Consider the following 57,516-nt stretch of genomic DNA (forward strand, 5'->3'; position numbering starts at 1 on the left):
CACGTCTCCCACTGGATCGCCGGCTCCAAGCCCTCGGGCCGCGCACCTGTGCTGCTCTGTGAAGCACTGTCTCGAAAGCTAGGCCGGGTCGTCACTCTCGACGAGATCGGGTTGCCCAGCCAACCGCTGTCCTCAGCGGACATGCTCGGTTGGCAGGTCGATACGCTGTCAGCGCTAACCGAACTCGGGAGAGTCGACGTGGACGCTGAACGCAGACGCGTTCTCAGCACTGCCGCCTACTCGCTCGCCGCACTGGCGCTGCCGTCCGATCGCTGGTGGACGCACATGGCCGAGCGCGGCCAGACACGCGGCGCAGCAGTCGGCCGGCACGTGAGCAAGGGCGACGTCGAGGCAGTGATCGACATGGTTTCGCTGTTCTCACGCGTCGACCAACGGCGGGGTGGCGGACACGCCCGCTCGGCAGTCGTCCAGTACCTCACCTCCGACGTGGCGACCTACCTACGCGGACGGTACGCCGACGAGACCCTGAGACGTGACATGTTCACCGCCGCCAGTGAACTGGCTTATCTGGCTGGCTGGATGGCATTCGACAACGGCGAGCACAACGTCGGCCAGCACTATTTCAATGTGGCGGTGAAGCTGGCAGCCGAAGCCGACAATCCATCGATGGCAGGTCACGTCCTACGCGCCATGGCGCACCAGGCCGTCGACCTCGGACACCACAAGCACGCTCTCGACCTGGCGGCGGCTTCCGTCGACGGCAAGCGCTACGAATCCGCGTCCTCACGAGAGCGCGCACTACTCGGAGTTGTCTACGCTCGCGCGCTGGCGGTGAACGGCGAGAAGCAACGCTCAGCCCGTGCGCTACTCCGCGCCGAGGATGACCTGTCCTCGGCTACCCAGGGCGACGACGAACCCGGGAGGGTCTTCTTCTTCGCGGAAGCCAGCATGGCTCATGAGACTGCCTGCGCGCTTCGCGACACGGGCGACCTGGCGGGCGCGGCGAGACACTTCCGCCGCAGCGTGAGGACCCGGAAAGCCTCGGCCTTCACGCGTACCCATGCAGTCACCCTCGGGTACATGGGCGCAGTGCAGGCACGACAGGGTGAAATCGAAGAAGCCTGCGGCACATGGTCCCGGGCGCTGGACGCGATGGACGGCGTCCGCTCGGGCCGCACCCGCCAAGTGGCTGCCGACATGCGTGCCATCCTGGCCCCCTACACGCGCCGCAATATCCGAGCGGTCCGAGACATCGACGTCCGAGCGAAGACGTACCTGTCAACGTTCGCCTAGGCGACAGCAAACCCAGAAGACCGGAGGCTACGATGACAGCCGAATATTTCACCGTCGAGCCCATTGCGCATGTCGTCGGAGGGCGGACCGAGCCGACCGACGACTACTGGGGCGGTAGCCGCGCAATCCTCCGAATCGATGGTGAGCGCTTCACGCCGGCCGCCACCCAAGGGCTTGACGAGTTCTCTCACCTAGAAATCGTCTTCCGTTTCCACCTCACCGATCCCACCGATCTGCATCTGGGCGCTCGCCGCCGAGAGACAACCCCGAGTGGCCCGAGGTAGGCATCTTCGGCCACCGCAACATGCGCCGGATCAACTGGCTAGGCGTATCCCGGTGTCGCCTTATCAAAGTTGACGGCCTTGACCTTCACGTTGAGGATCTGGACGCGGTAAACGGTACCCCCGTTTTTGACATCAAGCCTTGGTTCTCGGAGTTCGGTCCGCGAGGCGAAGTTTACCAAGCCGACTGGGCAACTCAGATGTTGGGACAGTACTTTGCGCCGCCGATTCAAAATCAGAAATAGCGAATAGCCGAAGGATCGACAGCATTCGGACGGGCATACCACTCCGACCTGTTACTTCGCCCGACAGCTAGTCGCGAGCGCTAGCACTAACACCCTGCCAACCTAGCACTTATCCCTCACAATGCGGCGACGGCGGACTTGGACGCACCTTGCAGCTAGCGTATCCTGTAGCTCAACTCGCGTGAAACTCGACTTCCGAGGGGAAGCGGCGCCAGACTGGCCGCTGACATGACTCGCAGCAGTCGAATTACAATGAAACATAACCTACCCCCGCCGAGTATTTGTAAGTCCCCCAAGGGGAGTTACCGAACGGTCAGGAGGTCTCGTGCCGGAGTTCGAGGTCGAGGTCGACGCTGAGGATGCGGCACTTGCTGACCTCTGCTCGATGTATTGGGCCACCGAAGATGACGGCTCATTTTCATTCACGGTGAAGGAATTATCAGAGCGCTTTAAACAGCCCGCACATAAGATCAGCAAGACCGTCTCGGAATCTTGCTATGCTCGCTCGTCGAGCAAGTCTTGCATTGAGTGCGGCAGGGGATTCATTTACAGAACTCGTTCGGAATGGACCTCGGGCCACCGCTTCGCGCCCACCCGTTGCCGGACATGCGTCGAATCAGAAAAGCAACGGCTGGAAGCTGACCGACGTAAAGCGGAGGCAGCTATGGAAGCTGCGATCTCCGAGCATTTCGAAGTAGCGGAGGGCGAGGCACCAATTCGCGCCGAGGATCTCGATCTGCCATCGGCTCTAGCGGTGGCCGCATTATTCGAAGACGGAGAAGAGGTTTCTGAAGGAGTTACCGTTCCAGTCATGGAACGAGGCAACCCCTTAACGCCTACATCAGACCTTAATCTAAAGCTGCTCAAAGCACTCATCGATCAAGGGATTCTACGGATACATCCGTCTTCGTCACCAGATGCCTTCGTGTGGAAGGATGATGGCACGCTCGACAACCAACATTATCCGATGCTCGCGTCTTATTATCTGACAGGTGTTGGCGATGTGGAGACTCGGCTACGGGAATACCTCAAGGGACTTTCCCAGATAATCTCCCGGGACAACTGGCCCGACCGTTGGACAGACCAGTTCTCGGACTTCTGGTTCGACCTGGCGGTGTCGGAGTGTAAAGCCTACTTGGTTCACATGCTCAAACGGCATGGGCTCGACTTTACGCCAGGGCAGCGGACAGAAGAGGTTTTCCGCCACGCGCTGCGTTGGTACTCAATCGGTCAGATGTACTACTTCATCTGGCGAGCAGCAAGAGATAGCGCCGCTTACGCGGCGAGGGAAAGGGTGCCTGCAAAGCAGGCCGCGAACAGCGCAATAACTAGAATCTCGGGGGACGTCGATCGTGCCTACGCCCAAGGTTGGGACGTAAGCGTTTATCGGCGAGACTCACGCTTACCACAGTCGACGATTTCGCACATACTTTTCTCCCGAGCACTCCAACTCGAAGACGCTATGGCATATTCGCCGGTTGACCTTCCCGTCAGGCGAGCGGGCCTAGAGTTGGCATGGGAAAAGATTGACTTCACCGCCTTTGAACGCCTCATCTTCCAGCTTGTGGTCGAGACCGAAGGTTACGAAAACGTCGACTGGCTTATGCATACCAACGCTGCCGACCATGGTCGCGATGTGAGTGCCGTGCGCCTTCGCAAAGATCCATTGAGCGGGCACAGTTCACAGCGAGTCGCCATTCAGTGCAAGCATTGGCTCTCACGCGCCGTCCGTGATACTGACGCAAATCAGGCCATCGTAAGCATCAGTCACTGGGAGAATCCGCCATTCGATGTGCTTGTTCTGGCAACGAGTGGACGCTTTACCTCTGACGCCATCGCCTGGATTGAACGACACAATTCCCGTGGGCAGCGCCCAATAATCGAAGTTTGGAATGACGCCCGCTTGGAGTTTCTACTGAATGAGCGACCTCATCTCGTCCGCAGCTTCGGTTTACGCTAGATTGGGTTCAGCTCTACAGAGGCCACCTACCCACGCCTGCACTACGCGCCGACCGTCGATGCAGGTATGCCCGTCGAGAGCCCGGACACCGTCGGACCCGGCATCACGAGCCGACACGGACCGGCAAGCATAGGGGTGTCTACCTGGACAGATAGACACCCCTAGCCACTCATGACGGCGAGCTAACCCTTGAGGGATTCAACTTCTAATCCCAAGGCCGCAGGTTCGAATCCTGCCCGGCGCACACCTCCCGACCAGGGCATATGTCGTCCCCTCCGGATCTTCCACAAGGTTCTAGTACTGCAACGGCGGATAGCAACTTTGGGTGGTTTTGGGTCGTTAGTCGATTGTGGTTGGCGTAGCGCTCGTTGAGTCGTGGGAAGACGAGCTGGGTGACTTGTTCGCCCGGATCGCGGGCCGGTTTTCTCGGGTGGAGCCGCGGAAGCGGGCGTTCGCCTACGTGCGGGGGTTGCTCGCGCCGTTGGAGCGCCGGAACGGGTGGACGCTCGCCGAGCAGGCTGGCGACCGGTCACCGGATGGGATGCAGGCGTTGCTGTGCAGTCCGTGTTGGGACGCCGGCGCGGTCCGTGATGATGTCCGCGACTACCTGGTGGAGCATCTCGGGGACTCGGGTGCGGTGCTGGTTGCCGATGAGACGGGGTTCCTGAAGAAGGGGGCCCGGTCGGCGGGGGTGCAGCGGCAGTATTCGGGGACGGCTGGGCGTACGGAGAATTGTCAGATCGGCACGTTCCTGTGCTACGCCTCCGGTTCGGGGCGGGCGTTGATCGATCGGGAGTTGTACCTGCCGAAGTCGTGGACCGAGGACCGGCGGCGGTGCCGGGCTGCGGCGGTGCCGGACGAGGTGGAGTTCGCGACCAAGCCGCAGCAGGCGCGGGCGATGCTGGAGAGGGCGATCGCCGCTGGGGTGCCGTTCGCGTGGTTCACCGCCGATGAGGCGTACGGGCAGAACCCCGGCCTGCGCGGTTGGCTGGAAGAGCAGGACGTCGCCTACGTGATGGCGACCCGCTGCGACGACGCAGTCGCTTCCGGGTTGTTCACCACCACCCGGGTCGACCAGCTCATCGCGAGGGTGCCGGCCGGTGCGTGGACCAGGCTGTCGTGCGGCGATGGTGCGCACGGCCCGCGTCGCTACGACTGGGCGCGGCTGCCGATCCGCCGGGAGTTCCCGCACGGCCGCCGCGGCTGGGTCCTTGCCCGACGCAGCATCAGCGACCCCACCGACATCGCCTACTACATCTGCTTCGGCCCACGCGGCACGCGGCTGCGGGAACTGGTCCGCGTCTCCGGATCCCGGTGGGCAGTGGAGGAGTCGTTCCAGACCGCGAAGAACGAGGTCGGTCTCGACCAGTATCAGGTCCGCCGCTACGACGCCTGGTACGCCCACATCACTCTCGCCATGACCGCCGCCGCGTTCCTGGCTGCCACCCGCGCCACCGAAACCGGCAAGGAACCCGAAAAGGGGGCGACGATCACAGCCCGGACACGCTCATCCCACTGAGCAGCAACGAGATCCGCCGCCTGTTCACCAATCTCGTCCTCAAAGGACGCACCGCAGCCGAGCACGTGCTGCACTGGTCGCACTGGCGCCGCCACCGGCAAGCCCAAGCGAAAGCCAGCCACTACCACAAACGACTCGCAGCACTCAAAGGTGACGATCCGCCGTAGCAGTACTAGTACGGCAGCCGCCATTGGCGGTCTGACCTGGCGGGATGCGGTGGTGGGGTGTGCGAAGTGGACGCAGCCGCCTGTCGATCATGTGTTTGTGAGAACTACAAGATCGAAGGCGGCTGCTGCTGGCAGGGTAGCGGCTGGGCGGGCGGTGCGGGCACGGGCTGGCCTGTTGGAGCGGCTGCGGTCGTGTTTCGTGCGGACGCAGACATGGCAACACGCGGGCAGATACGTGTCGGCGCTGGTCAGCCAGGTGCCCAAGCGCAACGGGTGGAGCATCGCCGAGCAGGTCGGGGATGTCACGCCGGATCGCACGCAGCGGCTGTTGAACCGGGCGGTGTGGGACACGACGGCCGCGATGAGTCAGGTGCGGCGGTTCGCCGCTGCTGGTCTGGACGAGGCGGCGAGCCGTCGGCGGCGGCGTGGCCTGGTCGTGGGGGCGTTGGACGAGACGGGTCAGCCGAAGCAGGGCGTCGCGACGGCCGGGGTGAAGCGGCAGTACATGGGGTGCGCGGGCAGGGTCGCCAACGGCATCAACACGGTGCACCTGTCGTATGTGCGGGAGCGGATCGGGCACGCCCTGGTCGGGGCGCGTCAGTGGATCCCGGCCGAGCAGATCACCGACGCGCAGGCTGCGGCCGGCATGGGACTACCGGCCGGGTTGAAGTTCCGCACCAAGGGCCAGTTGGCCATCGACCTGTGCGCGGACGCATACGCCGACGGGCTGCGCTTCGACGTCGCCTGCGGCGACGAGGTGTACGGAAACTGCACCCAGTTGCGGGAGTTCTTCGAGACTCGCGGGCAGGCGTACGTGCTGCGAGTCGCCTCCACGTTCATGATCGACCTGCCCTCGGGTGACAGGCTGACCTGCGCGCAGGCCGTCACCCAGTTGGCCGGGGACAACCGCGGGTGGGAGGTCCGCTCGGCAGGGGCGGGGTCGAAGGGACAACGCTGGTACGCCTGGGCGTGGCTCGCCACCGCCTCACCCCGCCACCATCTACTCGTGCGCCGTCACCTGCGCACCGGTGAACTGGCCTTCCACTACTGCCACGTGCCCGAGGGACAGATCCTGACCAAGACCAGGCTGATCCGCGCCGCCGGGCTGCGCTGGCCGGTCGAGGAGGACTTCGAGTTCGGCAAGGACCACTTCGGCCTGGACCAGTGCCAAGCCCGCCTCTACACCGCGATCCAGCATCACACCGTGCTGGTCATGGCCGCCCTCGCCGTCTGCGCGGTCACCGCCGCCCACCTCGCCGACCGCACCGACACCCAGGCCCCGCCACCGAACACACCGGATCAGCCGCCACCAGCCGACCCCGGACTGATCCCGCTGACCGTGCCCGAGGTCAAACGGATACTCGCCACCGCCCTCCACCACCCCCAGCCGCCCGGCCACGACACACACTGGCTCACCTGGCGACGCCGACACCAAGCCCGCGCCCGCTGGTTCCACCAACGCGCACGCCTAAACAGGAACTACGCCCTGGTCAGCTAGCAATTGGCGGCTGCCGTACTAGTGTGGCCTCTAGCGTGCCGGACAGCGTCAGGCGGACGGGAGAGCGGCCGGTGCTCTCCCGGCGCAGGTGGCGTGGAGCTAGTGCGCCCGGTTGCGGCTGTTCGCCATACTTTTTCTTGTGTTGGCGCCAGGCGAACAAGATCCAAACTTTGAGTCGTACGGTGACCTGGCCGCAGAGCGCGAGGAGTACGACGCTCGGGTCTACAAGGCGGCGGTCTGGTTCCGCAGCCTTCCTGACGCGGTGATCAGGCGGCAGCGTGAACTAATAGTCCGCTGCCCTCCGCATGGATGCGAGCTGGCCGAGGTGTACCGGATCGATCTCCCGTCCGGCGGGCAGCGGTACCTGTTTCTCGGACAGGCGGCTCGCTGCGAGACCGTTCCAGGTTTCCTAAACTGGGCGTTCTCCGATGACTGGGGTGGGCCTGTCGTCTGGTGGCCTGTGGGGTGTCGGCACGGCCAAGCCAAGCTAGAGCGTGCATGGCTTGATGACTGTCTAGCGTTTGTGAACGGGTGGAAGCACGGGCTGGAGACGATAGAGGAGTTCCTGGCCAAGGCACCACAGGAAATCCGCAGAGGCATTGCCCGACGAACCTTTCACCCCAAGCCCGAGGTATGGCGACCGAAGCTGGCACGGCGGTCTGGTACCAGGGCCGTTGCGTTCTCGCTCGGCTAGCCGGTGAGCTGGGATGATGCTGGGTGATTGGCCTGTGTGGAGGCGGTTGAAGCGGGTGAAGCCCTCAAGGTGATCATGGAGTTTCTCTAGGACTGCACGACACCGAGGACTCCACCCGCAGATGTCATCATCCCTGATCTCCGTACTGACTGTGACAACCCCCAGCGGCGAGACGCCACCACCGCCGATCACCGAGGGTGAACGTCGTGGGCTCCTGGACGCTGTCAGCGTGATCCCGGACCCGCGCAACCCGCACGGGGTGCGGTATCCCCTGGCCGCGTTGCTGACCGTCGCGGTCTGCGCGGTCCTGGCCGGCGCCACGTCGTTCGCCGCGATCGCCGACTGGCTGTACGACCTGGACGAGGCGGACCAGCGGCGGCTCGGGTTCACCCGGGGCGTGCCGGCCGGCACCACGGTGTGGCGGCTGCTGATCCGCCTGGACGCGACTGTGATCAGCAAGGTTCTGGCCGGCTGGCTGCACACCCGGACGCCACCGGTGGCCGCTCGGCCGCGCCGCTACCGGACGGTGATCGCCGTGGACGGCAAGACCCTGCGTGGCGCACGCCAGCGTGGCGGCCGGCAGACGCATCTGCTGTCGGCGCTGGACACCAGCACCGGCATCGTCCTGGCCCAGGTCACCGTCGACACGAAGAGCAACGAGATTCCCGCCTTCACCCCACTGCTCGACGCCGTGCAGGCCGTGCTCGGCAGCCTGACCGATATCCTGTTCGTCGCCGACGCCATGCACACCCAGACCGGCCACGCCGAGCAGATCACCGGCCGTGGAGCACATCTGCTACTGCAGGCCAAGGGTAACCAGTGCGCCACGAGGCGCTCTGACACATCCCCGTTTCAGGCGGGACAGACTCGAAGGGAGGTCTGCTGGGTCCGATGGCTTACCTGGATCCGAAAGGTGAAGGGGACAAGAGCATGCCAGGAAATCGGCGGCCGGGTTCAGATGCCCGAGACGGCGTGCCGGGAGACCCGTGCGGTATGGCGAAGACTTGATTGTTTGAACCCTAATCTCCAGCGGCAGCAATTTACTGCGACCGGAAAGGCATCTGAAACCGGTGTCCGTCGTGGTCGGGGTGTACTGGTTCGCCCTGGCCAACCTTCGCGGCGGAAGCGATACCCGGCGAGGGTATTCAAGGAGATGAGTGGGGCGCCTGCAGCCGCGCTATTTCGTGTGTCAGAGACGAACGTGGGATCACCGTCCCAGTTCGGCTGGCGGTGTCGGAGCACTCGTAGTAGTCGCCGGAGTAACGCCCGGCCAAGGAGAACGGGAAAGCCGTTCACAGGGCGAAGGGGTGCAGGTGATGCGGACTGTGAGAAACAGTGGAGGTATGCGTAATGCAGAGCGCTGACACGGTACTCAAAGTCCTGCGTGGCAGGGGACGACGAAAACTGCCCCTGGAACGGCTGTATCGGCAACTGTTCAACGAGCAGTTGTTTCTGATCGCCTACGGGAGGATTTACGCCAACGACGGCGCGATGACGCCCGGAGTCGATGGGAGAACACCCGACGGGATGAGCCTGGAAGCCATCCGGGACATCATCGGTCGGCTTCGCGCCGAACGCTACCGGTTCACACCGGTCCGCCGGGTTTACATCCCGAAGAAGAACGGAGCCCAACGGCCCCTCGGGCTGCCGGCCTGGACCGACAAACTGGTCGGTGAGGTGGTGCGCCTGCTGTTGGAGGCGTACTACGAACCGCAGTTCTCGACCAGGTCGCACGGGTTCCGCACTGGTCGGGGCTGCCACACCGCACTCGACGAGATCGCCTCGACATGGACGGGCACGACCTGGTTCATCGAGGGCGACATCGCCGACTGCTTCGGGAGCCTCGACCACGAGGTCATGCTCGCGATCCTCGCCGAGCAGATCCACGACAATCGGTTCTTGAACCTGGTAGGAGGAATGCTGCGGGCGGGATATCTGGAAGACTGGAAATGGCATGCCACGCATTCCGGTGCGCCACAAGGCGGCGTCATATCGCCGATCCTGTCGAACATCTATCTCGACCGTCTCGATACATTCGTGGAACAGGAAATGGTCCCGGCCTGGACCCGCGGAACAGTCCGACGGCCGAACCGGGCGTACTACAACGCGACGTCAAGAGTCGGCTACTGGAAAAGGAAGGGCGACCGCGACAAGGTCAAAACCTACCGCAAGATCCAGCAGTCGATTCCCACTCGCGACGTTCACGACCCGGACTACCGCCGGCTACGCTATATCCGCTACGCCGACGATCACCTCCTAGGATTCGCCGGCACCAAGGCCGAAGCCGAACAGATCAAGAACGAGCTAACCGCGTTTCTGCGCAAGGATCTGAAGCTCGCTCTCTCTACCGAGAAAACCTTGATCACCCACGCCCGCACCCACAAGGCACGGTTCCTCGGCTACGACATCTGGACACGGCAGGCCGACACCTGGCACACCAAGGGCAAACGATCACTCAACGGCTCCATCGCCCTCGGTGTCCCACCGGAAAACGTCAACGCCAGATGCCGAAAATACCTGCGGAAACAGAACAAGCCCCTGATCCGTAACGACCTGATCCGCACCAGCGACCACAACATCGTCGCCTCCTACGGCGCGGAATATCGAGGATATGTCCAGTACTATCAGATGGCCGGAAACATCAGCTGGCTCAACAAGCTCCGTTATGTCATGGAACGGTCGATGATGTCGACCCTGGCAGCCAAATATCGCCGACCACCGTGGGTGATGCGAAACCGCTACCAAACCACCGTCGTCACCCCCCACGGGAAACGCCGGTGCTTCGAAGCGACCCAGCGCACCCCGAACGGAACGGTATTCACCGCCAGATTCGGCGGGATCCCGCTACGCCGCCGCAAACACGCCCGCCTCATCGACGGAGCGTGGCCGACCCGGCGGGGAACCCAACTCATCGCCCGGCTCACCGCCGGGATCTGCGAACTCTGCGACGCCCACGACGGGATCACCGTCCACCACGTCACACGACTCGCCGACCTCAACAGATACAGCCCTGCGGCCACACCACCCTGGGTGCAAGCCATGCGGGACAGCCGACGGAAGACCCTGATCGTCTGCGCCCGCTGCCACGGCGACATCCATCAACAGCCGCACACGCAGTAGCAACACTGGAGAGCCGTGATGCGGGGAAAGCTCGCACGTCCGGTTCGGGGAGGAGTCGCGCGGAAACGGACCCCCACAAGGGACACCGCGCCGCGCGGCTTACTCCACGCCCACCCTGTTCGCCCAGCTCAAAGCTGTTCCCTGGGCGCAGATCCCGGTCGGTGACCGCACCCGCGACCGCGGTCACGGACGCAAAGAGACCCGCACCGTCAAAGCCGTCACCCTGCACACCCCGGGCGGGATCGCGTTCTCGCACGCCCAGCAAGCCGTCCGGATCACCCGTACCCGCACCAGCGGCGGCAAGACCAGCCGCGAGACCGCCTACCTGGTCACATCCCTGCCCGCCGCCGACGCCCAACCCGCTGACCTGCAGAAATGGGCAAGAGCGGAATGGCTGATCGAAAACCAGGTCCACCACGTGCGAGATGTGACTTTCCGTGAAGATCTTCACCAGGCCCGCACTGGCACCGGACCCGCCATCATGGCCACCCTGCGTAACACCGCAATCGGCTGGCACCGCATCCACGGCGAGGCCAACATCGCCCGCGCCAACCGACGCGCCGACCGTCGCTCACACGACCTCATAACCGCCGTGACCAGCAGTTACCCCAGAACGCAATAGCCCTGGGTCTGGTACCCTCCCAGATCGATAGATGAGGCTGCCCGGCTGCGCAAGGTGAGTGTGGTCCCGAAGTTGGGGTATCCCCGCCGCAGCCGCCCGGAGATGGGTCCCGGGAACGAACCCCGGAGGGTCTAGTTCCCATGCCCAACTTCGGCTATGTAGTTGCTGTTGCTCTCCTCTCACCGGCTATTGCCGGTCTCTTTCGCTACCTGCGGCACCGGGCCCATCTCCGCACGGCCCGCTATCTGTGCGACCAGCACGGGTTGCCGGCGCTCCGGGTGTTCCTACAGCTCACTCCGCTTGAGGAGCTGGAGCGACCGGCCTTGGACCGCACAAGGTCGCGCGTCAAGCGGCCTAGTTGAGCTTCACCCGGTCGGGCAGCCGCATCAGGACGTGGCGGTGCACGCGAGCCTGCCCGCCCTCAAACTGGTCGGGCCTGAACAACGGCGGCTCCAATGAGCCGTCTTGTTCCGTCTTGACGCCGGCTGCCGTGCCGACTGCCGCGATCCGTACCGTTATCAGGATGACCGAACACCCGCCGCCCCCCGAACCCGTCGTAACCCGCCGCATCGTCTCCGACGCGGAAGGCCGGGCGGCGAGCCGGCACTGGTGGGACGAGGACGCTGACAACTACCAGAACGAGCACGGCGCTTTCCTCGGAGATGTTGACCTTGTGTGGTGTCCCGAGGGCCTACGCGAAGCGGACGCCCGGCTACTCGGCGACGTCAAGGGGGCTCGGGTACTAGAGATGGGCTGTGGCGCGGCTGCCGGCTCCCGCTGGCTCGACGGCCAAGGGGCCGACGTGACCGCTCTAGACCTGTCCACCGGCATGTTGCGACATGCCAAACTGGCCGCCGACCGATCCGGCGTACATGTGCCGCTTGTGCAAGCGGACGCCTTGGCGCTGCCGTTCAGGGCTGGCACGTTCGACATCGTGCACACCGCGTTCGGCGCTGTCCCGTTCGTTGCGGACTCGGCGGCACTCATGCGCGAAGTGTTCCGGGTGCTGCGCCCAGGCGGAGCGTGGGTCTTTGCTATTACTCACCCGATGCGCTGGATTTTTCTCGACGATCCCGGCGAGGGCGGGCTGATGGCGGTGCACTCGTACTTCGACCGCCGGCCATATATCGAACAGGATTCGTCAGGAGTCCCCACCTACATTGAGGCGCACCGCACCTTCGGCGACCGCGTCCGAGAACTGACGGCGGCCGGCTTCATTCTCCGTGACGTGATCGAGCCAGAGTGGCCGTCGGGACACGAAGTGGTCTGGGGCCAGTGGAGTCCGATGCGTGGCCGGCTGTTCCCCGGTACCGCCATCTTCGTAGCGCGTCGTCCAGCTGCTCAGTGACGCACGGTGCGAAGGCCGGCAGAAGAAGCGGCGCGGGCATCACCCAGGTGAGCAGGGGATTTAGATAGGCCAAGATCATATCCACTTGATCGGGTGGGTGACCGAGAAGACCCATCGGCCGCCGGGGCGCAGCACCCGGTGCACCTGGCGCATCAGCGCCGCCGAGTCCTCGACGAACGGGACCGCGCCGAACGCCGTGCAGGCGATGTCGAAGCTATGGTCGGCGAAGGGCAACGCGAGCGCGTCGGCCTGGGCCAGCGGTACGCGTACCCCGCTGCGGGTGTTGGCCTGTGCCGCGTGCCGCAACATGCCGGCGGACAGGTCCACCGCGACGGGCCGGGCGCACTGGGTGGCCAGCCAGCGGGAGCAGGACGCCGCGCCGCAGCCCACCTCCAGCACCTGCCGCCCGGACACGTCGCCGAGCAGCCGGGCGTCGGCCTCGCGTAGTCCCTCCGGGCACCAGACGAAGTCCACGTCGCCCAGGAAGTCGCCGTGTTCGGCCTGGTACGCGTCGGCGTCGGCGTCCCACCAGCGCCGGTTGGCGCTGCGTGCCTCGGCGTCACCCACCCGGCGTCGGGTCACCCGGTCGTCGTCGTTCACCAGGCCACGCTAGGCCCTCACGCTGGGATGGCGGGCGGCGGGCCGGTGGGGTGTCTGGTCGAAATCTCCGCTTTCGCGGCTGGTGCGCCGATGAGGAGACGGGGAGGGCTTGCACGCTGTGGTAATGCAGCGGGTAGGGTAGACGATGCGCTCGCGGATCGTGTGCCTCGGCAGGGAGCAGGTGCGCGGTCGGCGGAGTCACATCAAGATCTCGTTCAGCGATTTCCGGGTGGGCCCGCCGGCGGATCCGTTGGCGCGCACAGGTCACCGCGACACCAGCCTGCTGTGACACAACATCCGACCGGAGCAACCGCCCACATGACGAGCAGCATCGAGGCCCCCTCGAGCGCCACCAAGGTCACCGTCGACGATCTCGGCTCAGAGGAGGCTTTCCTCGCCGCGATCGACGAGACCATCAAGTACTTCAACGACGGCGACATTGTCGAAGGCACCGTCGTCAAGGTCGATCGGGACGAGGTCCTGCTCGACATCGGCTACAAGACCGAGGGTGTCATCCCCTCTCGTGAGTTGTCGATCAAGCACGACGTGGACCCGGCAGAGGTCGTCTCGGTGGGCGACCACATCGAGGCCCTTGTCCTCCAGAAGGAGGACAAGGAGGGTCGGCTGATCCTCTCCAAGAAGCGGGCGCAGTACGAGCGGGCCTGGGGCACGATCGAGAAGATCAAGGACGAGGACGGCGTCGTCCGCGGTTCGGTCATCGAGGTGGTCAAGGGTGGCCTCATCCTCGACATCGGGCTGCGCGGCTTCCTGCCCGCCTCCCTGGTCGAGATGCGCCGGGTACGCGACCTGCAGCCGTACGTCGGCCGTGAGCTCGAAGCCAAGATCATCGAGCTGGACAAGAACCGCAACAACGTGGTGCTGTCCCGCCGGGCCTGGCTGGAGCAGACGCAGTCCGAGGTGCGCACCGAGTTCCTCAACAAGCTCCAGAAGGGGCAGGTCCGCAAGGGCGTCGTCTCCTCGATCGTCAACTTCGGCGCGTTCGTCGACCTGGGTGGCGTGGACGGCCTGGTGCACGTCTCCGAGCTGTCCTGGAAGCACATCGACCACCCGTCCGAGGTCGTCGAGGTGGGCCAGGAGGTCGAGGTCGAGGTCCTGGACGTCGACCTGGACCGCGAGCGGGTCTCGCTGTCGCTGAAGGCGACCCAGGAGGACCCGTGGCGGCAGTTCGCCCGCACCCACGCGATCCAGCAGATCGTGCCGGGTAAGGTCACCAAGCTGGTGCCGTTCGGCGCCTTCGTCCGGGTGGACGACGGCATCGAGGGCCTGGTCCACATCTCCGAGCTGGCCGAGCGCCACGTGGAGATCCCCGAGCAGGTCGTCCAGGTCGGCTCCGAGGTCATGGTCAAGGTCATCGACATCGACCTGGAGCGTCGCCGGATCTCGCTGTCGCTCAAGCAGGCCAACGAGGGGTTCGTCGAGGGCGAGGAGCACTTCGACCCGACCCTCTACGGCATGGCCGCGACCTACGACACCGAGGGCAACTACATCTACCCGGAGGGCTTCGACCCGGAGACGGGGGAGTGGCTCGAGGGGTACGACAAGCAGCGCGAGACGTGGGAGCAGCAGTACGCCGAGGCGCGGCAGCGCTGGGAGGCGCACCAGAAGCAGGTGCAGACCTCCCGGGCCGCCGAGGCCGAGGCCGCTGCCAACCCGCAGCCCGCCGCCACCGGCACCTCGACCACCACGGCCACCGCGGCGCCGAGCCGTCAGGCCGAGGAGCCCGCGGGCACGCTGGCCACCGACGAGGCGCTCGCCGCTCTGCGGGAGAAGCTCGCCGGCGGCAAGTGACCCGCTGCTGACGACGACAGGCCCCGCCCCGACCCGGACCACGGGTCGCGGTGGGGCCTTCGCCGTCGAGTCCCCGCCGGGCTGCCCCGTCGCGACCCCGCCGATCCGCGTCCGCCCCGGGTGGCCCCTGGTCGGTGGCCGGCCAGCCATCACCGGCCAGCACCAGGAAGTCCGCGGCGCCGGCCGGCGGGGCGTGGTGTTTGGTGGCGCGGGAACGATCGGGTTGACTGGTGCCGTGCTGAGGGTTGGGCTGACCGGCGGGATCGGGTCTGGAAAGAGTGCCGTGGCGCGGCGGCTGGTCGAGCGGGGCGCGGTGCTGGTCGATGCCGACCGGGTCGCCCGGGAGGTGGTCGCCCCGGCACGGACGGGCTGGCCGAGGTCGTCGCCGCCTTCTCCGAGCGGGTGCTCGACGCCGACGGCGCCCTCGACCGGGCCGCCCTCGGCGACCTGGTCTTCGCCGACGAGGCCGCTCGCCGCAGGCTGGAGGCGATCGTGCACACCCCGGTCCGGGCCCGCACCGCCGAACTGGTCGCCGCGGCGCCACCGGACGCGGTGGTGGTCAACGACGTCCCGCTGCTGGCCGAGGTGGGGCTGGCAGCCACGTACCACCTGGTGGTCGTGGTGCGCACCGAGGTCTCGACCCGACTGGAGCGGCTGACCCGGGACCGTGGGATGAGCCGCGCGGAGGCCGAGCGCCGGATTGCCGCCCAGGCCGATGACGCCCGCCGGGACGCGGTGGCCGACGCGTTGCTGACCAACGACGGCACCCTCGACGAGTTGCACGAGGCGGTCGACCAGCTCTGGTACGAGCGGCTGGTGCCCTTCGAGGCCAACGTGCGGCGCCGGCGGGCGGTCCGGCTGGCTCGGGTGACGCTGGCCGAGCCGGACCCGAGCTGGCCCCAGCAGTACGCCCGGCTGGCGGCCCGGATCCGCCATGCGGTCGCCCCGGCCGACCTGCGGATCGACCACATCGGCTCGACCGCGATGCCCGGACTGGCCGCGAAGGACGTGATCGACATCCAGCTCGGCGTGCCTTCGCTTGCCGACGCCGACGGTCCGCTGGCCGAGCGGCTGGCCGACGGCGGCTTTCCTCGGCTGCCGGGCGAATGGTGGGACAGCCCGCGACCACCGGGCAGCGGCCGGTGGGAGAAGCGGCTGCACGGCAACGCCGACCCGGCCCGCCCGGTGCACCTGCATCTTCGGGTGACCGGTTCGCCCGGCTGGCGGTACGCCCTGCTGATGCGCGACCACCTGCGGGCCGACCCCGGCCGCCGGGGCGCGTACCTGATGCTCAAGCGGGAGCTGGCGGCGTCCGCGCCGGACAGCGGCACGTACGCCACGGCGAAGGATCCGTGGTTCGACGAGGAGCACCTACGGGCGGAGGCGTGGGCCGCGAGCACCGGCTGGCGGCCCTGACCGCTGCCCGCCGCCGGGCGGCGCCCTCCTTCTTCACCCGGCCGGCATCCGGGGCGTCAGCCGGGGCACGCGCCCCGGGTCCAGGTCGAGCTGCGCCCAGGCGCCCGCCCGGGTCGGCAACTCCAGCCGGCGCAGCAGCCCGGCCCGGTCGACCCAGTGGCGCACCGGCCCCGGGCGGTGTCGACCTGCACCACGTCCACGGTGGCGCCGGCGTGGCTGTCGCCGCGTATCCGCCGCGTGCCGCCCTGGGGTCCGTCGCGCTGGGCGGCCCGCAGGGCGGCGTCCACCAGCGGGTCCAGGGCCTCGGTGCGGTGCGGGCCGGCCCGCCAACCGGTCGCCGGCGGTGGCAACGGCGGGCGGGATGTCCCGTCACCCGGTGGGTTTCCCTCGATCCGGGTGATCTTGCCGCGATGGTGGCGGACCAGGGTCCACCGGCCGTCCGCGTCGAGATCGGTGACGCCGAGGTACGCCGTGCCCGACGTCCAGCTCAGCCAGCCGGTGGCCCGCAGGTTGGTGGCGCCGGAGACGGGACCGGTCAGCGTGACGGTGGCTCCTCCGGCGGCCCGCAGCCGGGCCGGCAGCCGGCGCCAACGGTCCCGTTCGGCGGCGGTGAGGGCACGGGGCAGGCCCGGCCGGCCGCCCAGCGCGTCGACGGGGCGCAGCGTGGGCCGGTCGGCGCGGTTCAGCACCACGGTCACCGGTCCGATGCCCGGGAGGTCGGCCTCCAGCCGGTGCAGCCGGCCGGCCGGGTCCAGCCAGTAGCGCGCCGGGTCGCCGCCGTCGGTCCCGGTGGTGGGGGTCAGCGGCGCAGGGCCCGGCGGTGGCGCCTCCAGGATGTCGACCTGCTCGCCGTCGACCTGCTCGCGGCCCACCCAGCGGCCATCCGGCCCGGCCGCCGGCTCGGGCCGGTCGGTGGCCAGCGCGAAGATCAGGCCCAGCAGCGGGTCGAGGCCCCGTTCGGCCGGCAGTCGCCACCCGTCGGCCGGCGGCACCAGGGGCGGCATGGCGGGCGTGGGCACCGCCGCCGGATCGGGCCGGACCACCAGCACGGTGGGGGTGGCCTGGGCCAGCCCGCGCAGTGGGCCCGCGCCGGGGCCGCCGACGTCCAGGTAGATCAGCTGACGGGCCCAGTCGACCCAGCCGAGCAGGTCGGTGCGCGTCGTACCATCGCCGACCGTGACCCGTAGCCCGGCGCGTACGTCGCGGTAGTTGGTGACCCGCATGACGGCCAGCCGGTCCCGCTCGGCGGCCGTCATCTCCCGCGCTGCCGGTCCGTCTGACGCCCAGGTGACCAGCGTGGCGACCAGCATGACGGCGGAGACCACGGCGGTGAGGGCGAGCCCGGTCAGGGTGAGCCGGCGCCGACGGGCCAGGTCGCGTCGCGCCTCGCCGGCCCGGTCGCCCGTCCCGGCGAGGTGCTCCTGCTCGGCCTGGTCGCTCTCGGCCGGATCGAGCATGCCGTGGGGCACCCCGCCCGGCGGATGCCGGGCCGGCGTCCAGGTTGCCCCGGGTCCGGCTCGGGGCCGGCGAGGCCGAGGAGCGCGGGCGGCACGATGCCGGCCCGGTGTCGTCGGGGGCCGGTGCGGTGCCGGCGATCCTTGCGCCCGGCGGAAGCGCCCCGGGTCGTCCGGGCCGGGCGGTGCCGGCGGTCGGGTCGTCCGGGGCGGGCCGCTCGGCGCCGCCCGGCGGTCGCGAGGTGTTCTCCACGGGAGGATGAACGGGCCGGACCGGGCTGGGGTGACGACGCAGGGGCGCTCGCGGCGGCCGGTCTGCGCGTTCAGCGCGACCACACCGGGTGCGCACGCCGGACGTGCCGGGTGCTGCGACCCTCTGTGCCGGGGGCGGCGTGGCCTGTGCGGCCCGCCACCGGCCCGGTCGGCCGCCGCGAGCGGCCTACGGGAAAAGCGTAGCCGGGTGAGAAGAACCACACAATGCGAATATCGAAGCCGATCACGTGCCGGACGTAGTCGCCGCGGAGTGTCGGAGCCCCGGCGTACGGTGGGTGTCATGGCGCTCGACATACCCCGGCTCGACGGTCGCTTCCAGGTCATCAGCGAGTTCCAGCCGGCCGGCGACCAGCCGGCGGCGATCGACGATCTGGAGCGTCGGGTCCGTCGCGGTGACCGGCACACGGTGCTGCTCGGCGCCACCGGCACCGGCAAGAGCGCCACCACCGCCTGGCTCGTCGAGCGCCTGCAACGCCCCACGCTGGTGCTGGCGCCCAACAAGACGCTCTGCGCCCAGCTGGCCAAGGAGTTCAGCGAGCTGCTGCCGGACAACGCGGTGGAATACTTCGTCTCCTACTACGACTACTACCAGCCCGAGGCGTACATCCCGCAGACCGACACCTACATCGAGAAGGACTCCTCGATCAACGAGGAGGTCGAGCGGCTGCGGCACTCGGCGACCATGTCGCTGCTCACCCGCCGCGACGTGGTGGTCGTCGCGACCGTCTCGGCGATCTACGGCCTGGGCACCCCGGAGGAGTACCTGGACCGCGCGGTGCGCGTCGCGGTCGGCCAGGAGCTCGACCGCGACCGGCTGCTGCGCCGGCTGGTGGACATCCAGTACACCCGCAACGACATGGCCTTCCAGCGCGGCACCTTCCGGGTCCGCGGCGACACTCTGGAGATCATCCCGGCGTACGAGGAACTCGCCGTGCGCATCGAACTCTTCGGTGACGAGGTGGAGAAGCTCTACTACCTCAACCCGCTCACCGGGGACGTGGTGCGCGAGGTGGACCATCTGCTGATCTTCCCGGCCACGCACTACGCCGCCGGGCCGGAGCGGATGGAACGGGCGGTCCGTGACATCGAGGCCGAGTTGGGCGAGCGGCTGGCCGAGCTGGAACGGCAGGGCAAGCTGCTGGAGGCGCAGCGGCTGCGGATGCGCACCACCTACGACATCGAGATGATGCGGCAGGTCGGCTTCTGCTCCGGCATCGAGAACTACTCGATGCACATCGACGGCCGGCTCCCCGGCAGCCCGCCGCACTGCCTGCTCGACTACTTCCCGGACGACTTCCTCACCGTGATCGACGAGTCGCACGTGACCATCCCGCAGATCGGTGGCATGTTCGAGGGCGATGCCTCCCGCAAGCGCATGCTGATCGACCACGGCTTCCGGCTGCCCAGCGCCGCCGACAACCGGCCGCTGCGGTTCGACGAGTTCCTCGAACGGGTCGGCCAGATGGTCTTCCTGTCGGCGACCCCCGGCCCGTGGGAGCTGGAGCATGCCCAGGGCGAGTTCGTGGAGCAGGTGATCCGCCCGACCGGTCTGGTCGACCCCGAGGTGGTCGTCAAGCCCACCAAGGGCCAGATCGACGACCTGATGCACGAGATCAAGCTGCGCACCGAGCGCGACGAGCGGGTGCTGGTCACCACGCTGACCAAGAAGATGGCCGAGGACCTGTCCGACTACCTCCTGGAGAACGGCATCCGGGTGCGCTACCTGCACTCGGAGGTCGACACGCTGCGCCGGGTGGAGCTGCTGCGCGAGCTGCGCCGGGGCGACTACGACGTGCTGGTCGGCATCAACCTGCTCCGGGAGGGCCTCGACCTGCCCGAGGTGTCGTTGGTGGCCATCCTGGACGCGGACAAGGAGGGCTTCCTGCGTAGCGGCCGATCGCTGATCCAGACCATCGGCCGGGCGGCCCGTAACGTGTCCGGCCAGGTCCACATGTACGCGGACAAGATAACCCCGTCGATGGCGTCCGCGATCGAGGAGACGAACCGGCGGCGGGCCAAGCAGATCGCGCACAACGAGGCGAACGGGATCAGTCCGGAGCCGCTGCGGAAGAAGATCCACGACATCCTGGACGACATCTACCGCGAGGCGGAGGACACCGAGGCGGCGCGGGTCGGCGGCGCCGTGCGGCAGCTGTCCCGGGGCAAGGCTCCGGTCAAGGAGACCCGCAGTCGGGCCCGGGCCGGCGGGGGCACCCCGGCCCGGGAGGGGATGGCGCGCGCCGAGTTGGCACAGTTGATCCAGGAGCTCAACGACCAGATGCTCGCCGCCGCGCGCGATCTGCAGTTCGAGCTGGCCGCCCGGATCCGGGACGAGGTCGCCGACCTGAAGAAGGAGTTGCGGGGGATGGACGCCGCCGGCGTGAAGTGACCGGGCCGGTGGCGCCAGCCGCCCGGTGTCCACTTCCTACAGTGGGGGAATAGCGGAATGCGAGCGTCCTATTGCGCTGGGTGATCGCCGTGCGTACTCTCCCTGCGTGGGGAGGCGGGAATGCCGTTGCCAACGAGTCCGATCATTCGACGCGCGCGGCTCGGCGCCGAGTTGCGTCAGCTCCGGCGGCGGGATGCGCTGACGCTGGAACAGGTCTGTGAGCGGCTCGGCTGGGCGTCCACCTCCAAACTGTCCCGGATCGAGTTGGGGCAGAGCCGGCCGGATCTGGCGGACGTGCTCGACCTGCTCGACGTCTACCAGGTGCCGCCGCCGCAGCGGGACGCGCTGATCGTCATCGCCCGCGACGCCGCGACCAGCCGGGGCTGGTGGAAGTCGTTGGGGGAGATGAGCGAGCGGCAGCGCACGTACGCCGAACTCGAAGCCGGTGCGGCCGGCATCGTCGAGTACCAGCCGGCCGTGGTTCCCGGCCTGCTGCAGACCTCGGCGTACGCGCGGCTGCGCATCACCGCCGGGCAACTGCTCGATCCGGCCGTGGACCTGGAGGCCGACCTGCGGGCCCGCGCCGCCCGGCACGCGGTGCTGCGCCGCGTCGAACCGCCCCGCTACACGGCGCTGATCACCGAGGTGGCGTGCGAGCCGGCCGGTGACCCGGTGGAGGTCTGGCGCGACCAGTTGCGGTATCTGTTGGAGCTGGCCGCCCTGCCGCACGTGACGATCCGGCTGTTGCCGCTCGGGGCCGGGCCGGGGCCGGCGCCGCTCACCCCGTTCTCCTGCTACTCCTTCCCGGACCCGGCTGATCCGCGCACGGTGATGCTGGAGGCGCTCACCACGGACGTCCGGCTGACCACCGTGGTCGACGTCGACCGGTACGAGCAGATCATCGCCTGCCTGCTGGAGGCGGCGCTGCCGGAGGAGGAGACGGTGCGGGTGCTGGCCCGCCGGCTCGACGAGTGACCGGCCACGCGTCGGCACCGGGCCCGGCGCCCCCGAAGCCGTCGGGACCGGTGCCGACACGAGGCGCAGGATAGGCCGGCGGTGTGACAGTTTCTCGGGGCCGAGCGTCGGGTGCGGGCGCGGGAACCGTCAGGCGGGCACGTCGACGAAGTGCTCGACCCGTGGCGGCGCGGCGAAATGCGGGCCGATCAGCTCCCGCCACCCCACGAAACGCTCGGTGGCCCGGAAGTTCTCCTCGTGCGCCGCGACCGAGTCCCACTCCACCAGCAGCACGAAGCGGGAGGGGGACTCGACGCCCCGGGTCATCCGCACCGACCGGCAGCCGGCGGCGCCGGCGAGCAACCTGTGCGCCTGGGCGTACGCGGCGACGAAGGCTTCCTCGCGGCCGGGTGTCACCTCGATGAGCGCGACCTCAAGCACCATGCCCGGCAGCCTGCCACACCGACCGCGCCGCCGGGCGGGTCGGCCGAGTCAGGTCCAGCAGACCCAGCCTCCTAGGATGGCGTGCGGACGGTGCCCCGGTCACCGTCACCGGGCGACGCCGCCAGCCCGCCGGGGCGTACGGTGTGCCGGTTGCTGTGATGGTGCCGGAGGAATAAGACTGTGAACGTGTCCGGACTGGTGTGGGCGGCCACGCTCATCGCCCTGACCGCGGTCCTCGCGGTGGATCTGCTGATCATCGGCCGCCGGCCGCACGAGCCGAGCGTGCGGGAGTCGAGCCTCTGGGTCGCTCTCTACGTCGGGTTGGCGCTGCTCTTCGGGCTGGGGCTCTGGTTCACCGCCGGCGCGAGCGTGGCGGGGCAGTTCTACACCGGCTGGCTTACCGAGTACAGCCTCTCCGTCGACAACCTCTTCGTCTTCGTGATCATCATGGCCCGGTTCGCGGTGCCCCGGCCGTACCAGCAGAAGGTGCTGCTCATCGGCATCGTGCTCGCGCTCGTCATGCGGGGCGGGTTCATCGCCGCCGGCGCGGCGTTGATCTCGCAGTTCACCTGGGTCTTCTACCTCTTCGGCGCGTTCCTGATCTACACCGCGATCAACTTGGCCCGGCACGGTGAGTCGAGCGAGGAGGAGTTCACCGAGAACATCCTCATCCGCTGGAGCCGGCGGGCGCTGCCGATCTCGAAGGGCTACGACGGGGCCCGGCTGACCGTGCGAACGAACGGCCGGCGGTTGTTCACCCCGATGTTGATCGTCATGATCGCCATCGGCACGACAGACCTGATCTTCGCCCTCGATTCGATTCCGGCGATCTTCGGCATCACCCACGAGCCGTACCTCGTCTTCACCGCCAACGTGTTCGCACTGATGGGGCTGCGACAGCTCTACTTCCTGCTCGGCGGCCTGCTGGATCGGTTGATCTACCTGAGCCACGGGCTCGCGGTGGTGCTCGGCTTCATCGGGGTCAAACTGATCCTGGAGGCGCTGGCGGAGAACCGCCTGCCGTTCATCAATCACGGCGAGCACGTCGGCTGGGCGCCGCACATCCCGATCTGGCTGTCGTTGCTGGTCATCCTGGGCACCCTGGCCATCGCCACGGTCGCGAGCCTGATCAGGTCCTCCCGGGACCGGCGACGCGAGCTGACCGGAGCCCGCCGCTGAACAGCCTGGGGCACCTCGCGTCGGGCCGGCCCCCGGTGGGGTTCGGGCGCGGCAGTGGGTGCGTACCGCGACGCTCGCCGGGTGCGGCACCCTGTAGGCGGGTGGGGACGGTGAGGGTGGGGTGCGGATGAGCGAGCAGCGCGAGCGGATCAACGGGCTCGGCGACCAGGAGTGGGAACTGGTGGGCGCGCCGAACGCGCGGGATCTGGGTGGCCTGATCGGTGTGGCGGGCCGGCGGGTGCGTCCGGGCCGGCTGATCCGGACCCCTGCACTGGGCCGGCTGACCGACGAGGACCTGCCGGTGCTGGCCAAGCTCGAACCGGCCTGCGTGGTGGATCTGCGGGCCCACTCGGAGGTGTCGGTGGCACCGCCGGACCGGTTGACCGGCGAGCCGACCGTGGTGCACCTGCCGGTGCACGACCCGGCCCATCCGGTCTTCACGTACGTCTCGGCGGTGCTGCTCGGCCACGACCTGAGCGGCTACGCGGAGCTGGCACGGCAGGGCACGCCGGCGGCGATGGCGGCGATCTACCGCTGGTTCGTCACCGGGGCCTCGGCCCGGGAGGGGTTTGCCGCGGCCGTGCGGTTGGCGGCCGACGGCCGGAACCTTCCCCTGGTCTACCACTGTTCGGCGGGCAAGGACCGCACCGGTTGGCTGACCGTGGTGCTGCTGCACGCCCTCGGCGTCGACGAGGCCGCGATCCGGGCCGACTACCTGGCCAACAACCCGTTGACGGCAAGCCTGCGCGAGGTGCTCATCGAGGCGATGCGGCGGCGCCATCCCGGGCTCGACGAGGCGGCGGTCCGGCCGGTGCTGGAGGTCCGCCCGGAGTACCTCGACGCGGGGTACGAGCAGGTGCGGCGGATGCACGGGTCGTTCGGCGGGTACCTGCGGGACGGGCTGGGGATCACCGCCGAGACGGTGGCGGCGCTGCGCGCGAACCTGCTGGAGTGAGGGCACCGAGGTCGTGGCGAGCCCGCCAGACCCGGGCGGAGATGTCGGCCACCAGCTGGCGGGCGCCGGCGTCGGCCCGGTCGCCGCCGGGTGCGCCGAGCGAACTGGTGGTGCACACGACGAGCAGGTACGCGTCGGCGTCGTCGGGGAAGACCACCGCGGCGCCGTGCCGCACGCCGCGTACCCAGCCGTTCTTGTGCGCGAGGCGGGTGCCGGCGGGCAGCCCCTCGGCGATGTCCTGGCGGATCTGCTGGGCGCAGAGCACGTCGAGCATGGCGGTGCAGCCGGCGGGCGAGGCGATCGGCCCCGGGCGGGTGGCGCCGGTGGCGACGGCGTCGAGCAGCGCGGCCAGGTCGGCCGCGGTGACCAGGTTGGTGACGCCCGCCTCGCGGGCGGCGAAGTCCTCGATGCCGCGCGCGGTGACGCTGTGCCGGGCGCCGGCCAGGGCCCAGACCTCCGCCACGGCGGCCCGGCCGACGTGTTCGAGGACCAGGTTGGTGGCGAGGTTGCTGGAGCGGACGATCATCCGCCCGGCGAGCCAGCGCAGGGTCACGTGCGCGCCGAGCCGGTCCCAGACGGCGCCGTCGTTGTCGTACTCCCGGGCGCAGGAGTACGCCGGGGCGTCCGGTCGCGCGGAGGTGAACCGGTCGACGACCTGGACCGGGGCGTCGAGGTCGAGGTGGCCGACCTCGGCGGCGCGGTACAGCGCGGCGAGCACGGACAGCTTCATCGTGCTCGCCGCGTAGTGGGTGGCCTCGGCGTGCCGCGTCCAGGCGGGCGGGGTGCCGAGCGGCCCCGCGTACACCGAGACCGTGCCGGGTTCCCGGTCCAGCCGGGCGTGGAGGTCGTCGGCGGCCATGCGGTGGGTCAGCCGGCGTGCTTGCGGCGGGCGGCGGTGCGGGCCCGCTGGGTCTGGTCGAGCACGACCTTGCGGATGCGTACGGCGGCGGGAGTGACCTCGACGCACTCGTCCTCGCGGCAGAACTCCAGGGCCTGCTCCAGCGACAGCTTCCGCGGCGGGATCAGCTTCTCGGTCTCGTCGGCGGTGGACGAGCGCATGTTGGTGAGCTTCTTCTCCTTGGTGATGTTGACGTCCATGTCGTCGGAGCGGGAGTTCTCTCCGACGATCATGCCCTCGTACACCTCGGTGGTCGGTTCGACGAAGAGCTGGCCGCGCTCCTGAAGGTTGATCATGGCGAACGAGGTGACCGCCCCGGCCCGGTCGGCGACCAGGGAGCCGTTGTTGCGGGTGCGCAGCTCGCCGAACCACGGCTCGTACGACTCGAAGACGTGGTGCAGGATGCCGGTGCCCCGGGTGTCGGTGAGGAACTCGGTGCGGAAGCCGATCAGGCCGCGGGCGGGGACCAGCCACTCCATCCGGATCCAGCCGGTGCCGTGGTTGACCAGCTGCTCCATCCGGCCCTTGCGGGTGGCCAGCAGCTGGGTGATCGCGCCGAGGTACTCGTCGGGGGCGTCGATGGTGAGGCGCTCCACCGGCTCGCAGACCTTCCCGTCGATCTCCCGGGTGACGACCTGCGGCTTGCCGACGGTCAGCTCGTAGGACTCGCGGCGCATCTGCTCGACCAGGATCGCCAGGGCCAGCTCGCCGCGGCCCTGCACCTCCCACGCGTCGGGGCGTTCGGTCGGCAGCACCCGCAGCGACACGTTGCCGACCAGTTCCTTGTCGAGGCGGTCCTTGACCATCCGGGCGGTGACCTTGGCACCCTTGACCCGGCCGACCAGCGGCGAGGTGTTGGTGCCGATGGTCATCGAGATGGCCGGCTCGTCGACGGTGATCAGCGGCAGCGGGATCGGGTTCTCCGCGTCGGCGAGGGTCTCACCGATCATGATCTCGGTGATGCCGGCGACGGCGATGATGTCACCGGGGCCGGCCGAGTCGGCCGGCTTGCGCTCCAGACCCTCGGTGATCAGCATCTCGGAGATGCGGACCCGCTGGGTGCTGCCGTTGGTGCGGCACCAGGCCACCGTCTGGCCCTTGCGGATGGTGCCCTGGCGGACCCGGCACAGGGCGAGCCGGCCGAGGAACGGTGAGGCGTCCAGGTTGGTGACGTGCGCCTGTAGCGGGGCCGCCTCGTCGTAGGCGGGCGGCGGGATCGTGTCCAGCAGGGTGCGGAACAGCGGTTCCAGGCTGTGGCTGTCCTGTGGGACGGAGCCGTCGGCGGGTTGGGTGAGCGAGGCGATGCCGTCGCGGGCGCAGGCGTAGACGATCGGGAAGTCGATCTGCTCCTCGTCGGCGTCGAGGTCGAGGAAGAGCTCGTAGGTGTCGTCGACGACCTCCTTGATCCGGGCGTCGGGACGGTCCACCTTGTTGATCACCAGGATGATCGGCAGCCGGGCCTTGAGGGCCTTGCGGAGCACGAACCGGGTCTGCGGCAGCGGGCCCTCGCTGGCGTCGACCAGCAGCACCACCCCGTCGACCATGGTCAGGCCGCGCTCCACCTCGCCGCCGAAGTCGGCGTGACCGGGGGTGTCGATGATGTTGATGGTGACCGGGTCGGAGCCGTCCGCCGGCAGGTAGCGCACGCCGGTGTTCTTGGCCAGGATGGTGATGCCCTTCTCCCGTTCCAGGTCACCGGAGTCCATCACCCGCTCGGTCACCTCGCCCCGGGCGCCGTAGGCACCGGACTGCCGCAACATGGCGTCGACCAGGGTGGTCTTGCCGTGGTCGACGTGAGCGATGATGGCGACGTTACGGAGGTCGGTGCGAAGCTGCATGGGTTCATCCTCCCGCCTGTGCGGTTGCCGTGCGGCGCCGGGGTCACCCTGGTGCGTACCGGCTCGCGGTGCGGACCGCTGTCACACTTGCGGGGCAGTCCGACCGAGTGATCCGGGGGCGCCGTGCATGATCTGCTGAACTCGGTGCAGGGCCTGTCGCCGTGGCTGATCTACGTGGTGGCGGGGCTGATCGTGGCCGCCGAGACGGCGCTGATCGTCGGGTTGGTGGCGCCGGGGGAGGCCACGCTGCTGCTGGTGGGCTTCCTCACGTACGCGGGGACGTTGCGGCTCGGCCCGGCGTTGCTGGTGATGATCCTGGCCGCCGCCGTGGGGGACGCGGTGGCGTTCCGCGCCGGCCGGCGTTACGGGCCGCGGTTACGGGCCAGCCGGTGGGGTGCCCGGGTGGGGCCGCACCGGTGGGCCCGCGCCGACGCGATGCTCGGGCGGATGGGTGGTCGGGGCGTGCTGACCGCCCGCTGGGTCGCGTTCGCCCGCACCCTGGTGCCCCGGCTCGCCGGCGCGGCCGGCATGCCGTACCGGCGGTTCGCGCCGTGGAACCTGGCCGGCGTGGCCACCTGGGTGGGCGCCTCGGTGATCGTCGGGCACCTGGCCGGGGAGTCGTACGAGACCGTGTCCCGGCTGCTCGGTCGGGCGACCGGAGCGGTGCTGGTGCTGGTGGCCGCGCTGGTCGCGGTGGTGTTGGCCGGCCGGTGGTTGGGACGCAACCCCGACCCGGCGCGGGCGCTGCTGGCCCGGGCCGCCGGGCTGCCGCCGGTGCGCTGGCTGTCGGCCCGGTACGGGCTGCTGTTCTTCCTGCTCAGCCTCCACCTCGGGCCGGCCTGGGCGTTGCTGGCGAATTTGGCGGCCGGGGTGATGCTGCTCTTCGCGGTCGGGTTGGCCATCGCCTGGACGCTGCGGGCGGTGGTCCGGCACAGCGGGCTGGCCCTGGTCGACGGGGCGATCGCGAGTTGGTTCGCCGCCCGGCGTACGCCCGACGCCGTGGAGGCGACGCAGGCCGCGGTGTCGGTGCTGCGCGGCTCGTCGCTGATCCTGGTGGTGGCGGTGGTCGCCGCGATACAGGCGTGGCGGCACCGGCCGTGGCGGGCGGACCTGCTCAGCGTGGTCGGCACGATCGGCGCGTTCGTGCCACTGGTGGTGCTGGCCGCGGTGGCCGACCTGGCCGCGGGTGGTCGGGTGGTGCCGTTCTCCACCCAGAACGCGGTGGTGACCGCGAGCCTGTGCACGCTGGCCTGGCTGTTGTCGCGGGGCGCGCGGTGGCCGGTGGCGGTGGCCGCCTGGACCATCACGGCGGCCGGCGTGGTCGCCGTCGGTGGCGCCCGGCTCTACCTGGGCCTGAGCACGGCCAGCGGCACCCTCGGCGCGGTGCTGCTCGGGGCCGCCTGGACGGCGGTGTTCATGGTCGCCTGGGCCACCCGGGACCGCGCCGTGGCCTCCGGTGGCCCGCTGCCGCGCTGAGGCTGCGGCGCCGACTGGGCGGGTGGTCCGGCAGTCCCGCGAGGGACCCCTGCCGCGGCGGGCAACTGTTAGGGTGCGGCGGGTTCGTCACCGCCGAAGGGGGTCGACATGGGGCGCAACGTCACCCGGTGGGGCGTCGCCGTGGTTGCCGGGGTGCTGTTGCTGGCCGGCGGAGCGTGCGCCGACGTGGGCGCTCCCGCGCGGGAGTTGCCCGCGCCGGTCGGGCTCGGCGGGGAGTTGCCGGACGCGGCGGTGGAGCCGACCGCGACGACCGCGTCGGCGGACCCGACCGCCACACCGGCCGCGGTGCAGGCGATGGGTGCCGCGCCGAAGGTCGGCCCGAGCGCCAGTGCGTCGGCGAAGCCGAGCCCGAAGCCCCGGCGCACCGCTGCCACGGCGCCGCGGACGGTGCCGAAGCCGCCGACGGAGACCCAGGTGCCGCCGGATCCGCCGAAGCCGGCACCGAGTGCCTGCACGCCCAGCTACAAAGGGGACCAGGCCAGCCGGGCGCAGGCCAAGGCGGCGCTGGTCGACGCGGCGGGGCGGACGTACTGGCCCACGTCGGCACCGGACATCCGCGTCCCGCTGAGCCTGCTCAAGGCGACGGCGTGGCAGGAGAGCGGGTGGCAGTCCAACATCGTCGCCTGTGACGGCGGTATCGGCCTGATGCAGGTGATGCCGGACACCGCCTCCTGGATGAACCAGCGGTTCGGGCAGAGCTACGACGTGTGGGACTACCGGGACAACGCCTACCTCGGCGGCACCTACCTGGCCTGGCTGACGAAGTACATCGGCGACATGTACTTCGACGCCGACTACCGGCTCGACGCCGACCTGTGCACCGACGAACTGGACTCCTGCCTGCTCAACGCGGTCGTCGCCGGGTACAACTTCGGCCATGGTGCGGTGGCTCGGGAGGGACAGCCGTTGGCCATCCCCAACCCGGGCTACGTGCGCAACGTCCGGGCACTGATTACGGAATGCGAGTGCCTCGGGTTCTAGGACCCGGTGACCCGGCCGGGCCACCAGAATTTCTCCCCGAGCAGGAACGCCAGGGCCGGGACGACGACCGTACGCACCAGCAGGGTGTCCAGCAGGACGCCGAGGCAGACGATGATCCCGATCTGGGTCAACGTGATCAGCGGCAGCACGCCGAGGACGGCGAAGACCGCGGCGAGCAGGATGCCGGCGCTGGTGATGACGCCGCCGGTGACCCGTAGCGCGGAGAGCATGCCCTCGCGGGTGCCGGCGGTGCGGGCGTCCTCGCGGGCCCGGGTGACCAGGAAGATGTTGTAGTCGACGCCGAGCGCCACGAGGAAGACGAAGGCGAGCAGCGGCACGCTGGTGTCCAGCGCGGGAAAGCCGAGCAGGTGGTCGAAGAGCAGCCAGGCGCCGCCCAGGCGGTGACCGCCGCGCGGTCGGTGTCGGTGAGCGGCGTGCCGTCGTCGCGGCTGACCACCACGATGGCCGGCTGGACGTCGCTGGTGGGCAACTCGTCCTGCAACCGTTCGACCTGGGTCGACTGCCCATCCGACTCCCCTGCCTCGAATCTCTAGACAAGCAAGAGTCTTGCTGATCGAGAGAAATGCCGCAACCGCTCCCGGAGGATGAGAATCTCGACCGTCGAGACGAACGCCCGCCTCGGTTATGCTGCGACCCGGAGCCTCGGCAGGAAGCGGCGGGACGTGGCAGCTCACGGGATGTACCGGCGGCGGGACACCCGCCGGGAACTGCTGGTGGCGGAGATCACGGCCGAGCTGCGACGCTACTGCGTGGACGCCCAGCACGTCGGTCACGCGTTCGCGGGGCAGCACGGCCTCAACGCCACCGATCTGCAGGCGCTGATCGCCGTGATGGACGCCGAGCTGCTCGGCGATCCGATCACGCCGGGACGGCTCGGCGAACACCTCGATCTGTCCTCCGGCTCGGTCACCGCCCTGGTGGACCGGCTGGAGCGCGCCGCGCACATCCGCCGCGACCGGGACACCAGTGATCGGCGCAGGATCCTGCTGCGTTACGCCGACCAGGGCGCAGAACTGGCGATGGGCTTCTTCCGGCCGTTCGGCGAGCGCACCGACCGGGTGATGTCCGGCTTCCGCGACGACGAGATGGAGGTGGTGTACCGGTTCATCACCGCGATGGGCGCCTCGCTGCGGGAGCACCGGGACGAGGTCCGCTCCACCCGGGGCGGGTCGCCCCGACGCCGGACGGACTGAGGCGGTGCTGGATCGTCTGGCGTCCGGACTCGCCGCCGGCGCGCTACGGCTGCCCCCGGCGCGCACCCGGCACGTCGCCGTCACCCGGGACATCGCGGTGCGGGTGCGCGACGCAGTGATCCTGCGCACCGACCACTACGCCCCGGACCTGGCCGCTGCGCCCACCGTGCTGATCCGCACCCCGTACGGCCGGGGTGGGCCGATGCGACTGCTCTGCCGGCTCGCCGCCGAGCGCGGCTTCCACGTGGTCATCCAGTCCTGCCGGGGCACCGGCGGCTCGGACGGGGTGTTCGACCCGTTCGTGCACGAGCGCGACGACGGGCTGGACACCCTCGACTGGCTGCGCCGGCAGCGCTGGTGGAGCGGGGCGTTCGGCATGTTCGGCGCCAGCTACCAGGGTTTCGTGCAGTGGGCGCTGGCGGCCGACGCCGGGGACGAACTGCGGGCGATGGTCGCGGTGGCGACCGCCTCGACCACCCGCGACTCCACGTACGCGGGCGAGTCGTTCGCCCTGGACACGGTGCTGACCTGGGCGGAGCTGCTGCAGGCGCAGACCGTGCCGTGGTTGGCCCGGCAGTGGGAACTCAAACGGGGCCAGCCGCGGCTGGCCGCCGCGCTGTCGCACCTGCCGCTGGTCGAGGCGGATCGGATCGCCACCGGGGTGACCGTGCCGTTCTTCCAGGAGTGGCTGCGGCACCACACGCCGCAGGCCGACTACTGGCGCACCCGGGTCTTCGACGACCGGCTCCACCTGGTCCGGGCGCCGGTGGCGATGGTCAGCGGCTGGCACGACATCTTCCTGCCGGCCCAACTGCGCGACTACGCGGCGCTGCGCGCCACCGGCGCCCGGCCGCGGCTGGTCGTCGGGCCGTGGACCCACGGCAGCCCGGGGCTGTTCGTGGCCGCGCTGCGCGAGGGCTGCGCTGGCTCGACGCGCATCTGCCCACCGACGCCCGCGGCCCGGCGGGCGACGCCCCGGTGCGGGTGTACGTGGGTGGCGCCGGCGGTGGCTGGCGTGACCTTGCCGACTGGCCGCCACCCGCCGCCGCCACCCGGTGGTACCTGCACCCGCAGGCCGCCCTGCGGACCTGCGTCCCGGTGCCGTCGCCGCCGGACGGGTTCTGGTACGACCCGGCGGACCCGACCCCCTCGCTGGGCGGTCCGCTGCTGGTGGCCCAGCGCGCCGGACCGGTCGACAACCGTCCGGTCGAGGCCCGTCCCGACGTGCTGACCTGGACCAGCGAGCCGCTCACCACCGCGGTCGAGGTGGCCGGGCCGGTGCGGGCGCAGCTCCACCTGCGCAGCGAACTGGGCCATCTGGACGTCTTCGTGCGACTGTGCGACGTGGACCGCCGGGGTCGTTCCTGGAACGTCTGCGACGGGCTGGTCCGCCTCGATCCGCAACGCTTCACCGCCGGCGCCACGGGCGCCGTCGAGGTGCCGGTCGAACTGTGGCCCGCCGCCCACCGCTTCGCCCCGGGCCACCGGCTGCGGCTACAGATCTCCGGTGGCGCCCACCCACGGTACGCCCGCAACCCGGGCACCGGTGAACCACTCGGCGCGGCCGTCACACTCCGTGGCGGTTATCGGGAGATCCTGCACGACCCGGATCATCCGTCCGCAGTGGTCCTCCCGGTCGTCCACTCTGCCTCACAGCCTCCTCCAAGCTGAATAGACCCATCCTGAGCTGGGCATTCGCCAGTAATGCGGGCTATCGTTAAGGCACGCCCGGCGCCGTGCACCCGATGGCCGGGTTCGCCTGTGATGCCTCTCCACCGCGTACGCGGTGTCACCGTCATGCCCGGCCCCGACGAAATCACACAGATGGGGGAACCATGACGCGGGCACCGGCAAACCTACTGGCGGTTCGCAGCCTGCTGATCGAGCATCTCAACCGCGACCCCGATCGGGTACGCGACGAGGATCTCGAACCCAACGAGGTCGGCATCGTCGGCGATGCCAACCACCGAGGGGGCTACCACTGCGGATCGGACCGGATCGTCACGAACGACTACTCCGTGGTCGAGTCGTCCCGGGACCGCAACGGACTGACCCTCGACGCTGCCGCCCTGGACGTGGGCCTGTTCCGGGTCACCTCCGGCGGCCGTAACCACAACCTGTCCACGTTCTCGACCTGGTGCGTGGCACAGTGCGTCGCCAACGCGCCGGACACCCGGGACATCAGGGAGATCATCTATTCGCCCGACGGCAACGTGGTCCGGCGCTGGGACCGGCTCGGCCGGCGTAGCACCGGCGACCGGTCCCACCTGTGGCACACCCACTTCAGTTTCTTCCGCGACTCGATCAAGGCGAACCGCGACCAGCGGCCGCTGTTCCACCGCTATCTGAGCACCATCGGCCTGGTGAAGTTGGAGGAGAACGACATGACGCCCGAGGAGCACAACTGGCTCAAGACCGTCCACCAAAACCTCACCGTCCTGGACGGACGCAACCCGATCGGGCAGACCTACACCCGGACGACCATGGGCGAGGACCACACCGACCCCAAGTTCCAGGTCTCGCATCCGACGTTGCGCAGCATCGGCAGCCAACTCAGCGTGCTGCAGACGGCGGTGGAATCGCTGCTGAACCAGGACTTCGCCGACGAGCAGGCGATCATCACCGGAGTGCTGGCCGGCCTGACTCCGCAGGAGATCGCCGCGGCTATCCCGCCCACCGTGGCCGAGCAGGTCGTGACGGAGCTGAGCCGGCGCCTGGCGGCCTGACCGACGACGCGGTGGGTGGCGACCGGCACCGGCCGCCACCCACCGGTCGCGATCAACTCCGCCGGCGGCGCTGGGCACACGCCGAGACCGGGGCGGCGGCCGGGTCGCCGACCGCCGCCTGACCGGCACGGATCACATCGGGCGTACGTTGTCCGCCTGCGGCCCCTTCTGTCCCTGGGTCACATCGAACTCGACCTTCTGGCCCTCGTTCAACTCGCGGTAGCCACTCGACGCGATCGCCGAGTAGTGGACGAAGACGTCGGGGCCTCCGCCGTCCTGCTCGATGAAGCCGAAGCCCTTTTCGGAGTTGAACCACTTCACGGTGCCGGTTGCCATGCGTTCTCTCTCCCTGTTTCCTGCGGGCGACCGCCGGCTCCGCGCCGGTGATCGCCCAATACCTCCCAGACAGTATCCGGTAGAAAGCGCGTTTGCCGGGCGAAGCGCCTCAGCAATTGCGCGAGATGAGGTACCCGCGGGGGAGGCGGGGATCAGGGATCACCCCGAGGAGGGCCCGGCGGAGTTCGGGAGGAAACCCGATGTCCCTGGTGGCGGCCTGGTCCTAGCGTACGAGGTATGGCGGACCAGTTGGCGCAGGTCGGCGAGCTCCCCGTGGCCCTGCTGATGGCGGCGCTCGGGGTGATCATGCTCTTCGACGCGGTGCCGTTGTTCGGGGTTCTCGTCCCGGGCGACGTGGCGGTGCTCGCCGCGGTGGCGGTCGGTGGCCCGGTCACCGGTCTGGCGACCTTCGTCGCCGTGGTCACCGGATGCCTCGCCGGCTGGTCGCTGAGCTTCCTGGTCGGCCGCAGGTGGGGCGACCGGCTGCGGCACAGCCGCTTCGGCGGTTGGGTCGGCGAGGCCCGATGGGTGGCGGCGGAGGGGATCCTGCGTCGCGACGGTGGCCGGTTGGTGCTGGTCGCACCCTTCCTGCCGGTGTTCAACGCGCTGCTGCCGCTGGCCGCCGGTGGGCTGCACATGTCGTACCGGCGGTTCCTCGGGTTCGCGACGCTCGGTGCGGCCGCGTGGGCCGGGCTCTATCTGACGGTGGGCACCGCGTCGCGGTTGCTGGCCGGACTGCTCCCGGCCGGGACGAGCCCGCTGCTGGTGACCATGGCCGGCGGCGTGCTGCTGGCCGCCGTGGTGCTGTTGGTCACCCGACGCCGGCTGCGTACGGTCACCGGCTGACCCCGCCTCCCTTCGGCGCTGCCGGCCCCAGCCCCGCCGGGGTCACCAGCCGCGGGCCCGCCACTCGGCCAGCCGCGGGCGTTCCGCGCCGAGCGTGGAGTCCCGGCCGTGGCCCGGGTAGAACCAGGTCTCGTCCGGCAGCCGGCCGAAGAGCTTGTGCTCGACGTCGTCGATGAGCGTGGCGAAGCGTTCCGGATCCTGGTCGGTGTTGCCGACCCCGCCGGGAAAGAGACTGTCGCCGGTGAACAGGTGTGGGATGCCGGCCGGGTCGCGGTAGAGCAACGCCACCGAGCCCGGGGTGTGCCCCTTGACGTGGATGACCTCCAGGGCGCAGTCACCCACCGGCACGGTGTCGCCGTCGGTAAGGGTCTGCGCCTCGATCGGCAGCCCCGCCGCGTCGTCGGCGTGCACCAGAGCGCGGGCGCCGGTCTTGGCCACCACCTCCTCCAGCCCCACCCAGTGGTCCATGTGGTGGTGGGTGGTGACCACCGCCTGCAGTCCCGCGTCGCCGATCAGCTCCAGCAGGCGGGGCGCCTCGTTCGCCGCGTCGATCAGCACCTGGTCACCGGTGCTCGGGCAACGCAGCAGGTACGCGTTGTTGTCCATCGGCCCGACCGAGACCTTGGTGATGGTCAGCCGGTCGAGTTCGCGGACGGCCGGCGGGCCCCCGGGGGTGACATCTCCGCTGTAGGTCATGGCTCCCTAGATCCATTCGGGTGGGCGGGGCAGTTGGCCGTCGGGGGTGACGGTCAGGGTGCCGCCGGTGTCGCGGCCGGTCAGCCAGGCGGCGAGGTCGGCGGCGGAGCCGGCGACGACGGGTGCCCGCTCGCGGTCGCCGATCACCAGCTCGTGGCTGCTGCCGTCGAAGCGCAGCACCATCGGCGGCGCGTCGTCGCGGCCGGCGAAGCCGCCGGCCACCTCGTGCAGCAGCCGCTGGCCGAAGTGCGTCGACCAGTCCGCCGGCCGGTAGCCGGCAGCCAGGTCGACGTGGTGGATCTCCAGTTCCCGCAGCCGGCCCCAGACGAGCAGGGCGGCCGGCCAGGGGCCCCGCCGGGTCTCGACGGTGGCGGCCCACGCCTGCACCGGCATCGCGGCGACCGCCTCGGCGAACCGGTCCGCGCTGCGGCGCAGGTCGTCCAGGTGCTCCTCGGTCGGGCGGGACGCGCCCGCGGAGATGTCGGCGGTCCGGGCCGCGGCGCTGGCGTACATCGGGATCGGCCGGCCGGTACCCGCCGAGGCGAGCAGGTTGACGAAGCCGTCGGCGTTGCGTGCCAGGTGGGCGAGCACGTGGCCGCGACTCCAGCCCGGCAGCAGCGACGGCGCCGCGAGGTCGGCGGGGTCGAGGCCCGCGGCCGTCCGCAGCAGGCGAGCCGTGGCGTCGTCCACCTCGCCGGTCAACAGAAGGGGGTCCATGGCCACGTCCCGACCCTAGCCTCCCGCGCCGGCGGCGTCGCCGGGGAATTCACTTCCGGCGCGGCGGCGCCGGGCCTACCGTCGGTGTCATTCGCGGCGCCGGAGCGGGGGGAGGTGGTGGTCATGCCGGTCACCGCACCCTTACCACCCTGCACCGACATCGAGCGAGGAGTCATGGCCATCACACTGTCCGCCCTGGGTTGGGACACCGACCGGGCGGCTCACCTGCGACGCATCCACACCGACCAGCAACCGGGCCGGGTGGCCCGGGTCGACCGCGGCGTCTGCACCGTGCTCACCGGGGATGGGCCGCTGCGTGCCTCGACCGGTGGGGCTGTGCTGGCCGCGGCGGCGGGCGATCCCACCCGGCTGCCCTGCGCCGGTGACTGGGTGCTGCTGTGCACCTGGCCCGACGCGCGGGTGACGGTCGAGGCGGTGCTGCCCCGGCGTAGCGCCCTGATCCGGCGCACCGCCGGTAAGGACGCCAGTGGTCAGCTGCTCGCCGCGAACCTGGACACCGCCGCGGTGGTGGAGGCGGTGCACCCCGCGCCGGACGCCGCCCGCATCGAGCGGCTGCTCTCCCTGGTCCACGAGTCGGGTGCCCGGCCGTTGGTGGTGCTGACCAAGACCGACCTGGCGGCCGACCCGGCGGCGATCGCGCGCCAGCTCGCGGCCGTCGCGCCCGGCGTGCCGGTGCTGCCGGTCAGCGCCGAGCGTGGCACCGGGCTGGACCCGCTGCGTGCCGAGGTGGGCCCGGGCCGCACGCTCGGCCTGCTCGGCCCCTCCGGTGCCGGCAAGTCGAGTCTGGTCAACGCGCTCGCCGGCGCGGTGGTGATGCCCACCCAGGCGATCCGGCGGGTCGACGGCAAGGGGCGGCACACCACCACCTGGCGGTCGCTGGTGCTGCTGCCCGGTGGGGGTGCCGTGCTGGACACTCCCGGGGTCCGGGCCGTCGGCCTGCTGGACGGTGCGACCGGACTCGACCGGGCCTTCGCCGACATCGCCGACCTCGCCACGGGGTGCCGCTACGGCGACTGCGGGCACGAGGCCGAGCCGGGCTGCGCGGTGCGGGCGGCGCTGGAGTCCGGCACGTTGACCGCCCGGCGGTGGGAGAGCTGGCGGCGGCTGCGACGCGAGGTGGCCCACGAGACCCGCCGCCGGGCGACTCGCCGGACCTCCCGCCGTCCCGGCCCCACCCCCCGCTGACCACACGTCCCATCCCCGCGCGAGCAGGGGTGGGACGTGTGGGTGAGGGAAGTTGTCGTAGGGCGGGTCTACAGTTGCCGGGGCGCACTCTCCGCGCTGGCACAACCGCTGGGTTCATCCCAAACGCGGACAGATCTTCCTCATCATCCTCACCCGGGAGTACACGGACCGTGGCCGACCGTTTGATCATCCGTGGCGCGCGCGAGCACAACCTGCGTGACGTCAGCCTCGACCTGCCCCGGGACGCCCTGATCGTGTTCACCGGGCTGTCCGGATCGGGCAAGTCGAGCCTGGCCTTCGACACGATCTTCGCCGAGGGGCAGCGCCGCTACGTGGAGTCACTGTCGTCGTACGCTCGGCAGTTCCTCGGTCAGATGGACAAGCCGGACGTGGACTTCATCGAGGGCCTGAGCCCGGCGGTCTCCATCGACCAGAAGTCGACCTCGCGCAACCCGCGTTCCACCGTCGGCACGATCACCGAGGTCTACGACTACCTGCGGCTGCTGTTCGCCCGGGTCGGCGAGCCGCACTGCCCGGTCTGCGGCGAGCGGATCTCCCGGCAGAGCCCGCAGCAGATCGTCGACCGGGTGCTCGCCATGGCCGAGGGGACGCGGTTCATGGTGCTCGCCCCGGTCGTGCGGGGACGCAAGGGCGAGTACGTCGACCTGTTCGCCGAACTCCAGGCCAAGGGGTACGCGCGAGCCCGGGTGGACGGGGTGGTGCACCAGCTCACCGACCCGCCGAAGCTCAAGAAGCAGGAGAAACACACAATCGAGGTGGTGGTCGACCGGCTCAGCGTCAAGCCCGGCGCGAAGCAGCGGCTGACCGACTCGGTCGAGGCGACACTGGGCCTGTCCGGCGGGCTGGTCCTGCTCGACTTCGTCGACCTGCCCGAGGACGACCCCGACCGGGAGCGTCGCTACTCCGAGCACCTGGCCTGCCCCAACGACCACCCGCTGGCGATCGAGGACCTGGAACCCCGGGTCTTCTCGTTCAACGCGCCCTACGGCGCCTGCCCGGAGTGCACCGGCCTCGGCACCAAGAAGGAGGTCGACCCGGAGCTGGTCGTCCCGGACCCGGAGCGGTCGCTGCGCGACGGGGCGATCCAGCCCTGGGCGACCGGGCACAACCTCGAATACTTCCTCCGCCTGCTGGAGGCGCTCGGCGAAGCGGAACACTTCGACGTCGACACGCCCTGGCGGGCGCTGCCGTCCCGGGCGCAGAAGACCATCCTGCACGGCTCGGGCGACCAGGTTCACGTGCGCTACCGCAACAAGTACGGCCGGGAGCGCTCGTACTACACCGGCTTCGAGGGCGTGATGCAGTGGATCGAGCGCCGGCACTCCGACACCGAGTCGGAGTGGTCCCGGGAGAAGTACGAGGGCTACATGCGCGACGTGCCGTGCGCGGCGTGCGGCGGTGCCCGGCTCAAGCCCGAGGTGCTCGCCGTCACGCTGGCCGGGCGCAGCATCGCCGAGGTCTGCAACCTCTCGGTGGGCGAGTGCGCCGACCTGCTGGCCGGCATCGAGCTGACCGACCGGCAGAAGTTGATCGCCGAGCGGGTCCTCAAGGAGATCAACGCCCGGCTGCGGTTCCTGCTCGACGTCGGGCTGGACTACCTCTCGCTGGACCGGCCGGCCGGCACCCTCTCCGGCGGTGAGGCGCAGCGCATCCGGCTGGCCACCCAGATCGGGTCCGGTCTGGTCGGCGTGCTCTACGTGCTGGACGAGCCGTCCATCGGGCTGCACCAGCGCGACAACCACCGGCTGATCGAGACCCTGATCCGGCTGCGCGGCCTGGGCAATACGCTGATCGTGGTCGAGCACGACGAGGACACCATCCGCACCGCCGACTGGATCGTCGACATCGGCCCCGGCGCGGGCGAGCACGGCGGCCAGATCGTGCACAGCGGCTCGGTGCCGGCGCTGCTGGCGAACCAGGAGTCGATGACCGGGGCGTACCTGTCCGGCCGCCGGGAGATCCCGACACCGAAGGGGCGCCGGCCGCAGACCCCGGGGCGGGAGCTGGTGGTGCACGGCGCCCGTGAGCACAACCTGCGGAACCTGACCGTGAGCTTCCCGCTGGGGCAGCTGATCGCCGTCACCGGGGTCAGCGGCTCCGGTAAGTCGACCCTGGTCAACGACATCCTCTACGCCGTGCTGGCCAACCAGATCAACGGCGCCCGGCTGGTGCCCGGCCGGCACACCCGGGTCGCCGGGCTGGAGCACGTGGACAAGGTCGTCGGCGTCGACCAGTCACCGATCGGGCGGACGCCGCGCTCCAACCCGGCCACCTACACCGGCGTCTGGGACCACGTCCGCAAGCTGTTCGCCGAGACCTCCGAGGCCAAGGTCCGGGGGTACGGTCCCGGCCGGTTCTCGTTCAACGTCAAGGGCGGTCGCTGCGAGGCGTGCTCCGGCGACGGCACGATCAAGATCGAGATGAACTTCCTGCCGGACGTGTACGTCCCGTGCGAGGTGTGCAAGGGCGCCCGGTACAACCGGGAGACCCTGGAGGTGCACTACAAGGGCAAGACCGTCTCCGACGTGCTGGAGATGCCGATCGAGGAGGCGGCCGAGTTCTTCTCCGCCATCCCGGCCATTCACCGGCACCTCAAGACCCTGGTCGACGTGGGTCTCGGCTACGTACGGCTGGGTCAGCCGGCACCGACCCTCTCCGGCGGTGAGGCGCAGCGGGTCAAGCTCGCCTCCGAGTTGCAGAAGCGGTCCACCGGGCGAACGGTCTACGTGCTCGACGAGCCGACCACCGGCCTGCACTTCGAGGACATCCGCAAGCTGCTGCTCGTGCTGGAGGGGCTGGTCGACAAGGGCAACACGGTGATCACGATCGAGCACAACCTCGACGTGATCAAGACCGCCGACTGGCTGATCGACATGGGCCCGGAGGGCGGCCACCGGGGCGGTACGGTGCTCGCCACCGGCAGCCCGGAGGAGGTCGCCGAGGTCGGCGAGAGCCACACCGGGCAGTTCCTGCGGAACGTCCTCAAGCTCGACGGTGCCGCGAAGGGTGCGGCGGCGGCGACGGCCCGCGCGGCCAAGGCCAACGGCGGCAAGCCCAACGGCGGCAGGGCGCGAGGCGGCCGGAAGGTCGCCGCCGCCGGGCTCAGGTAGCCGATCGGATGAACCGGCCGGCAGAGTGGTGCGTGTAGGGGAAGGTAGCCACAGATCATGCACGGTGGTAGCCAACGGAGAGGCGAGGCATGAGCGAGCGCAACGGAGGGTCGGCATGAGCGACGACCAGCTGCCGGCCGGGCCGGGGACGCGTACCCGCCGGGCCGTGCTCACGGGGGCGGGTGCGGTCGGTGCGGCCGTGGCCCTGGCCGCGTGCGGCGGCGCGGACTCCGGCGACGGTGCGGCACCGACAAGCGGCGGGCCACCGGTCACCGAGCCGGGCGACGCCGGCGGCGGGGACCGCGAGGGTGCCCAGTCGCTGGCCACGACCGCGGACATCCCGGTCGGCGGCGGTGCGGTCTTCGTCGCCCAGGGCGTAGTGATCACCCAGCCCAACCCGGGCGAGTTCAAGGGCTTCGACCCGGTCTGCACCCACCAGGGCTGCCCGGTGTCGAACGTCGACGGCGGCACGATCAACTGCACCTGCCACGGCAGCAAGTTCTCCATCGAGGACGGGTCGGTCAGGGCGGGCCCGGCCACCACCCCGTTGCCGGCCAGGGACGTCAAGGTCGACGGCGACCGGATCTCGCTGGCCTGAGCGTTGCCGGTCACTGCCGGTGGCCGCCGGTGGCACCGCCCCGCTCGCCGCGGGGACGAGATCCGCCAACTCGGGACGATCCGGCCTGTCGGGGGCGGCGACTAGGCTCGGTGTGTGGCTGATCCGTCGACCTACCGTCCCGCGCCGGGCACGATTCCCGAGGCGCCGGGGGTCTACCGTTTCTACGACGGCACCGGCCGGGTGATCTACGTCGGCAAGGCACGGAATCTGCGCAGCCGACTCAACTCCTACTTCGGCGACCCCTGGGGGCTGCACCAGCGCACCCAGCAGATGGTCACCACCGCCGAGTCGGTCGACTGGGTCACCGTCGGCACCGAGGTCGAGGCGCTCCAGCTCGAATACCTCTGGATCAAGCAGTACGACCCGAGGTTCAACGTCCGTTACCGCGACGACAAGTCCTACCCCTACCTGGCGGTGACCCTCGACGAGGAGTATCCCCGGCTTCAGGTGATGCGCGGGGCCAAGCGCAAGGGGGTGCGCTACTTCGGGCCGTACTCACACGCCTGGGCGATCCGCGAGACGCTCGACCTGCTGCTGCGGGTCTTCCCGGCCCGCACCTGCTCCGCCGGTGTGTTCAAGCGGGCCGGCCAGGTCGGTCGCCCCTGCCTGCTGGGATACATCGGCAAGTGCTCCGCCCCCTGCGTCGGCACCGTCTCCGCCGAGCGGCACCGCGAGATCGTCGACGACTTCTGCGACTTCATGGCCGGGCGCACCGACACCATGGTGCGCAAGCTGGAACGCGAGATGGCCGAGGCCAGCGAGCAGCTGGAGTTCGAGCGGGCGGCCCGGCTGCGCGACGACGTCGCCGCGCTGCGCCGGGCGATGGAGAAGCAGACGGTGGTGCTCGGCGACGGCACCGACGCCGACGTGGTCGCCTTCGCCGACGACCCCCTCGAAGCCGCGGTCCAGGTCTTCCGCGTCCGGGGTGGCCGGGTCCGCGGCCAGCGCGGCTGGGTGGTGGAGAAGACCGAGGAGCTGACCACCGGCGACCTCGTGCACCACTTCTGCACCCAGGTCTACGGCGGCGAGGACGGTGCGGCCGACGTGCCGCGTGAGCTGCTGGTGCCCGAGTTGCCCGCCGACGCCGACGCGCTGGCCGACTGGCTCGCCACCCACCGGGGCAGCCGGGTGACGCTGCGAGTGCCGCAGCGCGGCGACAAGCGGGCCCTGATGGAGACGGTCGAACGCAACGCGAAGGACGCCCTGGCGCGGCACAAGCTCAAGCGGGCCGGTGACCTCACCACTCGCGGCAAGGCCCTCGACGAGATCACCGAGGCACTCGGTCTGCGGACCGCGCCGCTGCGCATCGAGTGTTTCGACATCTCCCAGATCCAGGGCACCGACGTGGTGGCGAGCATGGTCGTCTTCGAGGATGGGCTGCCCCGCAAGAGCGAGTACCGCCGGTTCATCATCCGGGGGGCCACCGACGACCTCTCGGCGATGTCCGAGGTGCTGCGCCGCCGCTTCGCCCGCTACCTCGACGCCCGCGCCGAAACCGGTGAGGCCGGCGTCGAGCCCGTGGTCGACGCGGCCGGCGACGGTGTCGGCACCGACGAGCCGAGGATCGGCGTCCTGGTCGACCCGACCACCGGCCGGCCGCGCAGGTTCGCGTACCCGCCGCAGCTGGTGGTGGTCGACGGCGGCGCGCCGCAGGTGGCCGCCGCCGCCCAGGCGCTGGCCGAGCTGGGCATCGACGACGTGGCACTGTGCGGCCTGGCCAAGCGGCTGGAGGAGGTCTGGCTGCCCGACGACGACTTCCCGGTCATCCTCCCGCGCACCTCGGAGGGGCTCTACCTGCTGCAACGGGTACGCGACGAGGCGCACCGGTTCGCCATCGCCTTCCACCGGCAGCGCCGCTCGAAGCGGATGACCATCTCGGCGCTGGACAGCGTCCCGGGCCTGGGGGAGGTGCGCCGCAAGGCGTTGCTGCGTCACTTCGGCTCGCTCAAGCGCCTCTCGGCGGCCACCGTGCAGGAGATCACCGAGGTCCCGGGAGTGGGCCGGCGTACGGCCGAGGCGATCCTCACCGCCCTCGCCGGTGGCGACAAGGAACCCTCCACCGACTGACCGCGCCCGTGCGCCGCGGCGGCCAGCCGCCGCCGGTGCGGCTGGCGGCCGGTGCGGCTGGCGGTTTCCGCGACCGGGATGCTGGTGTGGGGCGTCGGCCCTGTCGAGCTGATAGCGCAGCCGGATCGCCGGCGGCGATGGCGCAGACGGTTCAGCTCGACAGCGCGGCCACCTCAACCGGTGACCCCGGTCGCCACGCCCGCGGCGACCGGAGCCGTCGCGGTCTTCATCCGGCGTCGGCGAGCACCCCGAGGAGCTGCTCGCCGTACTTCGCCAGCTTGTTCTCGCCGACACCGCTGATCCGGGACAGCTCGCCCAGCGACGACGGGGCGTCGGCGGCGATCTGCCGCAGCGTCGCGTCGTGGAAGATCACGTACGCGGGGACGCCCTGTTCCTTCGCGGTCGCCGCCCGCCAGGCGCGCAGCCGGTCGAACGTGCCGGCCGCCTCCGCCGGCAGCTCGGCGACCACCGTGGCCGCACCCGGGGCTTGGTCACCTTCGCCGGGCGGGCCTGCTCGCGGCGCATCATCACGGTGCGCCGCCGGCCGAGCACCTCGGCGCTGGCGTCGGTCAGCGCGAGGGTGCCGTAGTCGCCCTCGACGGCGAGCAGCCCCTCGGCGAGCAGTTGCCGCACCACGCCGCGCCACTCCGTCTCGCTCAACTCGGTGCCGACGCCGAAGACGGTCAGCGAGTCGTGCCGGTGCTGCACGATCTTGTCGGTGCCGCGGCCGAGCAGGATGTCGACGCAGTGCCCGGCGCCGAACCGCTGGTTACGCTCCCGGTCGAGCCGGAACACCGTGGAGAGCAGCTTCTGCGCGGCGACCGTGCCGTCCCAGGACTCGGGCGGCGCGAGGCAGGTGTCGCAGTTGCCGCAGCTGCCGTCGAGGGTCTGGCCGAAGTAGTCGAGCAGCTGCACCCGGCGGCAGCGGACCGTCTCGCAGAGCGCCAGCATCGCGTCGAGATGGGCGGCGAGGTTGCGCCGGTGGGCCAGGTCGCCCTCCGACGTGTCGATCATCTTGCGTTGCTGCACCACGTCCTGCAGCCCGTACGCCAGCCAGGCGGTCGACGGCAGTCCGTCGCGGCCGGCGCGGCCGGTCTCCTGGTAGTAGCCCTCAACCGACTTCGGCAGGTCGAGGTGGGCGACGAAGCGGACGTCCGGCTTGTCGATGCCCATCCCGAAGGCGATCGTCGCCACCATCACCACCCCCTCGGCGCGCAGGAAACGCTGCTGGTTGGCGGCGCGGGTCGCCGGGTTCAGGCCGGCGTGGTACGGCAGCGCGTCGACGCCGTTGGCGACCAGGAACTCGGCCGTCTTCTCCACCGAGGCCCGGGACAGGCAGTAGACGATGCCGGCCTCACCCGGGTGCTCGTCGCGCAGCAGGGCGAGCAACTGCTTGCGGGGCTCCCGTTTGGGCACGATCCGGTACTGGATGTTGGGCCGGTCGAAGCTGGCCACGAAGTGCCGCGCCTCGGTGAGCCTGAGCCGGGTGGCGATCTCGGCCCGAGTGGCGCTGGTCGCGGTGGCGGTCAGCGCGATCCTCGGCACCCCCGGCCAGCGCTCGTGCAGCATCGACAGGTTCAGGTAGTCGGGCCGGAAGTCGTGCCCCCACTGCGACACGCAGTGCGCCTCGTCGATGGCGAACAGGCTGATCCGGCCCCGGTCCAGCAGGCTCAGCGTGGCCCGGCTGGCCAACGCCTCCGGCGCGAGATAGAGCAGGTCGATCTCGCCGGCCACGAACTCCGCCTCGACCAGCCGGCGAGTGTCCAGATCCAGCGTCGAGTTGAGGAAGCCGGCCCGGACACCGACCGCGGTCAGCGCGTCGACCTGGTCCTGCATCAGCGCGATCAGCGGCGAGATCACCACGGCGACGCCGTCGCGGACCAGCGCCGGGATCTGGTAGCACAGCGACTTGCCGCCGCCGGTCGGCATCAGCACCAGCGCGTCGCCGCCGGCCACCACGTGGTCGATGACCTCGGCCTGGAAACCCCGGAAGGCGTCGTACCCGAAGACCCGCCGCAGCGTCTCCAGGGTGGCCGAGCCTCCCCCGACCGGAGTCGGTCCATCGGTGTGCGAGTCGGTGGCGGTGGTCAGGTCGACGGTGCTCAGATCGACGGTGCTCACGTCGGCGGGGGAGGACATCCTGGGATTCTACGAGTCCGGTCACCGGGCCGTGGTGTCGTCGTCGCCCTCTCCCCAGCAGAGTCCGCCGAGGCCGGCCGCGCGGTGGAAGCCGGGGTGGCCGGTGACGTCCATGCAGATCTCGCTGTCCGGGCCGATCCGGCCGCAGAACACCGGCTCCACGTGGTTCCAGGCATCGGCCCGGGACAGCAGCGCGGCACCGGCGGGCAGCTCGGGACGCAGGATCGTCAGCCCTTCGGTGTAGACGGCCGCCTGCTCCCGGGCCTCCTGCGGATCGGGGGCCAGGTAGGTCAGGTGCAGCGTCCAGCGGCGCGGCAGCCGGTCCGCCGTCGCGATCCCCGACCGCCGCTCGCGCTCCGTCGTATACCGGTCGACCAGGGCATCGACGTACGAGGCGAGGGCGCTCGTGCCGGTCAGCGCGTGGGCGATGGCGGCCCGTTGACGCTCGGACACGTCAGCCCCGTCCAGTACGGCGGACAGGTCCTCCTGGAAGCTGCCGGCCCGCCCGACCCGCCCCCACCGCGACGATCGATTGTCGGTCATAGCTACCCCTGACTCTGCGTTGCGTCCGATAGCGCGAACTCATTGAGCCGGCACTATGGCAAGAGATCTTGCAACGTAGCAATCCAGCGTGTTGGATTGCATGTGAGGGCTCGCCCTGGTTCGATTCAAGGCACGACTTCAAGCGGGAGGTGCGGCCATGTCGTCATCATCGAGTCCGACGATTCGCGCTCGCCGGCTTCGCCGTGAACTACGGCGGTTGCGCGACCAGCGAGGGCTGACCGTGGACGAGGCTGCTCGCGCGGTGGGGTGGCACCGAGCGAAGGTGATCCGCATCGAGCAAGGCCACAGCGGCATCGCTGCGGATGGCCTGCGGAAGCTCCTGGATCTCTATGGCGCGTCATCCGAGGAGCGGGACGCACTGGCCAGCCTCGCTCGCCAGGCCCGTCAGAAGGGCTGGTGGAGCGTCTATGGCGATGTCCTGCCTGATGACTACGTCGGTTTCGAGGCCGAGGCAAGCTCGATCAGCACGTTCCAGAGCCTCTACATTCCGGGCCTGTTGCAGACCGAGCAGTATGCGCGAGCGCTTATGCATGCGGGACGGGCGACCGCCGACGCCGATGAAGTCGATCGGGTCATCGCAGCGCGCCAGGCGCGGAAGGTCCTGCTCACACGCGACGTGCCGCCAACACTGTGGATCGTCCTCGACGAGGCGGCGGTGCGGCGGGCTGTTGGTGGTGTCAAGGTCATGAGAGCTCAACTCGCGCGCGTCATCGAGGCGTGCCAGTTGCCGACCGTCGAGGTTCAGGTCCTGCCCTTCGCCGCAGGCGCGCACGCCTCGATGGGAGGCGCCTTCACGATCCTCGACTACGCGGAGCCGCTGCTCGATCCCACCATCGTCTACGTCGACAACGACACCAACACGCTCCTGCTGGAGGAGGAGCGGGAGGTGATGCGATATAGACTCGTCTTCGACCACCTGCGTGCGAAGGCGCTCGACCCTGACCAGTCTGCTGAATTTCTCGTCAGGGTGTCCGCCGAGCTTCAAGACTGAGTCTTGGCCCGAGGAGCACTGTGATGACTACGCCAGATCTCGAAGACGCAACCTGGCGCAAGAGTTCTCGTAGCAGCCCCAACGGATCCGACTGTGTCGAGGTGGCGGAGTTGGCGACAGGTCTGGCGGTGCGCGACTCCAAGGATCCTGCCGGCTCGAAGTTGCTCTTTGGCCGGGGTGCCTGGTCGGCGTTCGTGGCCGGGTTGCGGGGCTGATCCCGCCCGGCTCGCGCCGCGTAGGGCGAACGCTCGAAGTGTGGCAGTTCAGGTGGTCTCGCCCCGGCGTGTCGACTGGCTACGGTGCCACGCTTCGAGCCGACGGGGCCCTGATGCTGGCGGCGTGATCCTCGCCCGGTTAGATGGGCGGGTGGCGGTACGCATCGACATTGACGCCCTGCGGGCGGCGGCAGGGGCCGTGGCCTGCGAGGTGGCGGAGAAGCTTCGGTCAGCTGGGCAACCTCACGCGATCGTGCCGGTGGGCGGGGGAGCGTCGGGCACCATCCGGGCGGCCCGGCAACCACCGTACGAGGTGTGGGTGGGGGTCACCGCGGACGGCTTCACCGCCGAGTGTGACTGCTCGACGCCGGACGAGTTGTGCGGCCACGCGGTGGCGCTCGCCGAGGCGGCCCTGGCGGAGGGATTCGCGTGGTCGTCGTTGGCCACGCCACCCTCGGCCGAGGAGGTCGACTCCCGGATCGCCGAGCTGGCCGACCTCGCGGGCGGCATCCCGGCCCGACGGCTGGCGTTGCTGGTCGCCGAGTGGGCCGCTGCGGATCGTGTGCTGGAGACCCAGCTGCTGGGGTACGCCGGGCGGCTGGCCCCGCTCACCGAGGCCGAGCTGGCCGACATCGGCCGCACCGTCGACAACCTGGCCCACGAGGCGACCAGCGGCCACCGCTGGGACCTGCACGACGTGGAGAAAGCCGGCCGGGCCATCGTCGAGGAGGTGCGGGTGCTGAGCCGACGCCCGGCCGACCCTGCGGCGCTGCTGGTGGTCGAGCGGGCTGCCCGCGCGTGGGACGGGTTGGCCGGTCACCTCAACGATGCCTGGGAAACCTACGAGGAGGAACCGGCCGAGATCGGTGGGGCGCTGCGGGCGGCCCACATCCAACTCTGCGAGCAGGTGCAGCCGGACCCCGACGAGCTGGCCGCCCGGCTGACCGAGATCATCGAGACGGCCGAGGTCGAGTCCTGTCTCGACGAGCCGGAGGACTACCTCGGTGTGCTGGGCCGTGACCGGGTCAAGGCGCTGCGCCGCCGCTGAGCAGGCGGAGGCGGTCCGGGTGCGGTGGGGCCTCGGTGGTCAGCGGGCCGCGGGGACCGGGACCTTCTTCGCCCAGCGGACCTCCCCGTCCGCCTCGACGTGACAGAACGCCACCACCAGGTGCGACGGGTCGGTCAGCGGCGCGGCTGCGACGCCCATCCGGAACAGCGCGACCAGGCTGCCGTCGGCGACCGCGCGGGTGCCTACCGCGCCGAGGTTGTCCGGGGTGCTCAGCGAGTCACTCGACCAGGGGCGCGAGGCGACGCCGGCGAGCCAGTCGTAGCGTTCGGCCAGCACCTCGTACGAGCCGGCCCAGTTGGATCCGGTGCCGCCGGTGGCGTCCCAGCCGAGGATCGGGCGCATCACGCGGGCGGGACGGTCGCGGCTGTCCAGCAGGATCACCTGGTAGGTGCCCGGCTGGCCCGGCCCGGACCAGTGCAGCCGCAGCAGCACCGACTGGTCGTCCGGATCGCCGGCGACAGTCTTTCCCGCGTTCCGTGCGCCGTGCGCGGCGGCAAGGTCGGAGACCTGGCCGGGCTCGGGCAGCAGAGCCTCGACGGTCACCGTGACCGCGTCGCCGCCGCTGCGCCACTCGTGCTCGCGTTCGCGGAACCGGTCCACGGTGGCCAGCACGGCCACGGTCGCCGCCACGAGAGCCACCACCCAGCGCAGCCGTGCCCCGTGCCTGCCCATGGCCGGAGGATAGCGGCGCGCGGGGCCGCGCGCCGTCACCCGCCCGACACCAGTGGGGCGTCCCGTCCACCCGCCGCCGGCGAGCTAGAGTCGCTGCTTGACCATGCCCGGTCGGCATCGACCGGGGCACCACGGCTGGGGGGTTGACGGTGGGCGAGGCGCACACGACCGGTCACCGGGCCGGCGTACCGGGCGAACAGGCCGGGACGGTGGCCGAGACGGACACCACGCTGGTGGTGGTCACCGGCCTCTCCGGTGGTGGGCGCAGCACGGTGGCCCGAGCCCTGGAGAACGTCGGCTTCTACGTCGTCGACAACCTGCCGCAGGCGCTGCTGCTCGACATGGCCGAACTGGCGGTGAAGGCGGGCGGGGCGGCCAGGCGTACCGCCATGGTGCTGGACGTGCGATCCCGGGCCTTCTCCACCGACCTGGCGGAGGCGATCCGGCAGCTGAAGGAGCGTGGCTACGCCCCCCGGGTGGTCTTCGTCGACGCCGACGACGAGGTGCTGATCCGCCGGTTCGAGAGCGTACGGCGCTCGCACCCGTTGCAGGGCGACGGGCGGCTCGCCGACGGCATCGCGGTCGAGCGGGGTCTGCTGGAGGAGGCCCGGGAGCAGGCCGACGTGATCGTCGACACCAGTCACCTCAACGTCAACCAGCTGCGCCGCCGGATCGAGGAGCTGTTCGGCGGTGAGGACGCCCGCCGGCTGCGGCTGACGGTGCTCTCCTTCGGCTTCAAGTACGGCCTGCCGCCGGACGCCGACTTCGTGCTCGACGCCCGGTTCCTGCCCAACCCGTACTGGGTGCCCGAGCTGCGCGAGCACACCGGGCGGGAGGAGGCGGTCAGCGCGTACGTCCTGGGGCAGGAGGGTGCGGACGCCTTCGTCGACGCGTACGCGGACCTGGTGAACGCCACCACGGCCGGCTTCGAACGGGAGGGCAAGCGCTACCTGACGGTGGCGGTCGGTTGCACCGGTGGCAAGCATCGCAGTGTGGCGATCGCCGAGGAGTTGGCGGCCCGGCTGCGGCGCGCCGGGCTGGCCGCCAACGCCCAGCACCGGGACCTGGGGCGGGAATGACGGTCCGGGTGGTGGCCTTCGGCGGCGGGCACGGCCTGTCCGCCTCGCTGCGGGCGTTGCGGCGCTGCGCCCCCGAGCTGGATCTCGACATCACCGCGGTGGTGACCGTCGGCGACGACGGCGGGTCCAGTGGCCGGCTGCGCGCCGAGCGCGGCGGGCTGCCCCCGGCGACCTGCGGCAGGCGTTGGTCGCGCTGACCGGTGACCACCCGGCCACCCGGCGCAGCGCCGGGCTGTTCCAGCACCGCTTCGCCGAGCTGGCGGAAGCCGGCCGGGGCGACGGACTGGCCGGTCACGCGGTGGGCAACCTGGTGCTCTGCGGGCTGATGGAGCTGCTGGGCGACCCGGTGGCCGCCCTGGAGCACGCCGGGGCGATGCTCGGCGCGGTCGGCCGGGTGCTGCCGATGTCCCGCGAGCCGGTCGACATCGAGGCCCGGGTACGCGGGGTGGACCCGGCGCGGCCGGAGGAGGTCCGCGTCGTGCGCGGCCAGCATCAGGTGGCGGTCACCACCGGCCGGGTCGAGTCGCTGCGGCTCACCCCGCAGGCGCCGGCGGCGTGCGCGGAGGCGGTCACCGCCATCGGCGCCGCCGACTGGCTGATCTTCGGTCCGGGCAGCTGGTACACCAGCGTGTTGCCCCACCTGCTGGTGCCGCAGTTGGCCGCGGCGATCCTGGCCAGCCCGGCGCGGCGGCTGGTCACCCTCAACCTCGCCGCCGAGAAGGAGACCCTCGGCCTCTCCGTCGCCGACCACCTGGCGGCGCTGCGCTGGTACCTGCCGGAACTGACGGTCGACTTCGTGCTCGCCGACGCCAAGGCGGTCGGTGACCCCGAACCGGCCGATCGTGCGGCAGAATCGCTGGGAGCCCGACTGGTCCTCGCCCCCGTCGCGGTCGACGACGGCACTCCCCGTCATGATCCGGCTGCTCTGGGCGCCGCCCTGGTGCCCGTACTGGGCGCCGATCGTTAGACACGTACGTAATCTCCGGCGACACGCCGGAACGGGTCCGTGAGGGGACGCACAATGGCGATGACGGCTGCGGTCAAGGACGAGCTGAGTCGGGTCGACGTGCCCAAGCCCTGCTGTCGGCGGGCAGAGATGGCGGCGTTGCTGCGGTTCGCCGGTGGGCTGCACATCGTCTCCGGCCGGGTGGTGGTGGAGGCGGAACTCGACACCGGTGCGGTGGCCCGCCGGTTGCGGCGCGAGATCGCCGAGGTCTACGGCTACCCGAGCGAGATCCACGTCCTCGCCTCCGGTGGCCTGCGCAAGGGCAGCCACTTCATCGTCCGGGTCGTCAAGGACGGCGAGGCGCTGGCCCGGCAGACCGGCCTGCTGGACGTGCGGGGGCGACCGGTGCGAGGGCTTCCGCCGCACGTGGTCGCCGCCAACGTGTGCTGCGCGGTGTCCGCCTGGCGGGGTGCGTTCATGGCGCACGGCTCGCTGACCGAGCCGGGCCGTTCCAGCGCCCTGGAGATCACCTGCCCCGGCCCGGAGTCGGCGCTGGCGCTGGTCGGTGCGGCCCGTCGCCTCGGCATCACCGCCAAGAACCGCGAGGTGCGCGGCGTCGACCGGGTGGTGGTCAAGGACGGCGACGCGATCGCCGCGTTGCTCACCCGGATCGGCGCCCACGCCAGCGTGCTGGCCTGGGAGGAGCGCCGGGTGCGGCGCGAGGTGCGCGCGACGGCCAACCGGCTGGCCAACTTCGACGACGCCAACCTGCGGCGTTCGGCCCGGGCGGCGGTCGCCGCCGCGGCCCGGGTGACCCGGGCGCTGGAGATCCTCGCCGAGGACGCGCCGGAGCACCTGACCTCGGCCGGGCGGCTGCGGCTGGAGCACCGGCAGGCGTCCCTGGAGGAGTTGGGCGCGCTGGCCGACCCGCCGCTGACCAAGGACGCCATCGCCGGGCGGATCCGCCGGCTGCTGGCGCTGGCCGACAAGCGGGCACGGGACCTGGGCATGCCGGATACCGAAGCGGCCGTCACGCCCGACATGCTCGTGGTCTGATAGGACCGTGGGGGCGACCACCCGGCGCAGCATGGCTCGGCGCGCTCGGATATGGTCGCTGCGTACGGCAAGGGGGCCGGCACCGGCGTCTCCCGCCGTACCCACCGCCTCGACGGCGGTCAGGTCCCTCGGACCGCGGCGGGGCGGCCGAGATGAACCGTCAACGGCCGGCTCAACGGTCGGCGCACACCACTTCGCCGGCCGAAGGTCTCTATGCCGGCGGACCAGAACGCGAGGAGATGGGACCTGTGACCATCCGGGTTGGCATCAACGGCTTCGGCCGGATCGGCCGTAACTTTTTCCGGGCAGTGCTGGCTTCCGGCGCTGACGTCGAGGTCGTGGCCGTCAACGACCTGACCGACAATGCGACGCTCGCTCACCTGCTCAAGTACGACAGCATCCTGGGTCGCCTCCCGCACGAGGTCAAGGCCACCGCTGACGAGATCACCGTCGGCGGCAAGACCATCAAGGCGTACGCGGAGAAGGACCCGGCCAAGCTGCCCTGGGCTGACCTGGGCGTCGACATCGTCATCGAGTCGACCGGCTTTTTCACCGACGCCACCAAGGCGAAGGCGCACGTCGACGGCGGGGCCAAGAAGGTCATCATCTCCGCTCCGGCGAAGAACGAGGACGTCACCGTCGTGATGGGCGTCAACCAGGGCCAGTACGACCCGGCCAAGCACACAATCATCTCGAACGCCTCCTGCACCACCAACTGCCTGGCGCCGATGGCGAAGGTGCTGCACGACACGTTCGGCATCACCAAGGGTCTGATGACCACCATCCACGCGTACACCCAGGACCAGAACCTCCAGGACGCGCCGCACTCGGACCTGCGCCGGGCCCGCGCCGCCGCGCTGAACATCGTGCCGACCTCGACCGGCGCCGCGAAGGCCATCGGCTTGGTGCTGCCGGACCTCAAGGGCAAGCTCGACGGGTTCGCGCTGCGGGTGCCGATCCCCACCGGCTCGGCCACCGACCTGACCGTCGAGGTCGGCCGGGAGACCACGGTGGACGAGGTCAACGCCGCCCTCAAGGCCGCCGCCGAGGGGCCGCTCAAGGGCATCCTGGTGTACAACGAGGATCCGATCGTGTCGGCGGACATCGTCACCGACCCGGCGTCGTGCATCTTCGACGCGCCGCTGACGAAGGTCATCGGCAACCAGGTCAAGGTGGTCGGCTGGTACGACAACGAGTGGGGCTACTCGAACCGCCTGGTCGACCTGGTCAAGCTGGTGGGTCAGTCGCTGTGAGCATCCGTACCCTCGACGACCTGCTCGCCGAGGGGGTGTCGGGTCGGCGCGTGCTGGTGCGCGCCGACCTGAACGTCCCACTCGACAAGCAGTCCGGCTCGATCGCCGACGACGGCCGGATCCGGGGGGTGCTGCCGACCCTGGGTGCGCTCACCGAGGCCGGTGCGAAGGTGGTCGTCTGTTCCCACCTGGGCCGGCCGAAGGGCTCGCCGGACCCGCAGTTCAGCCTCGCCCCGGTCGCCGGGCGGCTCGGCGAGCTGCTCGGCACGGCCGTGCACTTCGCCACCGACACGGTCGGCGAGTCGGCCCGGGCCACCGTGGCGGCGCTCGCCGACGGCGAGGTCGCGCTGCTGGAGAATCTCCGCTTCACCAAGGGGGAGACCAGCAAGGACGACGCCGAGCGGGGCGCCTTCGCCGACCAGCTCGCCGCGCTCGGTGACGTGTACGTGGACGACGCGTTCGGCGCCGTGCACCGCAAGCACGCCAGCGTCCACGACGTGCCCGCGCGGCTGCCGCACGTCGCCGGCCGCCTGGTGCTGCGCGAGGTGGAGGTCCTGTCCAAGCTCACCGGCGACCCGGACCGGCCGTACGTGGTGGTGCTGGGCGGCTCGAAGGTCTCCGACAAGCTCGCCGTGATCGAGGCGCTGCTGCCGACCGTCGACCGGCTGCTGATCGGCGGCGGCATGTGCTTCACCTTCCTCAAGGCGCAGGGCCACGAGGTGGGCTCCTCGCTGCTCGAGAAGGAGATGGTCGAGACCTGCCGCAGCCTGCTGGCGCGCGCCGATGGCAAGATCATGCTCCCGGTCGACGTGGTGGCCGCGGACGCCTTCGCCCCGGACGCCGCGCACGACGTGGTGCCGGCCGACGGCATCCCCAGCCACCGGGTCGGGCTCGACATCGGGCCGAAGACCGTCGCGGGTTTCACCGCCGCGCTGAAGCAGTCCGCGTTCGGTGAGTCAACGAACGCGAAGACGATTTTCTGGAACGGGCCCATGGGCGTGTTCGAGATGCCCGCCTTCGCCAACGGCACCCGGGGCGTCGCCGAGGCGATCGCCGCCTCCGGCGCGTTCAGCGTGGTCGGCGGCGGCGACTCGGCGGCCGCGGTCCGGGCCCTCGGGCTCGACGAGAAGGCCTTCGGGCACATCTCCACCGGCGGCGGCGCCTCCCTGGAGTATCTGGAGGGCAAGACCCTTCCCGGCATCGCGGCCCTGGAGAACTGATGACGAACGCTCCCCGCCGGCCACTGATGGCCGGCAACTGGAAGATGAACCTCAATCACCTCGAGGCGAATCTGCTGGTGCAGAAGCTGGCGGCCAGCCTCACGGAGAAGCAGCTGACCGAGGTGGAGACGGTGGTGCTGCCGCCGTTCACCGACCTGCGTACGGTGCAGACTGCGGTGGAGGGTGACAGGCTGCTCATCGGCTACGGGGCCCAGGACGTCTCCCCGCACGCCTCGGGCGCCTACACCGGCGAGATCGCCGGGCCGATGCTGGCCAAGCTGGGCTGCACCTACGTGGTGGTCGGGCACTCCGAACGGCGCGCCTACCATCACGAGGACGACGCGTTGGTGGGTGCCAAGGTGCAGGCGGCACTGACCCACGGGCTCACCCCGATCCTCTGCGTGGGGGAGGGGCTCGACGTCCGGGAGCAGGGCACCCACGTCGCGCACTGCACCAACCAGCTCGACGCGGCCCTCAAGGGGCTCACCGCCGAGCAGGTCGCCCGGGTGGTCGTCGCGTACGAGCCGGTCTGGGCGATCGGCACCGGCAAGACGGCCACGCCGGAGGACGCCCAGGAGGTGTGCGGCGCGGTGCGGGCCCGGCTGGCCGGAACCTTCGACCAGGGCACCGCCGAGCAGGTTCGGATCCTCTACGGCGGCTCGGTGAAGTCGTCGAACGTCGCCTCGATCATGGCCCAGCCGGACGTCGACGGCGCCCTGGTGGGCGGCGCCAGCCTGGACGCCGAGGAGTTCGCGAAGATCTGCCGGTTCCCGGAGCACATCACCGGCTGATCGCTCGCTATTCTTGACTCCGCCCGTCCGCAGGCCGGTGCCGCCGTGCCCGAACTGTCCGGGCGAGGATCGTAACGAGAGGACTGACCCCCGCCATGCCGATCTGGTTCGCCTACACGTTGATCGTGTTGCTGGTCATCACGAGCGTCACACTCACCATGCTGATCCTGCTGCACCGGGGCAAGGGCGGTGGGATGTCCAGCATGTTCGGCGGTGGCGTCAGCTCCAGCCTGGCCGGGTCCTCGGTCGCCGAGAAGAACCTCGACCGCTACACCGTTCTGGTGGCCATCGTCTGGTTCGCCTGCATCATCGGCCTCGGCCTCTGGCTCCGGCTTGAGGTGGGTACGGGCGTCTGAGCCGACCCCCGAGTCGTACAATCTGCGCGCGGTCCGTCACCCGACGGCCCGCGCGCAGTCCGTTTCACCCGCTGCACCGCGTCGCCCGCCGTCCACCCCCCGACGGCGGTCCCCTCCGACGACAGGAGCCAGCGCCGTGCCGAACGGCCACGTCATCCGGGGCGCCCGGGTCGGGTCCGCGCCCGCCCGCCACCCCGAACGTCACCAGCCGGTCCCGTGCCGGTCGGTCAGCTACTGGTGCCGCAACGGGCACCGCACCGACATCCGGATCGTCGCCGAGGTGGCGGCCCCGACCGTCTGGGACTGCCCGCGGTGCGGGCTGCCGGCCGGTCAGGACGCCCAGGATCCGCCCGGCCGGACCCGGGCGGAACCGTACAAGACCCACCTGGCGTACGTGAAGGAGCGGCGCACCGAGGCCGAGGGTGAGGCGATCCTCGCCGAGGCCCTGGCCGCCCTGCGCCGGCGTCGCGGCGCCCGCTGAGCCCGCCCCTCACCGCAGGCTGCGGAAGCGGGCGGGGACGTCGGCGGCCGCCGCGCGGTCCAGCAGCCAGAGGGTGCGACCGGTGCCCTGCACACCGGCCGCCGGCACCTGCACCTGCCCGGCGCCGGCCAGCGCCATGCCGACCGCGTGGGCCTTGTCCGCACCGCTGGCCACCAGCCAGACCTCCTCGGCGGTGTTGATCGTCGGGAGGGTGAGGGTGACGCGCACCGGTGGTGGCTTCGGGCTACCCCGCACCGCGCTGACCGGGCGGCTCTCGTAGTGCACCGGGTGCTCGGGGAAGACCGAGGCGACGTGTCCGTCCTCGCCGACGCCGAGCATCAGCACGTCGAAGTGGGGCAGCACCGCGGTGCCGGGCCGGGCCGCCCGGGCGAGGTCGGCCGCGTACCCGGCGGCGGCCTCCTCCGGATCGGCACCGGCATCGGAGGCCGGCATCGGGTGGACCCGCGCGGGGTCCACCGGCAGCGTGTCGAGCAGCGCCGCCCGGGCCTGGGTCTCGTTGCGCTCCGGGTCGCCGGCGGGCAGGAACCGTTCGTCACCCCACCAGAAGTCCACCCGGGACCAGTCGACCGCGTCCCGGGCCGGCAGTTCGGTGACCGCCCGGTAGACCGCCGCGGCGATCCGACCGCCGGTGAGTACCACCGACGCCTGCCCCCGCTCGGCCTGCGCGTCGAGCAGCCTCACCACCAACCGGGCCGCGACCGCCTGCGCCAGCAGGTCGGCGTCGGCGTGGACGGCGACGCTCGCCTCACTCATGGGTGTCCCTCCGCGACCGCACAGCGGTCGTTGTCGTACCAGCTCAGGGGCAGGGCGGTCAGGAGCCGATGCTGGTGGTGGGGTGTGCGGAGACGCCCGCCTCGGCCCGCTGGGCGGTGGCCGGGTCCTTCCAGACGTGCACCCGGTGGCCGGGTCGCCGGTCCAGGTTGGACAGCCCGGCGAAGGCGCCCAGCGCCTCCGCGTACACCTGGTCGGGGCCGAGCCGGCGCAACTCCTCGGCCAGTTCGTCGCCGAGCGGCCGGCGCACCAGCGGCAGCATCCGGTCCTCCTGGCCGGTCCGCCGGAAGGTGGCCATGCTGTCCTCACGGGTCAGCGTCAACTCGTCGCCGTTGGCGCAGCGCAGCAGCACCTCGCGCATGCGGGGGGCCTCCCGGCTGCGTTCCCAGCGTGGTTTGATGCCCAGCCGGCTGCGCAGCCAGCCGCGCATCAGCGCGGCGGTCGGATCGGCCGGCGGCGCGACCAGGACCGCCTCGGTGAGTTGCGCCTCGGTGGTGTCGAACGCGCCGGCGACCAGGGTGCGCCACGGGGTGATCCGGGTCCAGGCGAGGTCGGTGTCGCCGGGAGCGTAGTCCCGGGCGCGCTGCCGCAGCGCGTCGATCGGGTCGGCGGCCTGGGCGGTGTCGGTGATCCGCCGGTCGGCGACCACGCCGAGGAAGTCGGTGGCGATCTCGCTGGGCGGCTCGCCGTGCCACCAGGTCACCACGGGCACGTCCGGCACCAGCAGCGGCATCACCACCGACTCGGCGTGCAGCGCCAGCCGGCCGTACATCCGCATCACCACGGCCTCGCACGGGCCGAGCCGCCCGCCGACCACGATCTCCGCGTCGAGCCGGTTGCGGTCCCGGTCGACATCGGAGCGGACGACCACCAGCAGGCGGCACGGGTGGGCCGCCGCGGCTATGGTGGCCGCCGCCTCCGCGTCGCGGACCCGCTTCT

47 protein-coding genes and 6 pseudogenes (1 of these 53 cut by a window edge) are annotated in these 57,516 nt (G+C 70.4%); 39 read left to right on the forward strand and 14 right to left on the reverse strand.

The genetic code is table 11. The features are described from left to right. From KIF24_RS08275 to KIF24_RS08320, 11 genes are all read left to right on the forward strand, one after another. Positions 1 to 1,254 (forward strand): tetratricopeptide repeat protein (locus tag KIF24_RS08275; RefSeq protein ID WP_221083527.1); only part of this gene is annotated, 1,254 nt, incomplete at its 5' end. A 32-nt stretch (positions 1,255 to 1,286) separates the two neighbouring features. Next, entirely contained in the window at positions 1,287 to 1,538 is a 252-nt protein-coding gene (locus KIF24_RS32370) for a hypothetical protein (protein ID WP_230415382.1), read from the forward strand. A gap of 2 nt (positions 1,539 to 1,540) precedes the next feature. Then, on the forward strand, positions 1,541 to 1,780 hold the full coding sequence (locus KIF24_RS32375; RefSeq protein ID WP_407939986.1) for a TrmO family methyltransferase domain-containing protein: 240 nt from the start codon (positions 1,541 to 1,543) through the stop codon (positions 1,778 to 1,780). Positions 1,781 to 2,105: 325 nt separating this feature from the next. Continuing rightward, positions 2,106 to 3,740: a restriction endonuclease gene (locus KIF24_RS34355; RefSeq protein WP_221083528.1), complete on the forward strand. Its 1,635-nt coding sequence runs from the start codon at positions 2,106 to 2,108 to the stop codon at positions 3,738 to 3,740. A gap of 349 nt (positions 3,741 to 4,089) precedes the next feature. After that, positions 4,090 to 5,259 (forward strand): IS701 family transposase, encoded by a 1,170-nt coding sequence (locus KIF24_RS08290; protein ID WP_407939901.1) that lies wholly within the window; start codon positions 4,090 to 4,092, stop codon positions 5,257 to 5,259. Positions 5,260 to 5,580: 321 nt separating this feature from the next. After that, positions 5,581 to 6,924 (forward strand): IS701 family transposase, encoded by a 1,344-nt coding sequence (locus tag KIF24_RS08295; RefSeq protein ID WP_331461041.1) that lies wholly within the window; start codon positions 5,581 to 5,583, stop codon positions 6,922 to 6,924. Positions 6,925 to 7,036: 112 nt separating this feature from the next. After that, complete coding sequence (locus tag KIF24_RS08300) at positions 7,037 to 7,618, forward strand: hypothetical protein (RefSeq protein ID WP_221082181.1); 582 nt, start codon at positions 7,037 to 7,039, stop codon at positions 7,616 to 7,618. 121 nt (positions 7,619 to 7,739) lie between these two features. Then, on the forward strand, positions 7,740 to 8,969 hold the full coding sequence (locus tag KIF24_RS32385; RefSeq protein WP_230415386.1) for an ISAs1 family transposase: 1,230 nt from the start codon (positions 7,740 to 7,742) through the stop codon (positions 8,967 to 8,969). Further along, entirely contained in the window at positions 8,969 to 10,738 is a 1,770-nt protein-coding gene (locus KIF24_RS08310) for a reverse transcriptase/maturase family protein (protein WP_221083523.1), read from the forward strand. The genes KIF24_RS32385 and KIF24_RS08310 overlap by 1 nt, the downstream gene beginning before the upstream one ends. A gap of 151 nt (positions 10,739 to 10,889) precedes the next feature. Then, positions 10,890 to 11,360: an ISAs1 family transposase gene (locus KIF24_RS08315; RefSeq protein ID WP_331461355.1), complete on the forward strand. Its 471-nt coding sequence runs from the start codon at positions 10,890 to 10,892 to the stop codon at positions 11,358 to 11,360. 523 nt (positions 11,361 to 11,883) lie between these two features. After that, positions 11,884 to 12,708, forward strand: coding sequence for a class I SAM-dependent methyltransferase (locus KIF24_RS08320; RefSeq protein WP_221083529.1), 825 nt, complete (start codon positions 11,884 to 11,886; stop codon positions 12,706 to 12,708). 78 nt (positions 12,709 to 12,786) lie between these two features. Here KIF24_RS08320 and KIF24_RS08325 read toward each other — a convergent pair. After that, positions 12,787 to 13,308 (reverse strand): annotated as a pseudogene (locus KIF24_RS08325) (class I SAM-dependent methyltransferase); the annotation flags it as partial. Between the two features lie 318 nt (positions 13,309 to 13,626). Between KIF24_RS08325 and rpsA the strand changes: the two are divergent. Together rpsA and coaE are read left to right on the forward strand one after the other, a co-directional pair. Continuing rightward, positions 13,627 to 15,117 (forward strand): 30S ribosomal protein S1, encoded by a 1,491-nt coding sequence (rpsA, locus tag KIF24_RS08330; protein ID WP_221083530.1) that lies wholly within the window; start codon positions 13,627 to 13,629, stop codon positions 15,115 to 15,117. 235 nt (positions 15,118 to 15,352) lie between these two features. Then, positions 15,353 to 16,533, forward strand: a pseudogene (gene coaE / locus KIF24_RS08335) (dephospho-CoA kinase). A gap of 56 nt (positions 16,534 to 16,589) precedes the next feature. Here coaE and KIF24_RS08340 read toward each other — a convergent pair. Further along, positions 16,590 to 17,990, reverse strand: coding sequence for a hypothetical protein (locus KIF24_RS08340; protein ID WP_221083531.1), 1,401 nt, complete (start codon positions 17,988 to 17,990; stop codon positions 16,590 to 16,592). Between the two features lie 550 nt (positions 17,991 to 18,540). Between KIF24_RS08340 and uvrB the strand changes: the two genes are divergently transcribed. Together uvrB and KIF24_RS08350 are read left to right on the forward strand one after the other, a co-directional pair. Next, entirely contained in the window at positions 18,541 to 20,649 is a 2,109-nt protein-coding gene (gene uvrB, locus KIF24_RS08345) for an excinuclease ABC subunit UvrB (protein ID WP_221083532.1), read from the forward strand. Positions 20,650 to 20,769: 120 nt separating this feature from the next. Continuing rightward, the gene (locus tag KIF24_RS08350) at positions 20,770 to 21,624 is read left to right on the forward strand and encodes a helix-turn-helix domain-containing protein (RefSeq protein WP_221083533.1); all 855 of its coding nucleotides are present in this window, start codon (positions 20,770 to 20,772) and stop codon (positions 21,622 to 21,624) included. Between the two features lie 129 nt (positions 21,625 to 21,753). Here the strand turns inward: KIF24_RS08350 and KIF24_RS08355 are convergent, their stop codons facing one another. Then, positions 21,754 to 22,047, reverse strand: a complete 294-nt coding sequence (locus tag KIF24_RS08355; protein WP_221083534.1) for an antibiotic biosynthesis monooxygenase family protein — start codon at positions 22,045 to 22,047, stop codon at positions 21,754 to 21,756. Between the two features lie 180 nt (positions 22,048 to 22,227). On the opposite strand from KIF24_RS08355, the gene KIF24_RS08360 reads away from it, so the two are divergent. Both KIF24_RS08360 and KIF24_RS08365 read left to right on the forward strand, forming a co-directional pair. Next, on the forward strand, positions 22,228 to 23,226 hold the full coding sequence (locus tag KIF24_RS08360; protein ID WP_221083535.1) for a TerC family protein: 999 nt from the start codon (positions 22,228 to 22,230) through the stop codon (positions 23,224 to 23,226). A 127-nt stretch (positions 23,227 to 23,353) separates the two neighbouring features. Continuing rightward, complete coding sequence (locus KIF24_RS08365; protein ID WP_221083536.1) at positions 23,354 to 24,181, forward strand: tyrosine-protein phosphatase; 828 nt, start codon at positions 23,354 to 23,356, stop codon at positions 24,179 to 24,181. On the opposite strand, the gene KIF24_RS08370 is transcribed toward KIF24_RS08365, so the two are convergent. Both KIF24_RS08370 and typA read right to left on the reverse strand, forming a co-directional pair. Then, a complete protein-coding gene (locus KIF24_RS08370; RefSeq protein ID WP_221083537.1) occupies positions 24,135 to 25,040 on the reverse strand; it encodes a serine hydrolase in 906 nt (301 codons plus the stop codon). The genes KIF24_RS08365 and KIF24_RS08370 overlap by 47 nt on opposite strands. An 8-nt stretch (positions 25,041 to 25,048) precedes the next feature. Beyond that, positions 25,049 to 26,917, reverse strand: coding sequence for a translational GTPase TypA (gene typA, locus KIF24_RS08375; RefSeq protein WP_221083538.1), 1,869 nt, complete (start codon positions 26,915 to 26,917; stop codon positions 25,049 to 25,051). A gap of 123 nt (positions 26,918 to 27,040) precedes the next feature. Here typA and KIF24_RS08380 point away from each other — a divergent pair, with 123 nt between their 5' ends. Together KIF24_RS08380 and KIF24_RS08385 are read left to right on the forward strand one after the other, a co-directional pair. Continuing rightward, positions 27,041 to 28,393: a DedA family protein gene (locus KIF24_RS08380; protein ID WP_221083539.1), complete on the forward strand. Its 1,353-nt coding sequence runs from the start codon at positions 27,041 to 27,043 to the stop codon at positions 28,391 to 28,393. Positions 28,394 to 28,501: 108 nt separating this feature from the next. Further along, a complete protein-coding gene (locus KIF24_RS08385; protein WP_221083540.1) occupies positions 28,502 to 29,395 on the forward strand; it encodes a lytic transglycosylase domain-containing protein in 894 nt (297 codons plus the stop codon). Here KIF24_RS08385 and KIF24_RS08390 read toward each other — a convergent pair. Next, positions 29,392 to 29,793: pseudogene (locus tag KIF24_RS08390) on the reverse strand (MMPL family transporter); the annotation flags it as partial. The gene KIF24_RS08385 and the pseudogene KIF24_RS08390 sit on opposite strands and share 4 nt — an antisense overlap. On the opposite strand from KIF24_RS08390, the gene KIF24_RS08395 reads away from it, so the two are divergent. From KIF24_RS08395 to KIF24_RS08410, 4 genes and pseudogenes are all read left to right on the forward strand, one after another. Continuing rightward, positions 29,764 to 29,949, forward strand: coding sequence for a hypothetical protein (locus KIF24_RS08395; protein WP_221087659.1), 186 nt, complete (start codon positions 29,764 to 29,766; stop codon positions 29,947 to 29,949). The pseudogene KIF24_RS08390 and the gene KIF24_RS08395 sit on opposite strands and share 30 nt — an antisense overlap. 144 nt (positions 29,950 to 30,093) lie before the next feature. Further along, positions 30,094 to 30,609, forward strand: coding sequence for a MarR family winged helix-turn-helix transcriptional regulator (locus KIF24_RS08400; RefSeq protein WP_221087248.1), 516 nt, complete (start codon positions 30,094 to 30,096; stop codon positions 30,607 to 30,609). Positions 30,610 to 30,724: 115 nt separating this feature from the next. Beyond that, positions 30,725 to 32,280 (forward strand): annotated as a pseudogene (locus KIF24_RS08405) (CocE/NonD family hydrolase). Positions 32,281 to 32,444: 164 nt separating this feature from the next. Further along, positions 32,445 to 33,335, forward strand: coding sequence for a hypothetical protein (locus KIF24_RS08410; RefSeq protein WP_221083541.1), 891 nt, complete (start codon positions 32,445 to 32,447; stop codon positions 33,333 to 33,335). Positions 33,336 to 33,467: 132 nt separating this feature from the next. On the opposite strand, the gene KIF24_RS08415 is transcribed toward KIF24_RS08410, so the two are convergent. Continuing rightward, complete coding sequence (locus tag KIF24_RS08415; RefSeq protein ID WP_221083542.1) at positions 33,468 to 33,671, reverse strand: cold-shock protein; 204 nt, start codon at positions 33,669 to 33,671, stop codon at positions 33,468 to 33,470. A 237-nt stretch (positions 33,672 to 33,908) separates the two neighbouring features. On the opposite strand from KIF24_RS08415, the gene KIF24_RS08420 reads away from it, so the two are divergent. Continuing rightward, on the forward strand, positions 33,909 to 34,517 hold the full coding sequence (locus tag KIF24_RS08420) for a DedA family protein (protein ID WP_221083543.1): 609 nt from the start codon (positions 33,909 to 33,911) through the stop codon (positions 34,515 to 34,517). 42 nt (positions 34,518 to 34,559) lie between these two features. Here the strand turns inward: KIF24_RS08420 and KIF24_RS08425 are convergent, their stop codons facing one another. Continuing rightward, on the reverse strand, positions 34,560 to 35,213 hold the full coding sequence (locus KIF24_RS08425; RefSeq protein ID WP_221083544.1) for an MBL fold metallo-hydrolase: 654 nt from the start codon (positions 35,211 to 35,213) through the stop codon (positions 34,560 to 34,562). 6 nt (positions 35,214 to 35,219) lie between these two features. Next, positions 35,220 to 35,936 carry a maleylpyruvate isomerase family mycothiol-dependent enzyme gene (locus KIF24_RS08430; protein WP_221083545.1) on the reverse strand — a complete coding sequence of 239 codons (717 nt, stop codon included), beginning with the start codon at positions 35,934 to 35,936 and terminating at the stop codon, positions 35,220 to 35,222. 168 nt (positions 35,937 to 36,104) lie between these two features. Between KIF24_RS08430 and rsgA the strand changes: the two genes are divergently transcribed. The 4 genes from rsgA (at position 36,105) to uvrC (ending at position 42,953) form a co-directional block, all read left to right on the forward strand. Further along, positions 36,105 to 37,136: a ribosome small subunit-dependent GTPase A gene (gene rsgA, locus KIF24_RS08435; protein ID WP_221083546.1), complete on the forward strand. Its 1,032-nt coding sequence runs from the start codon at positions 36,105 to 36,107 to the stop codon at positions 37,134 to 37,136. A 170-nt stretch (positions 37,137 to 37,306) separates the two neighbouring features. Continuing rightward, a complete protein-coding gene (uvrA, locus tag KIF24_RS08440) occupies positions 37,307 to 40,267 on the forward strand; it encodes an excinuclease ABC subunit UvrA (protein WP_221083547.1) in 2,961 nt (986 codons plus the stop codon). A 115-nt stretch (positions 40,268 to 40,382) separates the two neighbouring features. Further along, positions 40,383 to 40,865: a Rieske (2Fe-2S) protein gene (locus KIF24_RS08445; protein WP_221083548.1), complete on the forward strand. Its 483-nt coding sequence runs from the start codon at positions 40,383 to 40,385 to the stop codon at positions 40,863 to 40,865. Positions 40,866 to 40,979: 114 nt separating this feature from the next. Beyond that, complete coding sequence (gene uvrC / locus KIF24_RS08450) at positions 40,980 to 42,953, forward strand: excinuclease ABC subunit UvrC (protein ID WP_221083549.1); 1,974 nt, start codon at positions 40,980 to 40,982, stop codon at positions 42,951 to 42,953. Positions 42,954 to 43,179: 226 nt separating this feature from the next. Here uvrC and recQ read toward each other — a convergent pair. Together recQ and KIF24_RS08460 are read right to left on the reverse strand one after the other, a co-directional pair. Further along, a pseudogene (recQ, locus tag KIF24_RS08455) lies at positions 43,180 to 45,092 on the reverse strand (DNA helicase RecQ). A 21-nt stretch (positions 45,093 to 45,113) separates the two neighbouring features. Further along, positions 45,114 to 45,635, reverse strand: coding sequence for a hypothetical protein (locus KIF24_RS08460; RefSeq protein ID WP_221083550.1), 522 nt, complete (start codon positions 45,633 to 45,635; stop codon positions 45,114 to 45,116). A 157-nt stretch (positions 45,636 to 45,792) separates the two neighbouring features. On the opposite strand from KIF24_RS08460, the gene KIF24_RS08465 reads away from it, so the two are divergent. From KIF24_RS08465 to KIF24_RS08475, 3 genes are all read left to right on the forward strand, one after another. Further along, positions 45,793 to 46,647 (forward strand): helix-turn-helix domain-containing protein, encoded by an 855-nt coding sequence (locus KIF24_RS08465; protein ID WP_221083551.1) that lies wholly within the window; start codon positions 45,793 to 45,795, stop codon positions 46,645 to 46,647. A 23-nt stretch (positions 46,648 to 46,670) separates the two neighbouring features. Next, on the forward strand, positions 46,671 to 46,862 hold the full coding sequence (locus KIF24_RS08470; protein WP_221083552.1) for a DUF397 domain-containing protein: 192 nt from the start codon (positions 46,671 to 46,673) through the stop codon (positions 46,860 to 46,862). A gap of 124 nt (positions 46,863 to 46,986) precedes the next feature. Beyond that, positions 46,987 to 47,910, forward strand: coding sequence for a hypothetical protein (locus KIF24_RS08475; protein WP_221083553.1), 924 nt, complete (start codon positions 46,987 to 46,989; stop codon positions 47,908 to 47,910). Between the two features lie 39 nt (positions 47,911 to 47,949). Here the strand turns inward: KIF24_RS08475 and KIF24_RS08480 are convergent, their stop codons facing one another. Continuing rightward, positions 47,950 to 48,603 carry a hypothetical protein gene (locus KIF24_RS08480; protein ID WP_221083554.1) on the reverse strand — a complete coding sequence of 218 codons (654 nt, stop codon included), beginning with the start codon at positions 48,601 to 48,603 and terminating at the stop codon, positions 47,950 to 47,952. A gap of 209 nt (positions 48,604 to 48,812) precedes the next feature. Here KIF24_RS08480 and rapZ point away from each other — a divergent pair, with 209 nt between their 5' ends. From rapZ to KIF24_RS08520, 8 genes and pseudogenes are all read left to right on the forward strand, one after another. Further along, a complete protein-coding gene (gene rapZ, locus KIF24_RS08485; protein ID WP_221087249.1) occupies positions 48,813 to 49,682 on the forward strand; it encodes an RNase adapter RapZ in 870 nt (289 codons plus the stop codon). Beyond that, positions 49,679 to 50,649, forward strand: a pseudogene (locus KIF24_RS08490) (gluconeogenesis factor YvcK family protein). Before rapZ ends, KIF24_RS08490 begins: the two are co-directional and overlap by 4 nt. A 54-nt stretch (positions 50,650 to 50,703) precedes the next feature. Further along, positions 50,704 to 51,684, forward strand: coding sequence for a DNA-binding protein WhiA (gene whiA / locus KIF24_RS08495; protein WP_221083555.1), 981 nt, complete (start codon positions 50,704 to 50,706; stop codon positions 51,682 to 51,684). A 248-nt stretch (positions 51,685 to 51,932) separates the two neighbouring features. Next, positions 51,933 to 52,937, forward strand: a complete 1,005-nt coding sequence (gap, locus tag KIF24_RS08500) for a type I glyceraldehyde-3-phosphate dehydrogenase (RefSeq protein ID WP_221083556.1) — start codon at positions 51,933 to 51,935, stop codon at positions 52,935 to 52,937. After that, complete coding sequence (locus KIF24_RS08505) at positions 52,934 to 54,157, forward strand: phosphoglycerate kinase (protein WP_221083557.1); 1,224 nt, start codon at positions 52,934 to 52,936, stop codon at positions 54,155 to 54,157. The genes gap and KIF24_RS08505 overlap by 4 nt, the downstream gene beginning before the upstream one ends. After that, positions 54,157 to 54,948 (forward strand): triose-phosphate isomerase, encoded by a 792-nt coding sequence (tpiA, locus tag KIF24_RS08510; RefSeq protein ID WP_221083558.1) that lies wholly within the window; start codon positions 54,157 to 54,159, stop codon positions 54,946 to 54,948. The genes KIF24_RS08505 and tpiA overlap by 1 nt, the downstream gene beginning before the upstream one ends. A 95-nt stretch (positions 54,949 to 55,043) precedes the next feature. Further along, the gene (secG, locus tag KIF24_RS08515) at positions 55,044 to 55,304 is read left to right on the forward strand and encodes a preprotein translocase subunit SecG (RefSeq protein ID WP_221083559.1); all 261 of its coding nucleotides are present in this window, start codon (positions 55,044 to 55,046) and stop codon (positions 55,302 to 55,304) included. A 136-nt stretch (positions 55,305 to 55,440) separates the two neighbouring features. Continuing rightward, a complete protein-coding gene (locus KIF24_RS08520) occupies positions 55,441 to 55,785 on the forward strand; it encodes an RNA polymerase-binding protein RbpA (protein ID WP_221083560.1) in 345 nt (114 codons plus the stop codon). 9 nt (positions 55,786 to 55,794) lie between these two features. On the opposite strand, the gene pgl is transcribed toward KIF24_RS08520, so the two are convergent. Together pgl and KIF24_RS08530 are read right to left on the reverse strand one after the other, a co-directional pair. Beyond that, the gene (gene pgl, locus KIF24_RS08525) at positions 55,795 to 56,559 is read right to left on the reverse strand and encodes a 6-phosphogluconolactonase (protein WP_221083561.1); all 765 of its coding nucleotides are present in this window, start codon (positions 56,557 to 56,559) and stop codon (positions 55,795 to 55,797) included. Positions 56,560 to 56,617: 58 nt separating this feature from the next. After that, positions 56,618 to 57,516, reverse strand: the 3' portion of a protein-coding gene (locus KIF24_RS08530; protein ID WP_221083562.1) for a glucose-6-phosphate dehydrogenase assembly protein OpcA. 118 nt of this gene lie beyond the right edge of the window; 899 of the gene's 1,017 nt are visible here — the last part of the coding sequence; its start codon lies beyond the right edge, outside the window; the stop codon is at positions 56,618 to 56,620.

The sequence above is a fragment of the Micromonospora tarapacensis genome, assembly GCF_019697375.1.
Classification (GTDB): domain Bacteria; phylum Actinomycetota; class Actinomycetes; order Mycobacteriales; family Micromonosporaceae; genus Micromonospora; species Micromonospora tarapacensis.

What these genes read in the sequence shown, in the direction of transcription:
- KIF24_RS32370 (WP_230415382.1), top strand. Translation starts at nt 1,287, where the DNA reads ATGACAGCCGAATATTTCACCGTCGAGCCCATTGCGCATGTCGTCGGA.
- KIF24_RS32385 (WP_230415386.1), top strand. Translation starts at nt 7,740, where the DNA reads ATGTCATCATCCCTGATCTCCGTACTGACTGTGACAACCCCCAGCGGC.
- KIF24_RS08310 (WP_221083523.1), top strand. Translation starts at nt 8,969, where the DNA reads ATGCAGAGCGCTGACACGGTACTCAAAGTCCTGCGTGGCAGGGGACGA.
- KIF24_RS08320 (WP_221083529.1), top strand. Translation starts at nt 11,884, where the DNA reads ATGACCGAACACCCGCCGCCCCCCGAACCCGTCGTAACCCGCCGCATC.
- rpsA (WP_221083530.1), top strand. Translation starts at nt 13,627, where the DNA reads ATGACGAGCAGCATCGAGGCCCCCTCGAGCGCCACCAAGGTCACCGTC.
- KIF24_RS08340 (WP_221083531.1), bottom strand. Translation starts at nt 17,990, where the DNA reads ATGCTCGATCCGGCCGAGAGCGACCAGGCCGAGCAGGAGCACCTCGCC.
- uvrB (WP_221083532.1), top strand. Translation starts at nt 18,541, where the DNA reads ATGGCGCTCGACATACCCCGGCTCGACGGTCGCTTCCAGGTCATCAGC.
- KIF24_RS08350 (WP_221083533.1), top strand. Translation starts at nt 20,770, where the DNA reads ATGCCGTTGCCAACGAGTCCGATCATTCGACGCGCGCGGCTCGGCGCC.
- KIF24_RS08355 (WP_221083534.1), bottom strand. Translation starts at nt 22,047, where the DNA reads ATGGTGCTTGAGGTCGCGCTCATCGAGGTGACACCCGGCCGCGAGGAA.
- KIF24_RS08365 (WP_221083536.1), top strand. Translation starts at nt 23,354, where the DNA reads ATGAGCGAGCAGCGCGAGCGGATCAACGGGCTCGGCGACCAGGAGTGG.
- KIF24_RS08370 (WP_221083537.1), bottom strand. Translation starts at nt 25,040, where the DNA reads ATGGCCGCCGACGACCTCCACGCCCGGCTGGACCGGGAACCCGGCACG.
- typA (WP_221083538.1), bottom strand. Translation starts at nt 26,917, where the DNA reads ATGCAGCTTCGCACCGACCTCCGTAACGTCGCCATCATCGCTCACGTC.
- KIF24_RS08385 (WP_221083540.1), top strand. Translation starts at nt 28,502, where the DNA reads ATGGGGCGCAACGTCACCCGGTGGGGCGTCGCCGTGGTTGCCGGGGTG.
- KIF24_RS08400 (WP_221087248.1), top strand. Translation starts at nt 30,094, where the DNA reads ATGTACCGGCGGCGGGACACCCGCCGGGAACTGCTGGTGGCGGAGATC.
- KIF24_RS08410 (WP_221083541.1), top strand. Translation starts at nt 32,445, where the DNA reads ATGACGCGGGCACCGGCAAACCTACTGGCGGTTCGCAGCCTGCTGATC.
- KIF24_RS08415 (WP_221083542.1), bottom strand. Translation starts at nt 33,671, where the DNA reads ATGGCAACCGGCACCGTGAAGTGGTTCAACTCCGAAAAGGGCTTCGGC.
- KIF24_RS08420 (WP_221083543.1), top strand. Translation starts at nt 33,909, where the DNA reads ATGGCGGACCAGTTGGCGCAGGTCGGCGAGCTCCCCGTGGCCCTGCTG.
- KIF24_RS08425 (WP_221083544.1), bottom strand. Translation starts at nt 35,213, where the DNA reads ATGACCTACAGCGGAGATGTCACCCCCGGGGGCCCGCCGGCCGTCCGC.
- rsgA (WP_221083546.1), top strand. Translation starts at nt 36,105, where the DNA reads ATGGCCATCACACTGTCCGCCCTGGGTTGGGACACCGACCGGGCGGCT.
- KIF24_RS08445 (WP_221083548.1), top strand. Translation starts at nt 40,383, where the DNA reads ATGAGCGACGACCAGCTGCCGGCCGGGCCGGGGACGCGTACCCGCCGG.
- KIF24_RS08460 (WP_221083550.1), bottom strand. Translation starts at nt 45,635, where the DNA reads ATGACCGACAATCGATCGTCGCGGTGGGGGCGGGTCGGGCGGGCCGGC.
- KIF24_RS08465 (WP_221083551.1), top strand. Translation starts at nt 45,793, where the DNA reads ATGTCGTCATCATCGAGTCCGACGATTCGCGCTCGCCGGCTTCGCCGT.
- KIF24_RS08470 (WP_221083552.1), top strand. Translation starts at nt 46,671, where the DNA reads ATGACTACGCCAGATCTCGAAGACGCAACCTGGCGCAAGAGTTCTCGT.
- KIF24_RS08480 (WP_221083554.1), bottom strand. Translation starts at nt 48,603, where the DNA reads ATGGGCAGGCACGGGGCACGGCTGCGCTGGGTGGTGGCTCTCGTGGCG.
- whiA (WP_221083555.1), top strand. Translation starts at nt 50,704, where the DNA reads ATGGCGATGACGGCTGCGGTCAAGGACGAGCTGAGTCGGGTCGACGTG.
- tpiA (WP_221083558.1), top strand. Translation starts at nt 54,157, where the DNA reads ATGACGAACGCTCCCCGCCGGCCACTGATGGCCGGCAACTGGAAGATG.
- secG (WP_221083559.1), top strand. Translation starts at nt 55,044, where the DNA reads ATGCCGATCTGGTTCGCCTACACGTTGATCGTGTTGCTGGTCATCACG.
- pgl (WP_221083561.1), bottom strand. Translation starts at nt 56,559, where the DNA reads ATGAGTGAGGCGAGCGTCGCCGTCCACGCCGACGCCGACCTGCTGGCG.